59 protein-coding genes and 2 pseudogenes (2 of these 61 only partly in view) are annotated in these 55,897 nt (G+C 52.5%); 32 read left to right on the top strand and 29 right to left on the bottom strand.

The features are described from left to right. Positions 1-1,101 carry the 5' portion of a protein translocase subunit SecD gene (gene secD, locus NB640_RS07065; RefSeq protein ID WP_269308042.1) on the bottom strand. It extends 753 nt beyond the left edge of the window, so the window shows 1,101 of its 1,854 coding nt (coding positions 1-1,101); it begins with the start codon at positions 1,099-1,101; its stop codon lies off the left edge, out of view. Positions 1,102-1,162: 61 nt separating this feature from the next. After that, complete coding sequence (gene yajC / locus NB640_RS07060) at positions 1,163-1,489, bottom strand: preprotein translocase subunit YajC (protein ID WP_269308041.1); 327 nt, start codon at positions 1,487-1,489, stop codon at positions 1,163-1,165. Positions 1,490-1,634: 145 nt separating this feature from the next. On the opposite strand from yajC, the gene NB640_RS07055 reads away from it, so the two are divergent. Then, positions 1,635-2,027, top strand: a complete 393-nt coding sequence (locus NB640_RS07055; protein WP_269308040.1) for a DUF5071 domain-containing protein — start codon at positions 1,635-1,637, stop codon at positions 2,025-2,027. Position 2,028: 1 nt separating this feature from the next. Here NB640_RS07055 and tgt read toward each other — a convergent pair whose 3' ends face one another. Genes tgt through malQ form a run of 3 tightly spaced genes read right to left on the bottom strand, consistent with a single transcriptional unit; the run spans position 2,029 to position 5,811 of the window. Continuing rightward, positions 2,029-3,156, bottom strand: coding sequence for a tRNA guanosine(34) transglycosylase Tgt (gene tgt / locus NB640_RS07050; RefSeq protein WP_269308039.1), 1,128 nt, complete (start codon positions 3,154-3,156; stop codon positions 2,029-2,031). A 54-nt stretch (positions 3,157-3,210) separates the two neighbouring features. Then, the gene (gene queA, locus NB640_RS07045; protein WP_269308038.1) at positions 3,211-4,227 is read right to left on the bottom strand and encodes a tRNA preQ1(34) S-adenosylmethionine ribosyltransferase-isomerase QueA; all 1,017 of its coding nucleotides are present in this window, start codon (positions 4,225-4,227) and stop codon (positions 3,211-3,213) included. An 18-nt stretch (positions 4,228-4,245) separates the two neighbouring features. After that, positions 4,246-5,811 carry a 4-alpha-glucanotransferase gene (malQ, locus tag NB640_RS07040; RefSeq protein ID WP_269308037.1) on the bottom strand — a complete coding sequence of 522 codons (1,566 nt, stop codon included), beginning with the start codon at positions 5,809-5,811 and terminating at the stop codon, positions 4,246-4,248. 177 nt (positions 5,812-5,988) lie between these two features. Here malQ and recG point away from each other — a divergent pair. The 5 genes and pseudogenes from recG (at position 5,989) to NB640_RS07015 (ending at position 10,052) form a co-directional block, all read left to right on the top strand. Then, a pseudogene (recG, locus tag NB640_RS07035) lies at positions 5,989-8,039 on the top strand (ATP-dependent DNA helicase RecG). 8 nt (positions 8,040-8,047) lie between these two features. Next, the gene (gene ubiA, locus NB640_RS07030; RefSeq protein WP_269308036.1) at positions 8,048-8,905 is read left to right on the top strand and encodes a 4-hydroxybenzoate octaprenyltransferase; all 858 of its coding nucleotides are present in this window, start codon (positions 8,048-8,050) and stop codon (positions 8,903-8,905) included. Positions 8,906-9,010: 105 nt separating this feature from the next. Continuing rightward, the gene (locus NB640_RS07025) at positions 9,011-9,319 is read left to right on the top strand and encodes a DUF883 family protein (RefSeq protein WP_269308035.1); all 309 of its coding nucleotides are present in this window, start codon (positions 9,011-9,013) and stop codon (positions 9,317-9,319) included. 17 nt (positions 9,320-9,336) lie between these two features. Then, on the top strand, positions 9,337-9,702 hold the full coding sequence (locus NB640_RS07020) for a phage holin family protein (RefSeq protein ID WP_269308034.1): 366 nt from the start codon (positions 9,337-9,339) through the stop codon (positions 9,700-9,702). 14 nt (positions 9,703-9,716) lie between these two features. Next, on the top strand, positions 9,717-10,052 hold the full coding sequence (locus NB640_RS07015; protein WP_269308033.1) for a hypothetical protein: 336 nt from the start codon (positions 9,717-9,719) through the stop codon (positions 10,050-10,052). 27 nt (positions 10,053-10,079) lie between these two features. Here NB640_RS07015 and proC read toward each other — a convergent pair whose 3' ends face one another. Continuing rightward, complete coding sequence (gene proC, locus NB640_RS07010) at positions 10,080-10,910, bottom strand: pyrroline-5-carboxylate reductase (protein ID WP_269308032.1); 831 nt, start codon at positions 10,908-10,910, stop codon at positions 10,080-10,082. Position 10,911: 1 nt separating this feature from the next. Continuing rightward, on the bottom strand, positions 10,912-11,607 hold the full coding sequence (locus NB640_RS07005; RefSeq protein WP_269308031.1) for a YggS family pyridoxal phosphate-dependent enzyme: 696 nt from the start codon (positions 11,605-11,607) through the stop codon (positions 10,912-10,914). A 333-nt stretch (positions 11,608-11,940) separates the two neighbouring features. On the opposite strand from NB640_RS07005, the gene NB640_RS07000 reads away from it, so the two are divergent. Both NB640_RS07000 and ampD read left to right on the top strand, forming a co-directional pair. Further along, complete coding sequence (locus NB640_RS07000) at positions 11,941-12,228, top strand: PP0621 family protein (protein ID WP_269308030.1); 288 nt, start codon at positions 11,941-11,943, stop codon at positions 12,226-12,228. A 7-nt stretch (positions 12,229-12,235) separates the two neighbouring features. Beyond that, positions 12,236-12,844 carry a 1,6-anhydro-N-acetylmuramyl-L-alanine amidase AmpD gene (ampD, locus tag NB640_RS06995; protein ID WP_269308029.1) on the top strand — a complete coding sequence of 203 codons (609 nt, stop codon included), beginning with the start codon at positions 12,236-12,238 and terminating at the stop codon, positions 12,842-12,844. Here the strand turns inward: ampD and NB640_RS06990 are convergent. From NB640_RS06990 to NB640_RS06980, 3 genes are read right to left on the bottom strand one after another with little or no spacing between them, the layout of a single operon-like run. Then, positions 12,831-13,337: a YfbM family protein gene (locus NB640_RS06990; protein ID WP_269308028.1), complete on the bottom strand. Its 507-nt coding sequence runs from the start codon at positions 13,335-13,337 to the stop codon at positions 12,831-12,833. The two genes, ampD and NB640_RS06990, sit on opposite strands and share 14 nt — an antisense overlap. Positions 13,338-13,350: 13 nt before the next feature. Continuing rightward, positions 13,351-13,653, bottom strand: coding sequence for a DUF167 domain-containing protein (locus NB640_RS06985; protein ID WP_269308027.1), 303 nt, complete (start codon positions 13,651-13,653; stop codon positions 13,351-13,353). Beyond that, positions 13,650-14,198 carry a YggT family protein gene (locus NB640_RS06980; protein WP_269308026.1) on the bottom strand — a complete coding sequence of 183 codons (549 nt, stop codon included), beginning with the start codon at positions 14,196-14,198 and terminating at the stop codon, positions 13,650-13,652. The genes NB640_RS06985 and NB640_RS06980 overlap by 4 nt, the downstream gene beginning before the upstream one ends. Positions 14,199-14,480: 282 nt before the next feature. Here NB640_RS06980 and NB640_RS06975 point away from each other — a divergent pair, with 282 nt between their 5' ends. Further along, on the top strand, positions 14,481-16,301 hold the full coding sequence (locus tag NB640_RS06975; protein ID WP_269308025.1) for an ABCB family ABC transporter ATP-binding protein/permease: 1,821 nt from the start codon (positions 14,481-14,483) through the stop codon (positions 16,299-16,301). 14 nt (positions 16,302-16,315) lie between these two features. Here NB640_RS06975 and NB640_RS06970 read toward each other — a convergent pair whose 3' ends face one another. Next, positions 16,316-17,209 carry a protein kinase domain-containing protein gene (locus tag NB640_RS06970; RefSeq protein ID WP_269308024.1) on the bottom strand — a complete coding sequence of 298 codons (894 nt, stop codon included), beginning with the start codon at positions 17,207-17,209 and terminating at the stop codon, positions 16,316-16,318. A 292-nt stretch (positions 17,210-17,501) separates the two neighbouring features. Between NB640_RS06970 and NB640_RS06965 the strand changes: the two genes are divergently transcribed. After that, positions 17,502-18,068 carry a Dps family protein gene (locus NB640_RS06965; protein WP_269308023.1) on the top strand — a complete coding sequence of 189 codons (567 nt, stop codon included), beginning with the start codon at positions 17,502-17,504 and terminating at the stop codon, positions 18,066-18,068. Positions 18,069-18,123: 55 nt separating this feature from the next. Here NB640_RS06965 and NB640_RS06960 read toward each other — a convergent pair whose 3' ends face one another. Both NB640_RS06960 and NB640_RS06955 read right to left on the bottom strand, forming a co-directional pair. Next, on the bottom strand, positions 18,124-19,569 hold the full coding sequence (locus NB640_RS06960) for a DEAD/DEAH box helicase (RefSeq protein ID WP_269310419.1): 1,446 nt from the start codon (positions 19,567-19,569) through the stop codon (positions 18,124-18,126). A gap of 793 nt (positions 19,570-20,362) precedes the next feature. Then, entirely contained in the window at positions 20,363-21,580 is a 1,218-nt protein-coding gene (locus NB640_RS06955; RefSeq protein ID WP_269308022.1) for an SWIM zinc finger family protein, read from the bottom strand. Positions 21,581-21,793: 213 nt separating this feature from the next. Here NB640_RS06955 and NB640_RS06950 point away from each other — a divergent pair, with 213 nt between their 5' ends. Next, positions 21,794-24,151, top strand: a complete 2,358-nt coding sequence (locus NB640_RS06950) for a Tex family protein (protein ID WP_269308021.1) — start codon at positions 21,794-21,796, stop codon at positions 24,149-24,151. Positions 24,152-24,155: 4 nt separating this feature from the next. Here NB640_RS06950 and NB640_RS06945 read toward each other — a convergent pair whose 3' ends face one another. Further along, positions 24,156-25,256: an AI-2E family transporter gene (locus tag NB640_RS06945; RefSeq protein ID WP_269308020.1), complete on the bottom strand. Its 1,101-nt coding sequence runs from the start codon at positions 25,254-25,256 to the stop codon at positions 24,156-24,158. A 244-nt stretch (positions 25,257-25,500) separates the two neighbouring features. Between NB640_RS06945 and NB640_RS06940 the strand changes: the two genes are divergently transcribed. Beyond that, positions 25,501-25,686, top strand: a complete 186-nt coding sequence (locus NB640_RS06940) for a hypothetical protein (RefSeq protein ID WP_269308019.1) — start codon at positions 25,501-25,503, stop codon at positions 25,684-25,686. 35 nt (positions 25,687-25,721) lie between these two features. On the opposite strand, the gene NB640_RS06935 is transcribed toward NB640_RS06940, so the two are convergent. Next, positions 25,722-26,645 (bottom strand): diaminopimelate dehydrogenase, encoded by a 924-nt coding sequence (locus tag NB640_RS06935; RefSeq protein WP_269308018.1) that lies wholly within the window; start codon positions 26,643-26,645, stop codon positions 25,722-25,724. 185 nt (positions 26,646-26,830) lie between these two features. On the opposite strand from NB640_RS06935, the gene NB640_RS06930 reads away from it, so the two are divergent. Next, positions 26,831-28,153, top strand: a complete 1,323-nt coding sequence (locus NB640_RS06930) for a sodium-dependent transporter (protein ID WP_269308017.1) — start codon at positions 26,831-26,833, stop codon at positions 28,151-28,153. 93 nt (positions 28,154-28,246) lie between these two features. Here the strand turns inward: NB640_RS06930 and NB640_RS06925 are convergent, their stop codons facing one another. Then, positions 28,247-29,164, bottom strand: coding sequence for an FAD:protein FMN transferase (locus NB640_RS06925; protein WP_269308016.1), 918 nt, complete (start codon positions 29,162-29,164; stop codon positions 28,247-28,249). Positions 29,165-29,170: 6 nt separating this feature from the next. Beyond that, complete coding sequence (locus NB640_RS06920) at positions 29,171-29,395, bottom strand: hypothetical protein (protein WP_269308015.1); 225 nt, start codon at positions 29,393-29,395, stop codon at positions 29,171-29,173. Positions 29,396-29,634: 239 nt separating this feature from the next. On the opposite strand from NB640_RS06920, the gene NB640_RS06915 reads away from it, so the two are divergent. From NB640_RS06915 to NB640_RS06850, 14 genes and pseudogenes are all read left to right on the top strand, one after another. Continuing rightward, complete coding sequence (locus tag NB640_RS06915; protein WP_269308014.1) at positions 29,635-30,663, top strand: Fe(3+) ABC transporter substrate-binding protein; 1,029 nt, start codon at positions 29,635-29,637, stop codon at positions 30,661-30,663. Further along, positions 30,626-32,299 carry an ABC transporter permease gene (locus NB640_RS06910; protein WP_269308013.1) on the top strand — a complete coding sequence of 558 codons (1,674 nt, stop codon included), beginning with the start codon at positions 30,626-30,628 and terminating at the stop codon, positions 32,297-32,299. Before NB640_RS06915 ends, NB640_RS06910 begins: the two co-directional genes overlap by 38 nt. A gap of 8 nt (positions 32,300-32,307) precedes the next feature. Further along, complete coding sequence (locus tag NB640_RS06905) at positions 32,308-32,949, top strand: ABC transporter ATP-binding protein (RefSeq protein ID WP_269308012.1); 642 nt, start codon at positions 32,308-32,310, stop codon at positions 32,947-32,949. 170 nt (positions 32,950-33,119) lie between these two features. Further along, the gene (locus NB640_RS06900) at positions 33,120-33,677 is read left to right on the top strand and encodes an iron transporter (protein ID WP_269308011.1); all 558 of its coding nucleotides are present in this window, start codon (positions 33,120-33,122) and stop codon (positions 33,675-33,677) included. A gap of 166 nt (positions 33,678-33,843) precedes the next feature. After that, the gene (locus NB640_RS06895) at positions 33,844-34,620 is read left to right on the top strand and encodes a hypothetical protein (protein ID WP_269308010.1); all 777 of its coding nucleotides are present in this window, start codon (positions 33,844-33,846) and stop codon (positions 34,618-34,620) included. Continuing rightward, the gene (locus tag NB640_RS06890; RefSeq protein ID WP_269310418.1) at positions 34,580-35,092 is read left to right on the top strand and encodes a Fe-S-containing protein; all 513 of its coding nucleotides are present in this window, start codon (positions 34,580-34,582) and stop codon (positions 35,090-35,092) included. The genes NB640_RS06895 and NB640_RS06890 overlap by 41 nt, the downstream gene beginning before the upstream one ends. An 11-nt stretch (positions 35,093-35,103) precedes the next feature. After that, the gene (locus NB640_RS06885; RefSeq protein ID WP_269308009.1) at positions 35,104-36,390 is read left to right on the top strand and encodes an ABC transporter permease; all 1,287 of its coding nucleotides are present in this window, start codon (positions 35,104-35,106) and stop codon (positions 36,388-36,390) included. A 12-nt stretch (positions 36,391-36,402) separates the two neighbouring features. Continuing rightward, the gene (locus tag NB640_RS06880) at positions 36,403-37,542 is read left to right on the top strand and encodes an FtsX-like permease family protein (RefSeq protein WP_269308008.1); all 1,140 of its coding nucleotides are present in this window, start codon (positions 36,403-36,405) and stop codon (positions 37,540-37,542) included. A gap of 9 nt (positions 37,543-37,551) precedes the next feature. Continuing rightward, a complete protein-coding gene (locus NB640_RS06875) occupies positions 37,552-38,223 on the top strand; it encodes an ABC transporter ATP-binding protein (protein ID WP_269308007.1) in 672 nt (223 codons plus the stop codon). Positions 38,224-38,248: 25 nt separating this feature from the next. Further along, complete coding sequence (locus tag NB640_RS06870; protein WP_269308006.1) at positions 38,249-38,680, top strand: DUF4418 family protein; 432 nt, start codon at positions 38,249-38,251, stop codon at positions 38,678-38,680. Then, on the top strand, positions 38,677-39,888 hold the full coding sequence (locus tag NB640_RS06865) for an ABC transporter permease (protein WP_269308005.1): 1,212 nt from the start codon (positions 38,677-38,679) through the stop codon (positions 39,886-39,888). Before NB640_RS06870 ends, NB640_RS06865 begins: the two co-directional genes overlap by 4 nt. Further along, the gene (locus tag NB640_RS06860) at positions 39,888-40,604 is read left to right on the top strand and encodes an ABC transporter ATP-binding protein (protein ID WP_269308004.1); all 717 of its coding nucleotides are present in this window, start codon (positions 39,888-39,890) and stop codon (positions 40,602-40,604) included. Before NB640_RS06865 ends, NB640_RS06860 begins: the two co-directional genes overlap by 1 nt. Before the next feature lie 66 nt (positions 40,605-40,670). After that, complete coding sequence (locus NB640_RS06855) at positions 40,671-40,973, top strand: arsenic metallochaperone ArsD family protein (protein ID WP_269308003.1); 303 nt, start codon at positions 40,671-40,673, stop codon at positions 40,971-40,973. A 202-nt stretch (positions 40,974-41,175) separates the two neighbouring features. After that, positions 41,176-41,917: pseudogene (locus NB640_RS06850) on the top strand (integrase core domain-containing protein). Here the strand turns inward: NB640_RS06850 and NB640_RS06845 are convergent. From NB640_RS06845 to NB640_RS06815, 7 genes are all read right to left on the bottom strand, one after another. Beyond that, positions 41,914-42,204, bottom strand: a complete 291-nt coding sequence (locus NB640_RS06845) for a helix-turn-helix domain-containing protein (protein ID WP_269308002.1) — start codon at positions 42,202-42,204, stop codon at positions 41,914-41,916. The pseudogene NB640_RS06850 and the gene NB640_RS06845 overlap by 4 nt on opposite strands. A 110-nt stretch (positions 42,205-42,314) precedes the next feature. After that, positions 42,315-43,367, bottom strand: coding sequence for a Csu type fimbrial protein (locus NB640_RS06840; protein WP_269308001.1), 1,053 nt, complete (start codon positions 43,365-43,367; stop codon positions 42,315-42,317). A gap of 4 nt (positions 43,368-43,371) precedes the next feature. Continuing rightward, positions 43,372-44,472, bottom strand: coding sequence for a fimbria/pilus outer membrane usher protein (locus NB640_RS06835; RefSeq protein WP_269310417.1), 1,101 nt, complete (start codon positions 44,470-44,472; stop codon positions 43,372-43,374). Beyond that, positions 44,447-45,625 (bottom strand): fimbria/pilus outer membrane usher protein, encoded by a 1,179-nt coding sequence (locus NB640_RS06830; protein ID WP_269308000.1) that lies wholly within the window; start codon positions 45,623-45,625, stop codon positions 44,447-44,449. Before NB640_RS06830 ends, NB640_RS06835 begins: the two co-directional genes overlap by 26 nt. 205 nt (positions 45,626-45,830) lie before the next feature. Continuing rightward, entirely contained in the window at positions 45,831-46,631 is an 801-nt protein-coding gene (locus NB640_RS06825; RefSeq protein WP_269307999.1) for a fimbrial biogenesis chaperone, read from the bottom strand. A 30-nt stretch (positions 46,632-46,661) separates the two neighbouring features. After that, complete coding sequence (locus NB640_RS06820) at positions 46,662-47,117, bottom strand: Csu type fimbrial protein (RefSeq protein WP_269307998.1); 456 nt, start codon at positions 47,115-47,117, stop codon at positions 46,662-46,664. An 86-nt stretch (positions 47,118-47,203) separates the two neighbouring features. Continuing rightward, positions 47,204-47,764, bottom strand: a complete 561-nt coding sequence (locus NB640_RS06815; protein WP_269307997.1) for a Csu type fimbrial protein — start codon at positions 47,762-47,764, stop codon at positions 47,204-47,206. Positions 47,765-48,078: 314 nt separating this feature from the next. Between NB640_RS06815 and NB640_RS06810 the strand changes: the two genes are divergently transcribed. Then, a complete protein-coding gene (locus NB640_RS06810) occupies positions 48,079-48,930 on the top strand; it encodes an MBL fold metallo-hydrolase (RefSeq protein ID WP_269307996.1) in 852 nt (283 codons plus the stop codon). 17 nt (positions 48,931-48,947) lie between these two features. Here NB640_RS06810 and NB640_RS06805 read toward each other — a convergent pair whose 3' ends face one another. Continuing rightward, positions 48,948-49,259, bottom strand: a complete 312-nt coding sequence (locus NB640_RS06805; RefSeq protein WP_269307995.1) for a cupin domain-containing protein — start codon at positions 49,257-49,259, stop codon at positions 48,948-48,950. Between the two features lie 194 nt (positions 49,260-49,453). On the opposite strand from NB640_RS06805, the gene NB640_RS06800 reads away from it, so the two are divergent. After that, complete coding sequence (locus NB640_RS06800; protein WP_269307994.1) at positions 49,454-49,693, top strand: DUF3761 domain-containing protein; 240 nt, start codon at positions 49,454-49,456, stop codon at positions 49,691-49,693. A 21-nt stretch (positions 49,694-49,714) separates the two neighbouring features. Here NB640_RS06800 and NB640_RS06795 read toward each other — a convergent pair whose 3' ends face one another. Beyond that, the gene (locus NB640_RS06795; protein WP_269307993.1) at positions 49,715-50,413 is read right to left on the bottom strand and encodes an NAD-dependent deacylase; all 699 of its coding nucleotides are present in this window, start codon (positions 50,411-50,413) and stop codon (positions 49,715-49,717) included. 200 nt (positions 50,414-50,613) lie between these two features. Between NB640_RS06795 and NB640_RS06790 the strand changes: the two genes are divergently transcribed. Both NB640_RS06790 and NB640_RS06785 read left to right on the top strand, forming a co-directional pair. Continuing rightward, positions 50,614-50,847 carry a hypothetical protein gene (locus tag NB640_RS06790; protein WP_269307992.1) on the top strand — a complete coding sequence of 78 codons (234 nt, stop codon included), beginning with the start codon at positions 50,614-50,616 and terminating at the stop codon, positions 50,845-50,847. Positions 50,848-50,973: 126 nt separating this feature from the next. After that, on the top strand, positions 50,974-51,156 hold the full coding sequence (locus tag NB640_RS06785; protein WP_269307991.1) for a hypothetical protein: 183 nt from the start codon (positions 50,974-50,976) through the stop codon (positions 51,154-51,156). Here the strand turns inward: NB640_RS06785 and NB640_RS06780 are convergent. Together NB640_RS06780 and NB640_RS06775 are read right to left on the bottom strand one after the other, a co-directional pair. Next, positions 51,149-51,406 (bottom strand): hypothetical protein, encoded by a 258-nt coding sequence (locus NB640_RS06780; protein WP_269307990.1) that lies wholly within the window; start codon positions 51,404-51,406, stop codon positions 51,149-51,151. The genes NB640_RS06785 and NB640_RS06780 overlap by 8 nt on opposite strands. 124 nt (positions 51,407-51,530) lie before the next feature. Beyond that, positions 51,531-52,154: a class I SAM-dependent methyltransferase gene (locus tag NB640_RS06775; RefSeq protein WP_269307989.1), complete on the bottom strand. Its 624-nt coding sequence runs from the start codon at positions 52,152-52,154 to the stop codon at positions 51,531-51,533. Between the two features lie 1,122 nt (positions 52,155-53,276). Between NB640_RS06775 and NB640_RS06770 the strand changes: the two genes are divergently transcribed. Continuing rightward, positions 53,277-55,040 (top strand): methyl-accepting chemotaxis protein, encoded by a 1,764-nt coding sequence (locus NB640_RS06770; RefSeq protein ID WP_269307988.1) that lies wholly within the window; start codon positions 53,277-53,279, stop codon positions 55,038-55,040. A 95-nt stretch (positions 55,041-55,135) separates the two neighbouring features. Here the strand turns inward: NB640_RS06770 and NB640_RS06765 are convergent, their stop codons facing one another. Beyond that, positions 55,136-55,897, bottom strand: partial view of an IS481 family transposase gene (locus NB640_RS06765; RefSeq protein ID WP_269307987.1) — the 3' portion only. It continues 201 nt past the right edge of the window; 762 of the gene's 963 nt are visible here — the last part of the coding sequence; its start codon lies off the right edge, out of view; its stop codon occupies positions 55,136-55,138.

Raw genomic sequence — 55,897 nt, 5'->3', positions numbered from 1 at the left:
GCCACGGGTTGCCAGGCGCATCTTGCGTCCGCCGTCGCCATTGAGGTCAATAGCGACAGCAGCATTCTGGTACTGGTCAAAGGTCGGTGCGGCGTTGGCGATGTATTCGCCGGTAATGACAGGGTCCTTGTACAAAATGGTGGGGGTGCCATTGCCCACGGTATAGAGTTCCGAGCCAAAGGGCACGGCAACCGTCATCTCGGTTCCACGAACAACGGACTCATCCACCATGCGCACTTCCAGTGTAGCCGTTCTGCCGATAATATCCTTGGCCCGGGAGACATCCTGTACACCCGGTAGCTGTACCACGATACGGTCGGCACCCTGGCGCTGGATAACCGGTTCATTGACGCCTAACTCGTTGACGCGTTTGGAAAGGGTGGCGATATTCTGCTTGAGGCTGTTTTCCTGCGTTTCTTTCAGCATATCCGGACGCAGGGAGAGCGCCAGGCGGTTATCTGCCAGATCTTCTGACATGACTTCCTGCAGTTGCCTGGAAATCACGTCTTTTGCCCGGTTTCGGCTTTCTGAATCGGCAAACTGCATTTCAACCCGGTTATCTGTCCGTGTCATGTTGGAGTAACGAATGCCTTTTTCCCGCAACTGGGCTCTCAATGCTGACTGGATACCCTGCATGCGGGAATTGATGGCCGCCTTGATGTCCACTTTCATGAGGAAGTGAACACCCCCCCTGAGATCAAGCCCCAGGTACATGGGAAGTGCCTTGATGCTTTGGAGCCATTGCGGTGTATTTGAAATCAGGTTGAAGGCGATACTGAAGGTGGGGTCAGCCGGGTCGGGATTCAGCCGGCGTTCCAGGATTTCCTTGGCCTTGAACTGGGTTTCCGTATCGGTAAAACGCGCCCGGATCGTCTGGTGAACGCCACTGGTTTCATAGTAGATGCCGTCGGTGATGATGTCATCGTTTTTTAAAATACGCTCAACCTGCTGCATGAGGCCGGTGTCAACCTTGATGGTGGATTTGAGGCTGCTGATCTGCACAGCCGGTGATTCACCAAAGAAGTTGGGAATGGTATAGATGGCGCCGAATAATACAGCGACAACAATAATGAGATATTTCCAAAGAGGGTAGCGGTTCATGGTGATTCAGCTTTTATAATCAGGTGCAGGGCTAACACATGTGGCCAGGCGGGGTACTCAGTCAAAGCGCTTCAAGCGTTCCTTTTGGCAACTGGGCTACAACGGCGGTTTTTTGCACATAAACTTCCGCACCGCTTGCCATCTTCATGGCAATATGGTTTTCGGCGACCTGGGATACTGTACCCATCAGTCCGCCGGAGGTCACAATTTCATCGCCCTCAGAGAGGGCCTGCACCATCTCTCGCTGTTCTTTCTGCTTTTTCTGCTGGGGACGGATCATCAGAAAGTACAGCACGACAAACATCAGGACAATCGGCAAAAAGCCGCCAATGTTGTCCATGCTGAATGTGGACGAGGCAGCTTGCGCATAAGCATTGGAAATGAACATCTCAACTCCGGATTATTGTTTGGTAAACATGAAATTCTAGCATTCGTGGACGCGTTTGCATCCATTTTTCCCCTATTTTGATGGCGTTATTGTGTAAAATCAGGTGCCCTGTGGTTAAAACTGGGACACTGGCGGGAAAAAGAAGATGGATATCAACGAACTGGTTCCAAAAAACAAAGGGGATGTCTCTGGTCTTCCCGCGCTCAGTACACTGGAGGTTGAGGCGGCGGCAGGGATTATGGCGGGTCTTCTTGAGTGGCTGATGGATATGAACTGGCCCGTTGCGCGTGCGCTGTTTCCGGTTTTGCCGCGGTTTCACGGGATTCTTGTGCCTTACCTGAGAGTCGCCTTGCTGTCTTGTGACAGTATCTGGAAATATAACCTGCTTTGCCTGATACAAAACTGTCCGCCTGAAACGGCTCAGTGCCTTGAGGATTTGCTTGCCAAAATGGCAGAAATACCGCAGGGGGATGAGCGGGAAGAGGGGGTAACGGAAAAAGCCCGGGAAATACGGCAATGGCTGGCCGGTCAGGCGTAACTCAGATGCCCCGTTCCCGCCCGGACCGGAATTCGCGCATGAAACCGTCAAAGCGGTCATTTTCGATAGCGGTGCGCATATCGTGCATGAGTTCGAGGTAGTAATGCAGGTTGTGAATCGTGGACAGCCGCGCGCCGAGAATTTCGCCTGTCCTGTTCAGATGGTGAATGTAGGCGCGGGAAAAATGCCGGCAGGCATAACACTGGCAGGTCTCATCCAGCGGCTGCCCGTCGTCTTTGTAACGGGCATTTCTGATCTTGATGTCACCAAAACGAGTAAAGAGCCAGCCGTTTCGGGCATTTCGTGTCGGCATGACGCAGTCAAACATATCAATACCATTGGCAACGCCGGCCACCAGGTCTTCCGGTGTGCCAACCCCCATCAGATAATGCGGCTTGTCTTCGGGAAGGCGCGGGCCGATGTGGGAAAGGATCTGAAGCATTTCCTCTTTGGGTTCACCAACAGACAGGCCGCCGATTGCCATACCGTGAAATCCCATGGTATTCAATGCGGCCAGGGATTCCTCACGCAGATCGGTAAACATGCCGCCCTGTACGATGCCAAAAAGGGCATTGGGATTGGCGTGGGCATCAAATTCGGTTTTTGAGCGTTTGCCCCATCTCAGCGACAGCTGCATGGAGGTGGCCGCTTCATCCCGCGTTGCCGGGCGTTCGTTTATCAGGTAAGGCGTACATTCATCAAACTGCATGACAATATCCGCATTTAATGCATGCTGAATCTGCATGGAGATTTCGGGCGACAAAAAAAGCCTGCTGCCATTGACCGGGGAGGCGAAGCGGACACCTTCCTCGCTGATTTTGCGCATGGCGCCGAGTGAAAACACCTGAAAGCCGCCGGAATCTGTCAGAATCGGGCCATCCCAGCCCATGAAGCGGTGCAGTCCGCCGAATTTTTCAATGACTTCGGTGCCGGGACGCAGCCAGAGGTGAAAGGTGTTTCCCAGGATGATCTGTGCCTTGATTTCATGAAGTTCAAGCGGTGACATGGCCTTGACTGAACCATAGGTACCTACCGGCATGAAGATAGGCGTCTCAATCGTGCCGTGATTGACAGTAAGCCGTCCGCGCCGGGCATTGCCGCTGGTTTTCAGTAATTCAAATTCAAGCATGGATCGGTCCGGGTATCGGGAAAACAGTCAAAGGCGGTATTTTGCCAGAAAGCATCACATTGCGCAGTTTAACAGCATGGCATCGCCATAACTGAAGAAGCGGTATTGTTGGGCAATGGCGTGCGCATAGGCTTCACGTATCCTGTCATATCCGGCAAATGCAGAAACCAGCATGAGCAGGGTGGATTTTGGGAGGTGAAAATTCGTGATGAGCCGGTCAACCGTCCTGAAACGGTAGCCCGGAGTAATAAAAAGACGGGTATCGCCATTTCCGGCGGTGAGTTGTCCATTTTGGGACGCGGCTTCCAGCGCCCGCAGGCTGGTTGTGCCAACGGCAATAATGTTGCCGCCTGCTGCACGGGTTTTCTGTACGGATGTTACGGTTTCCTCCGGTATGGTATATCGCTCGGCGTGCATCTGGTGATCCGAAAGGTTTTCTGTGCGTACGGGCTGAAAAGTCCCTGCGCCGACGTGAAGGGTGACGTGAGCGGCTTTCACGCCGTTATCCCGCAGGCGGTCAATCAATGGCTGGTCAAAATGCAGCCCGGCGGTGGGTGCGGCAACGGCGCCGGGTACTTTCGCGTAAACGGTCTGGTAGCGCGTATCGTCAAATTTATCTGCATTACGCGCAATATAGGGTGGCAACGGCATGTGACCGTATTGCTCCAGAAGGCCGATAATGTCATCCGGAAAAGAGAGGGTGAAAAATTCACCCTGCCTTTCCCCCACCAGAACATCAAATGCATCAGCAAGCCGGATGCTGCTGCCGGCTTTGGGCGATTTGGAGGCGCGGATTTTGGCAATGGCATGCTGTCCGTCAACAATCCGTTCGATCAATACCTCGAGTTGCCCGCCGGTTTGTTTTGTGCCGAAAAGGCGCGCCTTTATCACGCGGGTATCGTTAAAAACCAGCAAATCCCCCGGTGAAACCAGGCGGGAAAGATCGGAAAACCGGCGATCGGCCAGGGAGGCGCCAACATCCAGAAGGCGTGATTCGCTTCTTCCGGATAACGGTATCTGGGCAATCAGGTTGGCGGGCAGGTCAAAATCAAAATCAGAAAGCGTATACATTGCGATATTCTGCGGCTTTTAGGATGGCGTCAGCACGGCACCGGTATTTTTTGGCGCGGGCAATTCCAGATCCAACTGGCTTTCTGCATGCGCACGACCATACAGGCGGGTCATTTCAGCCAGGTAGGTGGCATACCAGCTTTCAACCTGGTCCCAGGTAAAGCGCCACTCCCACGAACCGGTCGGCAATCCCGGCTCATTCATGCGGTGCGCAGCGTCCAGCCCGAGTATATCCTGCATGGGGGCAATGGCATAGCGGGCGATGGAAGACAGCGCCGTGCGAATCAGATCCCAGTGAATCCACTCCCCGCTGATGCTGAGGTAACGCCTGGCATAATCCCGCTCATCTTCACAGGCCGCCTGCCACCAGCCGCGCGTGGTGTTGTTGTCGTGGGTGCCGGTATAGATAACCGCGTCCGGCTCGTAATTATGTGGCAGGTACAGGTTGTCCGGGTTATGGTCAAAGGCAAACTGCAGGATACGCATGCCGGGAAGGTCAAATGCCTTGCGCAGGGCAATGACGTCTGAGGTAATAACACCGAGGTCTTCTGCAATGAAATTGAGTGAGCCAAGCGCTTTTTTTATGGCATGGAAAAAGGCTGCGCCGGGCCCTTTTTTCCATTTTCCGGTAACGGCAGTCGGTGCATCGGCAGGGATTTCCCAATAGGCTTCAAACCCGCGGAAATGATCCACCCGAACCAGGTCATACAGCTTCATCGTATGGGCTATGCGGTCAACCCACCAGTGGTAATCATCTGCGGCAAGCGCATCCCAGTTATAGAGCGGGTTGCCCCAGCGCTGCCCGGTACCACTGAATTTGTCAGGCGGAACGCCTGCCACGACGGTCGGACGGCCATGGGTATCCAGCATAAAGAGTCCGGGCCGTGACCAGACATCGGCACTGTTTAAGGAGACGAAGATCGGCACATCGCCAATCACTTCAATGCCGTTTTGGTTGGCATAGACTTTCAGTCGGGTCCATTGTTCATGGAAACACCACTGGCAGAATTTCCAGAAATTGATATCATCCGCATAGGTTTTTTCCGCTTCCTGAAGCGCGCCGGGATCACGCATGGCCAGTTGTTGCGGCCAGTTTTGCCACCCTTCCTGTGTGCCGGTGTATTGGGTATCCAGCGTGCGGAAAAGCGCATAATCATCCAGCCAGCGCGCCTCGCTTTTGCAAAAAGCATCAAAAGCGGCATGGGCAGCCGCTTTCTGTGCGGCGAAAAAGCGGCTTGCGGCAATGCGCAGGCGAGACATGCGAAAACGGGTGACGACCGGATAGTCCACCCGGTGGTCATCAAATGCCGTATCAAACGCCAGCTCGGATTGCGTCAGCCAGCCGGCTTCCATGAGCTGTTCCAGATCAATCAGAAGCACGCTGCCCGCAAAAGCGGAAGGGCTCATGTAGGGCGAATTGCCGACACCGACATCGACAAGCGGCAGCACTTGCCATAATGTCTGTTGTGCGGCTTTCAGCCAGTCAATAAAGTGACAGGCGGATTTTCCCAGGTCGCCGGAGCCGAAAGGCCCGGGCAAAGAGGTCGGGTGAAGCAAAATACCGCTGCGTCTGGTCAGTTTCATGGGGTCTCCGTATGATCCAGGGGGATAGCGTTTTCTTGTGCGAATGCAAAAGAAGCCCGTTCCTGAAATGCCGTATTTTATTAATGTACCTGTATTTGGCTGATAAGGGGATATCCTATCCCTCTTTTGCCGCTCACGTTATCATTTCACTTTGCATTGAATTTATTGAAAGACCGCATGTCATCCAAAAAACCGAATACCAGGACCAGCCGGCTTGAACGCCTGGGATTGCGTTCGGATAGGGATTTTGTGCTGCACCTGCCCATGCGGTATGAGGATGAAACGCGGGTTACGCCGGTTCGCGAGGCGCAACTGATGACGGGCCCGGTTCAGGTTGAGGGGCTTGTTACCCTCTCTGAGGTGCAATACCGTCCCCGCCGGCAGCTCGTCGTTTGCATTGCTGACGAAACAGGCGAGCTTTTTTTGCGGTTTCTCCATTTTTATGCCAGCCAGCTAAAGCAGCTCGCGGTGGGTGTGCGGGTGCGGGCACGGGGGGAGCTGCGCCAGGGTTTTTTCGGTGCAGAAATGGTGCACCCGGTGTATCGGGTCGTGTCTGAAAACACACCGCTTCCTGATGCCTTAACGCCGGTTTACCCCTCAACGGAAGGAATTTCACAGCAGGTACTGCGTAAGGAAATCACCGCTGCGATGGCGCGGGCGGACCGGGCAGACACGCTGCCGCCGGAAATCCTGCAACGCCTGAATTTACCGGCTTTTGGTAATGCCGTTCAACTGCTGCATAATCCGCCACCCGATGTGGATGAAAATGCGCTTTTCGAACGGACACATCCGGCATGGCGCCGTATGAAATTTGATGAACTTCTGGCACAGCAGCTTTCCATGAAGCGGGCGCATACTCGCCGCCGGGAGCAAACGGCGCCGCAGCTTTCCGCTACCGGTGCAACAAGTCGCGCACTCCTTGATGTTTTACCCTTTTCATTGACCGGCGAACAGTATCGGGTACTGGACGAAATCACCGAAAGCATGCAATTGCCTTATCCCATGCAGCGTTTATTGCAGGGCGATGTGGGAAGCGGGAAAACCGTTGTGGCGGCAATGGCGGCAGCGCAGGCGATCGATAGCGGTTATCAGGTTGCCATGATGGCACCAACGGAGATTCTTGCGGAGCAGCATTTTCAGCGGGTGGCCCAGTGGATGACACCGCTGGGGGTGGATGTGGCCTGGCTCACCGGCAGCATGAAAAAAAGGAAAGAGAGGGGGCGGTTTCCCGGATCATGTCCGGCGAGGCGCGCCTGGTTATCGGAACACATGCCCTGATCCAGGAGGATGTGCATTTTGACCGGCTGGGCCTGGCCATCGTGGATGAGCAGCACCGTTTTGGTGTGAGCCAGCGCCTGATGCTGCGCAACAAGGGAAACAAAAAGGCGGGGCTTATGCCGCACCAGTTGATGATGAGTGCCACGCCGATTCCCCGCACGCTTGCCATGACCTATTACGCGGATCTGGATGTCTCCGTGATTAATGAGTTGCCGCCTGGCCGCACATCGGTTGTTACGCGCCTGATTGATCGCTCAAGACGTGATGAGGTGATCGAGCGGATACATGCTGCGGCGCTTTCCGGGCGCCAGGTATACTGGGTCTGCCCTTTGATTGAGGAGTCTGAGGCGCTTCAGCTGCAAACAGCGGTGGAAACCCATACGCTTTTACAGGAAATGCTGCCGGATTTGACGGTCGGTCTGGTACATGGCCGCTTGAAGCAGGGGGAAAAACAGGCGGTCATGGATGCTTTTGTGCGGGGAGAGGTTCATCTGCTGGTTGCCACGACAGTGATTGAGGTCGGGGTGGATGTGCCGAATGCTTCCCTGATGATCATTGAGCATGCCGAGCGTTTTGGCCTGTCACAGCTCCATCAGTTGCGTGGGCGGGTTGGCCGGGGTGATGCGGAAAGTATCTGCCTGTTGCTGTATCAAGCCCCACTGGGTGAAACGGCAAAACAGCGCCTGATGACCATGCGTGAAACAACGGATGGTTTTGTCATTGCCAAACGGGATCTGGATATTCGGGGGCCGGGAGAGTTTCTTGGGGCCCGGCAATCCGGCCTGGCGATGCTGCGCTTTGCCGATCTGCAGACCGATACGGACCTGATTGAGGCATCTCGGGAGATTGCCGAATCGTTACTGGCTGATCCCGGCGAAAAAGCTCAGATGGTGGTTGAATCGCATCTGAAACGCTGGCTTGGCGGTTTTGAGGATTTTCTGAAGGTATAGGAGCGCGAGTGACGTCACGGATCCATCTTTATCTGCGCCTGATTCGCATTGAAAAACCGATTGGCTACATGCTGCTGATGTGGCCGTCGCTGATCGGCTTGTGGATTGCTGCCGGCGGGTGGCCAGGCTGGACACCATTTCTGGTTTTTACCCTTGGTGCCGTATTGATGCACTCTGCCGGGTGCGCGATCAATGATTTTGCCGACCGGGATATTGACCGACATGTCAAACGGACCAGAGACCGGCCGCTCACTGCCGGAAAGATTGCTCCCTGGGAAGCCATTATGGTGGCAATTGTCCTGTCATTTATTTCGTTTCTCATGGTGCTTCAGTTGAATGCCCTGACACGGCAGCTTGCGGTTGTCGGCTTGCTTCTTGCTGCAACCTATCCCTGGTTCAAGCGTTTTTTTGCCATACCACAGGCTTATCTCGGGATCGCTTTCGGATTCGCCTACCCCATGGCGTTTGCTGCCATACAGGGACATGTTCCGGTGATCGCCTGGTGTTTCATGCTGGGCAATGTTTTCTGGACACTGGCGTATGATACGGAGTATGCCATGGTGGACAAGGATGATGACGTGAAAATCGGCATTCGTACATCGGCCATTACGTTTGGTCAATTTGACGTATCGGCTGTCATGGTAAGTTATGCGCTGATGCTGTTTATCTTTTCCCTTTCCGGGCTTCATGCAGGGCTGGGTTACGGCTTTATCACAGGACTTCTGGCGGCAGCCTGTTGTATGGTCTTTCAATACCGGCTGATCAGAACGCGGGACAGGATGAAGTGCCTGCTGGCGTTTCGCTGCAATAACCTGATCGGACTCGCATTATTTGCCGGGATACTGCTGGACTATGCCTTGCATTAAGGTTTATCCTATGAAGTAATGCAGGGGTGACAAAAAACGGTCAAAATGAACTTTGCATGAAAGCGGTTACTCAATAGTTTACAAACATGAAAGGATCATTGAATCATGGATACAACAAATGAAGCAGGCGCCAAACTGATGGGTAATTTGAAATCAATTATCCAGGACGCAGAAAAAATGCTGGAAAACAGCGCACAACAGGGAAGCGAAAGCTTTCAGAAAGCCAAGGAAAAGCTGGAGTCCACGCTTGAGGATGCCAAATTTGCCATGCGCGAGCTGGAAGATATTGTCATCAGCAAGGCGAAAACCGCAGCAGTATGCACCGCCGAGTATGCCAAAGCGCATCCCTGGCAGGCCGCTGGTGTGGTTACCGTTATCGGCATCATGCTTGGCATGCTGATTGCACGCAAATAATCCCGGTGCTTTAGCGAATGGGTATCATCAGAAATGTGACAAGAATGGCGAGCACCCTGCTCGCCATCTTTAACACACGTGTCGAACTTTTTACGGTTGAGTTGCAGGAAGAGGCCCAGCGTCTCTTGTCCTACCTCATCCTTTCACTGGTGGCGCTGTTTTGCGTGATCATGACATTCCTTCTGGGGATATTTCTTGTTATTGTGCTTTTCTGGGAATCCTACCGGATTTTAGCGGTCAGCGGATTAATCGTGTTTTTTGCCGGGGCTGCAGTGCTGATAGCCCTCAGTATCCGCAGCAGCTACCGTAAAAAACCCCGCATGCTGGCGTATACCCGAAGCGAGATTGCCAAGGATATCGAACGGCTTAAATCGGGGCAGTAAAAAATGGACGCAAAATGACGGAAAGACCTAAATCACTGGCTAAGCGGCGAGAGGAACTGGTGACCAAAAGCGCCATTCAGCGTGAGCAGATGGCGGCAATACTGCAGGATACCTGGCAGCCGGGAGCGCTCTCAACCGGCAAAAATATCCTGTCCCAGGCCCGCCAGAAGCCTTTGCTGTCGGGGTTTCTGGCAACGCTGGTATTTCTGTTTTTTCGCAAAAACCGTCTGTTTTCTCTTCTTGCGGCAGGTATTGTGACATTCAAGACCTGGGCACGGTATTCTCCTTTTGTGATGCCCTATCTCAGAAAACTCTGGCAACATTACCAGAAAAGGCGCCTCAGTCAATAGGCTCAGCAATGAGTCCTGCCCCTGGGTTCAGTCGGCATTTTTGCCGAATTCTTCTCCGAGTTCAACGCTGCGTGCCGCGGCTGCCTTTGCTGCCGCGATAATGCGATCTTTCAGACCGCTTTCCGCCATCACCGACAGTGCGGCAAACGTGGTACCCCCGGGCGAGGTGACTTTTTCCCGCAGGACGGATACCGGATCGGTTGATTGAACCGCCAGTTCGCTGGCGCCACGGAAGGTGGCCAGAGCCAGTTGCGCTGCCTGATTTTCACTCAGGCCAAGTGCTTTCCCGGCTTCCTGAAGGGCTTCAATAAAGTAGAAAACATAAGCCGGTCCGCTGCCGGATATCGCAGTGACCGTATCCAGCAGGTTTTCGCTGTCGACCCAAAGTGTCATGCCGACAGCCTGCATGATGGCCTGTGCTGTCTGTTTCTGTTCCGGTGTTACGCCATCCATGGCGAAAAGCCCGGTTACGCCCTGTCCGATGAGTGATGGGGTGTTTGGCATGGTGCGGACAATCCGGCCATATCCCTGCATCCAGCGGGAAAGATCGGTTGTGCGGATACCGGCGGCGACAGACAGGATAAGTTGCTCGCGGATATGGGGAAGAAGGCTGGTGACCACTTCACGTATCTGCTGCGGCTTGACGGCGAGAACCAGCACATCGCATTCTGTCAGACGGGTATCCATAGCAGATGATGTGGTTACCCCAAACCGGCTTGCCAGGCTGGCAAGGGCATCCGGATTCAGGTCAACGACATGGATGTGTGAGTCGGCAGTGACTTTTCCGGCCATGCCGCCAATCAGGGCGGAAGCCATGTTGCCGCCACCAATAAATCCTGCTTTTAAAACGGTTTTCATATCAGTTTCTTGCTCCAAAGATTGCGGTGCCGATACGGACGATCGTTGCACCTTCCGCGATGGCGGCGTCCATATCCGCTGTCATGCCCATGGACAGGGTATCCAGGTCATAGCCCTGCTCTCGCAGTTCGTCGTACAGATTTTTCATCTGGCGAAACGGCTCGTGCTGCTTTTCGGGATTGTCCTCTGGTTCCGGTATTGCCATTAAGCCCCGTAATTTGAGCCCGGGAAGCTGTGAGACGGTCTTTGCCAGTGCAATGATTTCCTGCGCATTGACACCGCTTTTGCTGTTTTCGTGGCTGATGTTGATCTGCAGGCAGACATTGAGCGGTGGCAGGCCTGCCGGCCGCTGCTCGGAGAGGCGCCGGGCGATTCTTTCCCGGTCGACCGAATGAACCCAGTCAAAATGTGCGGCAATCCCCCGGGTCTTGTTACTCTGGATCGGGCCGATGAAGTGCCATTCGAGCGCAAGATCCGGAGCGATTTCCTTTATCTGCTGTATTTTCCGGATGGCTTCCTGTTCGTAGTTTTCGCCAAAGGCATGTTGACCAGCCCTTGCCGCTTCGATAACCGCCTGGGCAGGGCAGGTCTTTGATACGGCGAGCAGGTGGACAGACGCTGGCGGCCGGTCCGCTTTTTGCGCCGCATCAGCAATATGGTTCTGCACAGCTTGCAAGTTGGTGCTTATTGTGGACATAATTAATCTGATCGCATGGGCTGTTTTGTGATGCCATTTCGTTTATATGGCAGAATACCTGTGAATTATATGCAAACCCGCTGTTAAATGCCTCTGTTTCGCAACAAAACAATCAGGCATAATTCCCGGTAGGGTCAGGCCTCATTATGCCTGCTGCAAAGCAGTTGTCTCCCAAATGGCGGTGTTGTATCGAAAAATGGGAACTTGATGGTGGTCTGCTACGCCTGCGTTCCCATTGCCCGTTGCGCCTGGCCCTTTAGCCAAAACGGCTTTTTGCGGGCGGAAAATTAATGAGGCCTGACCCTAAATGAACTTTTGCAGGAGACAGATGATATGACCTGGTTGATGTGGCTGCTGGTTTTTGTGCTGGTGATTGCTGCCATCGTAGCCAAAATAAAACGTTCGGCGCGTATCGTTATTTTCAGAAACGAAGACGGGCGGTTTCGTGCCGATAAATTCGGCAACGATGAGAACGATCAGCGGCAGGTTCATGGTTTACGCAGCTCCAACGTGGAACAGATGCTTGCCTGTGCCAGATGCGGTGTTTATGTGCCCGCATCCGAAGCGGTTTTCCGGACCGGCAAGGTTTACTGCTGTGAAGAGCACAGCGTCCAGCCCTGAGGGGGGCATGCTGACAATTGAAAAAAACGGGTGGTGCAAAGCGGCTGAAAAACTGCCGTCCCCCAATTATGATGTCCGTCAGCCGGATGTGCCTGTTGACCTGATCGTCGTTCACAACATCAGCCTGCCGCCAGATGAGTACGGTGGCCCATATATTGCCGATCTTTTTCTGAACCGGCTGGATTATGATGCCCATCCCTATTTTGACCAGTTACGCTCCCTGCGTGTTTCCGCCCACTTCCTGATTCGCCGGGGGGGAGAACTGGTTCAGTTTGTTTCTGCCAATGACAGGGCCTGGCATGCCGGTGCGTCTGAATTTTGCGGCCGAATGCAGTGCAATGATTTTTCCATCGGTATTGAGTTAGAGGGGAGTGACCATGAACCCTTTACCGATAGTCAGTATGCGGTTCTGACAGAACTGACATCGGCCTTGTGTTTGCGTTACCCGATATCTGCTGTTACCGGACACCAGCAGATTGCCCCTTCCCGGAAAACCGATCCCGGCCCGTATTTTGACTGGAAACGCTATGAAACGGGCGTACAGACAGCATCCGGCCCTTGTCCCGTTTTTTTCGGCGCTGCCCTGAGAAGCAAATCGTCCGCTAGAAAATACTGACCAGAATATTGGCGTTCTGTTTTTCCGCTTTTTCGTAAAAGGCCAGCAGGTTGTTGAATTCCTGTACCAGTTCCTGTCTCAGGGATGCCGCATCTTCGTCATACCAGATGTCCGGATAGATTTCTTTTTCCCGGAATTCACGGAAATTCGCGCTTTGGGCCAGCCTTTCAATATCCACTTCCTTCATGGCCACAATGATGTCTGCCAGTTGTCCGGCTTCGGTTGATGCGACGAAATCCGCTTCTTCATCATCTTCATTAAACATCTCGATGCCCACGATGGCCTCGCTCAGTTCATCTCCCTCAACAGGGGTGGAGGCGGTCGTGCCGGTCAGCAGGAAATGCAGGCCATCCCATAGTTTGTCCATGCAATAAAGTTCAGCTCCCGCTTCTTCCAGTTCGTTGACTTTTTCAAGCAGGTCGTCATTATCCAGTGAAAAAAGACTGTCGAAGGTGTTGTCATCGAGCATCATGTAATTGGCGATAAAACTCATGTTTGGCTCCGTCTTAAGAGATTGAAAAGATTTTTTCCATTTCCGGTAATGTCAGCCCGGATATGCGGATTTCCAGCAGTTTTTTTCGGCTGGTAAAACCATGGGTGATCTGGACGCTGCTTTTGGGTAAATCGCACTTGTCGGCAATGAAACGGATCAGTGCTTCATTGGCTTTGCCGTCTACCGGCGGTGCCTGCAGGCGAATACGCAACGCATCCTCGGTGGCTGAGAGGATTTCCGACTTTTTTCCGTTCGGGCTGATCTGAACCGCAAGCTTGAATCCTGAGCTGGTTTGTGACAGCCAGTTTTTTTTCATCGTCCGAGACTCAGGATCAGTTCCGGGACAAGCCGGCCGGCAATATTCAGCAGGATAAAGAGGATCATCACCGACAGGTCAATCCCGCCAATCGGCGGAATGATTTTTCTTATCGGTGTGAGGTAGGGGCGGTTCAGTGCGGAAACCAGTGGCGCAAGCGGGGCGTTCGGATTGACCCAGCTGAAGATTACCTCCAGGATGAGCAGGCCCATCATGCCATAGACCACCCAGTTGAAAAGGGTCAACAGTGTCAGGATCAGGACGATTTTGAGCATGAAGACCGGGATGATCGCCATGGATTTGGCAATGGCGGCGATGATGGCAATCAGAATCGCACCAACCAGGCTGGCCCAGTCCTGTCCACCCACACCGGGAATAACGCGGCGCAACGGGTTGACCAGCCAGTTTGTCAGGATATAAATGAAGTTTCCGATCTGCATGGGCGGCCTGACGCGCGAAGCGTGTATCCAGAAGCGGAGCAGCATCAGCCCGCCAAAGAGGGCTGCCGCTGTATCAATAATGACCTGCAAAACGCCGTGTACCACAGACTCTCCTTTTTCCTGATTGATGGTTGTGCTGTTGCCAGATGATAACCGGTTATGGTGTGGTTTGAATATTGTACCCCGTCATGGATGCCGTCATTTTACCGCAGGGATGGCGTTGGCTTTTTCCAAAAGAGACAGAATTGCCGGAATTTATCCATTTTTTTACATAAGACAAATGAACGCAGGGCATTGACGCGTATTTTTTCCTGAATGAGAGGCATTGCCGGATAATCCGGTAATGAGGCATCATGATGATTTGCCCAACCTGAACCTGGCCGTTTGATGAATAAATTCCGGACATTCACGCCGACGCCTTCCAGCAAACCGCACAGTGACTGGAAAACGATTGGCATTTTCCTTCCGTATGTCTGGGTGTACAAGTGGCGGGTGAGTTTTGCCCTGCTGTTTCTCATCCTTGCCAAGGTGGCAACCATGGGGGTGCCGGTCATTCTCAAGGAACTGATAGACCATCTCTCCGCTGAACGGTCCCATCCAGAGGTCCTGCTGGTTTTTCCGGTGGGATTATTGCTCGCCTATGGTGCGCTCCGTTTGGCAGGCACACTTTTTACGGAGTTCCGGGAGCTGCTTTTCGTCAGGGTAACGCAGCGGGCCATCCGGACGGCTGCGCTTGAGGTTTTCCGGCATCTGCATGCCCTGTCACTGCGTTTTCACCTGGACCGGCAGACCGGTGGCATCACACAGGATATTGAGCGTGGCACGCGCAGTATTCTTGCCCTGATCACGTTTACGCTGTTCAATATTCTCCCGACCCTCGTCGAAATCGTTCTTGTTTTAGGATATCTTGCCCTGCATTACGATATCTGGTTTACCGTCATTGCTGCGGGTGCTTTGCTTGCCTACGTGGTTTACACCGTGCTGGTGACAAACTGGCGAACCGGTTACCGGCGGCTGATGAATGAACTGAATTCCAGGGCCCATACCCGGGCGGTTGATTCCCTCATCAACTATGAAACGGTGAAATACTTCAGTAATGAAGCGCATGAAGCCGCCAGTTATGATGCAAACCTGCAGCATTACGAAACAGCGGCGATCCGGTCGCAGTATGCCTTGTCGGTGCTGAATGTCGGTCAGGCGATGATTGTCGCAATGGCCGTTACCATGATGCTGTGGCATGCCACAGCAGGCGTGGTGGAAAAAACGATGTCTTTAGGGGATCTGGTTCTTGTGAATGCGTTCATGATCCAGCTGTATATCCCCTTGAATTTTCTGGGTGTGATTTACCGGGAAATCAGGCAAAGCCTGGCAGACATGGAGCGTATGTTCCTGCTCTTGAAGCAGGATCGCGAGGTAACCGACGCGCCGGATGCAACAGAACTGAATGTAAAGGGTGCGGACATCCGTTTTTCCCATGTGGACTTCAGCTATGAGCCTGACAGGCAGATCCTGTTTGATATCAGTTTCACGATTCCTGCCGGTACCGTGACAGCGCTGGTCGGCCACAGTGGTTCGGGCAAGTCGACAATTTCCCGCCTGCTTTACCGGTTTTATGATGTCACCGGGGGTGCAATCAGCATTGACGGGCAGGATCTGCGCCGTGTGACGCAGGCGTCCCTGCGAAAGGAAATCGGGATTGTTCCGCAGGATACCGTGCTGTTTAATGACACCATTGAATACAACATTGCTTATGGGCGGCCTGGTGCCACGAAAGCGGAAGTGGTGGCGGCGGCACAGGCAGCCTATATCCATGATTTTGTTGAAAGCCTTCCCAATGGATATGGCACGATTGTCGGTGAGCGGGGGTTGAAACTGTCCGGAGGGGAAAAGCAGCGGGTGGCCATTGCGCGCATGATTTTGAAAAATCCGGCGATCCTGATTTTTGATGAGGCAACCTCTGCGCTGGATACACGCGCCGAACAGGTCATCCAGGCACAACTGAAAGAAATCGCCGTCAACCGGACAACGCTGATGATTGCACACCGGCTTTCAACGATTGCGGATGCAGACCAGATCCTGGTGCTGGACAAGGGGCGGATTATCGAGTCAGGAACACACCAGAAACTCTTTGATGCGGGCGGTGCCTATTACCGCATGTGGATGCAGCAACTGATCCGGCAGGATAAACCGGAAAACGCGGCGGAATAGAAATGGCCTGTTACTTAAAACTGAGGCGTTTTATTCAGCTGGCGTACCTTGTTTCGCCAGGCGCGTACCGGCAGGATAACGGCCAGTAAATTGATCAGTTTGCGTTTGACGAGAAGGCGTCTTCGGCCGGGAAAACGGATGCGTCGCAGCCCTTCGTGTGAGCGGAAAAAATGGTCTGCCTTTTCATAGGCGGCGGCATATTGTGGCGAACTGCCAATAAGTTTGAGTATTCGCCTGAAGATAACCATGTCGTCCCACTGGTAGCGGCCGATGCCAAGATCCATGCCGCATTCCATGTCCGTTCCGATATTGGAAACCAGATGCGGAACCCGCCGGATTTCCTCTCGCTCCCGGTATCCCTGGGCGTCCGTGGCAAATTCAAAGTCAAAAAGCCGGATACTTCCATCGGGGAGGATCATGATATTGCTTGGCTTGATATCACGATGAACACAGTTAGCGTCAATTAATGCCTGGGCAACAAGCGGCAGTTTTATGACAAGTGACGCTCTTTCCTGCATGGTAAGCGAGCCACCCAGAATGGCGTCTTCGAGTGTCCGTCCCTCAACGTATTCCAGTGCCATACAGTTGATGCCGTTTTCACTGACGCAAAAAGACGGGCGTAAGAAAAAATCCGGACAGGTATCATAAAGCCGGCTGGTATAGGTATAGTCGTTTATGCTGCTGCCGCTTTTTCCTCCCCACTTGATAAACAGCTTGTCTGTTCCGCGGTACCCCTGAAAGAAGGAGAAGTTGGAGGTTTTTTCCTTCCAGCTCATGCAGGATACCCTGTGCAGATGGAACGTCGATTCCAGATACTGAATGGCGTCATCCGGCGAATCCGGTCTTTTCACAGGAAAGCACAGTTGGTCTGACATGTTACTGCCGACATGTGTCTGGATTACGCTCATGACAAATCTGCATTGCTCTCGTTACGGTACGTGACAAAATGTTACCGTATTTATTGCAAAATGGAAAAGGAAAAAAGAGGGGAAGAGGAAAGGTTCAGGGGAAGCGGCAGCGTTCGTTTCTTTGAAGAAGCATTTTTCAAATCAGAGTACAATAGAAAAGTATCGGCACGATACTGCCGTTGATGGTTTGAATCGCCGTGCAGCCGGAATGGATTTTTCAGACACAAAATGCAGTTGCCCGTAACCGCTCCGGCTGTTTGAAAATAATAATTTAATCAGGAGGAATGGCATTATGACAGCTCCAGCAATCAATATCGGAATGAATGTGAAAGACCGCGAAAACATCAGCAAAGGGCTTTCGCGCATACTGGCAGAGAGTTTCCTGCTGTACATGAAAACACACAACTATCACTGGAATGTAAAGGGACCGATGTTCCAGACACTGCATGTCATGTTTGAGGAACAGTACACCGAGCTATGGAATGCGCTGGATGAAATCGCAGAGCGTATCCGTTCTCTCGGCTTTGCTGCGCCAGGGACGCTCAAGGAATACCTGAAGCTGGCATCCATCAAGGAGATTGACGGTGTTCCCGGTGCGGAAGACATGATCCGTGATGTCCTGGCCGGCTCCGAAGCAGTAAGCCGTTTGAGCCGTGATGTGCTGGAACTTGCTGACAAGGCAGGTGATGATCCGACGGTGGATCTGTTGACCGAGCGGATGCAGGTGCATGAGAAAAATGCCTGGATGCTGAGAAGCCTGATTGATACCGGAGCCGGCACGGCAGCCGTGCCGGCGAGAGTCGCTTCCCGTTCAGCCAAGCCAGTCGCGAAATCTGCCGCCAAAGGCAAGAAAAAATAAACGCAACAGGCCTGCAAAACCGCTTTCTGTTTCCCGTCAGGGCAGAAAGCGGTTTTTATTTTCGGGTTTTTCTGGTGGTGGTTTTTGCGGGGGGTATTATTTCTGGCTCGCTGAGATACACATCCTCGTCACCCATACTTTCAAGTGGTTCGAAAATTGCCTGCAGATCGTCCGGCGTAATCTGTACCCCCTGCGTTTCTCCTGTTGAAAGAATGGCGTCTGCCAGATCGGCTTTTTTCTGTTGCAGTTCCTGGATTTTTTCTTCCAGCGTCCCTCGGGCGATCAGCTTGTAGACGAAGACCGGTTTGTCCTGCCCGATACGCCAGGCACGGTCGGTTGCCTGATTTTCCACTGCCGGGTTCCACCAGGGGTCATAGTGAATGACCGTATCTGCTGCCGTGAGATTCAAACCGACACCGCCGGCTTTCAGACTGATCAGAAAGAGGGGAATCTGCCCTTCCTGGAAAGCGCGAATGGCGCCGGCACGATCAACCGTATCACCGGTCAGCACCGTATAGGGGATATTCCTCACTTTCAGTTCGGCTTCAATCAGGGCCAGCATACTGGTGAACTGGGAAAAGACAAGGATACGGCGGTCTTCGAGCATCAATTCTTCCACCATTTCCATCAGTGCGGCCAGCTTGGCTGATGTTGCTGCCTTGCGGTTGGCTCCGCCCCGTAAAAGGCGTGGATCACAGCAGACCTGCCGGAGTTTCAGCAACGCATCCAGAATGACGATCTGGCTTCTGGCGACGCCTTTTTTGGCAATTTCATCACGTATTTTCTTGTCCATGGCCAGCCGAACCGTTTCATAGATATCCCGTTGCGTGGACGTCAGTTCCACATTACGGACCATTTCGGTCTTCGGCGGCAACTCGTCGGCTACCTTGTCTTTGGTTCGGCGCAAAAGAAATGGCCGGATACGACGGGTTAAGAGTGACTTGCGGTTGTCATCTGCCAGTTTCTCGATAGGGTGACGGAATTCGCTGTTAAAGGTTTTTTCGTTACCAAGCAGGCCTGGCAACAGAAAGTGGAATTGTGACCAGAGTTCTCCCAGATGATTTTCAAGTGGCGTACCGGTCAGGCACAGACGGTGACGGGCCCGCAGTGTGGTGGCAATCTGCGCGGCTTTGGAGCGGATATTCTTGATGTACTGCGATTCGTCCAGAATCAGCAGGTGATATTCATGCTCCTGCAATTCTTTTTCATCCCTGGGCAGCAGGGCATAGGTTGTCAGAACCAGATCATACTGGTCAATCCGTTCAAAGCGTTTCAGACGATCCTTGCCTTGCAGAACCAGCACCCGCAGTTCCGGGGCGAAGCGATTCGCCTCGTCTTCCCAGTTGCTCATCAGGCTGGTCGGGGCAACAACCAGCGCCGGCCTGGTCAGGCGTCCGGCTTCTTTTTCCAGCAGGATATGGGACAGGGTCTGGAGGGTTTTGCCCAGTCCCATGTCATCAGCTAAAATGCCGGCGAGTTCGTATTCGCGCAAAAACTGCATCCAGGAAAGCCCTTCCTGCTGGTAGTCGCGCAGGGTGGCCTGCAGTGTTTTTGGCGGCTGGACTTTCTGTACGCCATCAAATTCAGCGAGGCGGGTTCCCATCTCAAGCAGACGCTCACCATTGAGCCAGTGCAGGGGGAGTTCCCTGGTGAGCTCTGCCAGGCGCGGTGAATCCAGCGCATGCAGGCGGATTGCCAGATCATCGGTTCTGTCGGCGAAATACAATTCACCCAGCGTTCGCAGAATCGGCTTGATTCTTCCCCAGGGTAATGCAACCCGCACACCGTCCGGCAGGGTTGTCAGCAGCGCCTCATTGTCCGGCTTTTTGTTAAGCTTTTTGGGGTCGAACTCTTCCGGTGCGGTTCTGATGAGCGCTACGAGAAGCGGAAGCAATGAAATCCGCTGTTTATTGACGACAATGCCGAGCTCCAGGCTGAACCAGTCCTTGCCGGTATTTTTTGCCTCATCAGCAATACGTGCATACCAGTCTTCGATTTCAACGACATCGTACCGATAATCCTGTGTTTTCTCGATTTGCCATCCGGATTTTTCGAGCCGTGGCATGACATGGCTGGTAAAGTCCATCCAGTCTGCCTGCGAGGGCAGGTCCAAAAGCCCTGGCAGGGTGGCATGTGGAGCGGCCAGATTGTCCTGCCGGGTAAATCCGGCGTTGTGCAGGTCGTCGTAGAAACCGGCTTCCATCTTTTCATCACGCTGGATACGCTCGATAGCACTGCCCAATGCCCGCATAACCGGGACATGGCTGCCATAAAAAACGGGTTGTCCATCATAGTCAAAAAGCAATTGCGCGTAGTCGTACCAGGATGGCAGTTCGGCATGGCCTGAGCCGGCAGCCCCCTTGTTCAGGATGCTGCCCAGGCGCAGGATCGGGCTCGGTTTGATATCCGTGCGAACGGATTCTTTCACCGGTTCCGGCGGAGGGATGAGATCGGCCAGGCCCTGCGTGATCAGCATGCGGGAAACGGCGGTTTTGTCCTTGATAGGAACGGGCGGCGCCTGGGAAACCAGTTCCTGCAGGTCTTTTACCGAAATGCCGGTATCGTTCGTTGGCAGGAGGAGTTCGCCGCAGGTCAGATTGTCCATGTACCAGGGCGGTTCGGTCGGCAGGATATAGTCGATCCGCTGTTTTCTGACGGTGCGTTTTTTTTTCCTCGTTTTCCGGCAGGGGGGCAAACTCCCAGGAGAGTCTGAGTGTTGATTCGGTCTCCAGCCAGATCAGGCGGGCTTCACGTGGTGGCGCGGCGCGAAGCGGGAAAAGCAACCCTTTCCCGATGTCGCTCCACGAGTTCGTCCACAGCAGCTGCTGCCGGTCAATCAGTATGCGCAAAAGCTGGGCACCAAGCGGCCCGCGGGGTTCAACCAGGTTTTGGCCCTGTGGGCTCGAGCCGCCGCGCATGGCAATGAAAAGGCGGATGGTGCCATCGTCTTCGGGGAGGATAAAATCCGGTTTTTCTGTCAAAAGTGCCTGCGGGTCACTGATCGGTGACGCCGAGGAAATTTCACCGTTGGGGCGGAAGCGTACCTTGCACATGCCCAAAAAGGTGCGCCGGTCAGACTGGTCCGGAGACAGGATATACAACAGGCGCTGGGCCGGGGTGTCCGGTATTTCATTTTCCGAGGCTGCCGACGGATCGCTTGCGCCGAATGTGGCGCTTCTCAGGCGTTGCAGCCAGGAGGCAACCGGTGCAGAAACAGACTGGGCGCTCGCCGACTTTTTCTTCCGAAGCACGGTTAACAGGACAGAGACGACATGTTTGCAGTTGGTATGGTCAGGGCAGGTGCAGGTTCCCTGAAAACGCAATCCCTTGACAGTGGATTTGAGAAAAATATTCTGCTGATAAATCTGGTTGCCCGGTCCCTTGACCTGCGAACGGATCAGGTTGGCCGCGAGCTGGATCTGCTTGACATTGTCATGTTTGCTGTATTCAAGGCCAGCCTTGTATGTGGCCTCAGCAAAGTGCTTGTGAATGTCTTCCTGTGTGAAGTTCATATATCCATGATATCGCTTTTAAGCGACATTTTTCTGGGCGAAAGGGACATTATCAGCGATAAACGCCAAAAAGGGGAGGCTTTCCTTTTTTTTAATGGGTTTTTTGAGACAAAAAATTATAAATGCTGGCTGGGAAATAATGCCTCAAGGGCTGGCATATTCCGTCAGATTCCGTATCATTTCGTCTTTCCCTTTTTTTGATTCCCGATTGTCATGTTGTCATCGATAGAACAACGTATTGCCGAGATACTGGCTGTTCCTGCAAGGCAGGTTGAGGCCGCTGTCACCCTGCTGGATGAAGGGGCGACAGTCCCTTTTATTGCCCGCTACCGCAAGGAAGTGACCGGCGGGTTGGATGATGCCCAGCTTCGCACGCTTGAAGAGCGGCTTTACTACCTGCGCGAACTCGAAGACCGTCGTGAAACGGTGTTGAGAAGTATTGATGAGCAGGGAAAGATGACGCCCGAGCTGAAAGCGTCGATCCTTGCCGCAGCGGATAAAACCACACTGGAAGACCTGTACCTGCCCTACCGCCCCAGGCGCCGCACGAAAGCGCAGATTGCAGGGGAAGCCGGTCTTTTGCCCCTGGCGGATGCGCTGCTGTCAAACCCGATGCTGGATCCCGAAACGGAAGCGGCAAAATACCTGTTGCCGTCATTTACGGCAGAAAGCGGTGAAAATCCGGGAATACCGGATGTGGCGGCGGCACTGGAAGGCGCTCGCCAGATTCTGATGGAGCGCTTTGCTGAAGATGTCGGATTACTGCAGACGTTGCGTGCATACCTGCATGAGCATGGTGTTGTCGAGTCCCGTGTCGTTGAGGGCAAGGAACAGGATGGCATCCGTTTTTCCGACTATTTCGATTATACGGAGCCGCTGGCGGTGATTCCTTCCCATCGGGCACTGGCGCTTTTCAGGGGACGGCGGGAGGAATTCCTGAGCATTCGCCTGCGGCTGGATTCGGAAACCGAACGACCGCGGTGGGATGCGCCGCATAATCCCTGTGAAAGCCGGATTGCGGTTCATTTTGGCATTGCCGACAAGGGACGTCCGGCGGACCGCTGGCTCATGGATACCATGCGCTGGGCCTGGCGGGTACGGATTTTCACGCACCTGGAAAGCGGCCTGATGAATGCCCTGCGTGAACAATCGGAAATTGAGGCGATTGAGATTTTTGCCCGGAATCTGAAAGCGCTGCTTTTAGCGGCGCCTGCCGGTCCCCGTGTCACCATGGGGCTGGACCCGGGATTGCGCACAGGGGTGAAGGTTGCCATTGTGGATGAGACCGGAAAAGTGCTGGATACGGAAACCGTTTATCCGCACCAGCCGAAAAATGACTGGTCGGGCACACTGGGAGCGCTTTCTTCACTGGTTGAGAAACACGGCGTCAGCCTGATCGCGATTGGCAATGGTACGGCGTCGCGGGAAACCGACCGGCTGGCCCAGGAGCTGCTAAAACAGCTGTCCGGGCAGCGGCTTGCCAAAGTGATGGTATCCGAAGCGGGTGCGTCGGTTTATTCGGCTTCCGAGTATGCCTCGCAGGAATTGCCGGAGCTGGATGTCTCACTTCGCGGCGCGGTTTCCATTGCGCGCCGCTTGCAGGATCCGCTGGCGGAACTGGTCAAGATTGATCCCAAATCGATTGGCGTCGGGCAGTATCAGCACGATGTTTCCCAGCATGGCCTTGCCCGGTCGCTGGATGCTGTCGTTGAAGATTGTGTGAATGCCATCGGGGTGGATGTGAATACGGCGTCAGCCCCGCTTTTGGCGCGTGTGTCCGGTATCGGGGAAACTCTGGCCAGAAATATTGTGGCCTACCGGGATCAGCATGGCCGGTTTGCCTCGCGGGCTGATCTGAAATCCGTTCCGCGTCTGGGAGAAAAAACCTTTGAGCTCTCGGCGGGATTTCTGCGTATCCCGGATGGCGAAAATCCGCTGGATGCTTCTGCGGTTCATCCGGAATCGTACCCGGTTGTAGAAAAAATCCTGGCGGATATCAAAAAGGACATCAAGACTGTTATCGGTGACAAGGCATTGCTCGAATCGCTTATGCCGCAGCGATATGCCGATGAACGGTTTGGTCTTCCAACCGTGACAGATATCCTGTCCGAACTGGAAAAACCCGGTCGCGACCCGAGACCTGCCTTTGTGAATGCAGCGTTTAAGGAGGGAGTCGAGGAAATGTCTGATCTTGAGTCGGACATGATTTTAGAAGGAGTGGTGACAAATGTGACGGCTTTTGGCGCCTTTGTCGATATCGGCGTTCACCAGGATGGTCTTGTCCATATCTCGGCGCTGTCCGACAAGTTTGTCAAAGACCCGCATCAGGTTGTCCGCACCGGCCAGATAGTGAAAGTCAAGGTGATGGAGGTTGATCTGAAACGCCGCCGGATTGCCCTTTCCATGCGTCTGACGGACAGCAGTGCTTCAGCGCCAGAGAAAATCGTTGCCGATGCGAAAAAGGCCGGAAAAGGGAAAAAGCCTGACAGGCAGGAAGCCGGAAAACCCGCGGCCTCCGGATCGGCGATGGCAGATGCATTTTCCCGGTTAAAGCAAAAGCCCGGCAAGTAAGGTATTAGGTGTCGCCGGAGTTTTCCTCTTCCGGGATATCGCTGGCGGCCTCAGGTGGGCGACCTGATTTTTCGTCCGAAAACATTTTCCAGGAGGTCATGAACAGCGCGGCAATAACCGGGCCGATGACAAAGCCGTTCAGCCCGAAAAGGCTTAAGCCCGAGAGTGTTGATATCAGGACGATATAGTCCGGCATCTGGGTGTCTTTCCCCACGAGGATCGGCCTTAACAGGTTGTCAGACAGCCCGATGACAACAGCGCAAAAAGTGATCATGATGACACCTTTGAGAATGGCGCCGGTACTCAGCAGGTAAATGGCAACAGGAACCCAGATCACCCCGGCACCGGCCGGAAAGAGGGACAGAAATGCCATGATCGCGCCCCACAATACCGGGGCCTGAATGCCCAGTGCCCAGAAAATAAGCCCGCCCAGACCACCCTGCACAATAGCAACGATCAGGTTGCCTTTGACCGTGGCCCGGATAACGCCGGTGAACCGGTTCAGTAATTCGTGCTTTTGGGACTCACCCAGAGGAATTGCCCGGCGTATCGCCAGGGAAAGTGATTCACCCTCTCGTAAAAAAAAGAAAAGCAGGTAAAGCATGATGATGGCGCCGACACCAAAGCCAAAGACATTCTGACCAAAAACAAGTGCTTTGCCGGCCAGAAAGCGGCTTGCCTGCATCAGGCCGGAGGTGATTTTGCTCTGAAGGTCCGTGATGTCGCCGATACCGAAGCTGTTCATGATGTGGATGAACCACTTCGGCAGGTGATCGTAGATTTCCATAAATGTCCGGTTGACATCAATTTCGCCGGTAAGCATTTTCCGGTACAGCATTTCTCCTTCCTGCAGCAGGGAAAAAATAATGATGCTCAAGGGGAGAATGGCGATCAGCAGGCAGAGGAACAGGGTCAGGACGGCAGCGCAATTTTTTTTGCCGGGGATTTTCTTCTGGATGCGCTCAAAGAGGGGCATGAAGAGAACCGCAAAAACAAACGCCCAGAAAATAGCGCCGGAAAACGGCAGCAGCAGCCAGGCAAAGGCCAGTGTGATGCAGGCCAGCAGCGCAAGAAAAATTTTTTCGTGAAGCAGGGGACGGTTCATTTGCAGTGCAGTCTGGTCGTCAAATCCGTGTGTGATGCGCTATTGTTGCGAAGAAAGCCGATATCAGGAATGTGATAACGCAAGGTTTCTGCATCACATGATAGCTTGAGTTGGCTCAATTGTCTGTCTGCATTCGCCCCCCTCTCTTAATAACGCAATATTTGACGCCTCTCAAACAGGACTTTCGAAATCGCATCAACATAGCGAAAAAACCGCATTGTTTTACTGCATAAGGAAGATGTCCATGAAGACAGACAAAAAACGTCCGAAACCCAGAAAAATTCGTGAGCAGGAGTTTGTTGACAGTTTTGATGAAGACATGATGGAAGCGTTTGACGATGTCTTCGAAGCGGATGATACGTCGTTTTACAACATGTATCAGCAGATGGAGCGGGATCGCTCACTGGGACGTGACGAGCTCTTTGACTGAGCTGGTCACGTCCTTCGGACTGGAAGTGTCCGGCGTTATACCAGACGGGCAATATGTCCCATGCGATCGCCCGGCAGGAGCATAACCGGCGGAATATCAATGATGGTATGACAGCCGGGACCCATACGCGTGACGGCGCGTGCGCAGGAAACCAGTACCTGTGATGTCAGTGCCGGGTTGTCAATACGCATGTCAAACGCGAGGCGCTGATTGGAGGTGGTGCCGGATGCGCCGATTCGCTCTATCAGCACCCCGTGTGAATTATCCGCTACCGCTGCCATTTCCTCGGGGGAGCTCACCTGGCGCACATCAAGCGGGTCATTGCTGAAATACGGGTCTGAGGCCAGAAGGGTTTTGATCTGGTCAAAAGAGGCGCCCGGCTTTGGCAGCACATACACCAGCCGTGAATGACGTCCGCCGCCAAGCGGAATGGTAATCGAGGTGGCATCTGCCACGCCTTCAATGGATCGTGCGGCAACGGAGTGACCCATTGAACGGCCACGGCCAAAGTTGGTGAAGGTAATGCCTGTCGGTACCATGGCTTCAAAAAGAGCGCGAAGCAGGGAGTCGGTACCCGGATCCCAGCCCGCCGCAGTGACTGCCGCGCTGCCGTTTTTCTGGGCGATTTCGTCAAGTGAACGTACCAGGGAAGGAATTTCCTCATGAATATCAAAGCTATCTACCGTGCAGATGCCTTTGGCCAGGTACTGGCGGACATCTTCCGGTACAGAGCGGGAGGGGCCGCAGAGAATAACGACGTCCGGTTTGCCACGGCTTAAAATCAGTTCATCAATGGATGCAAAGTCGGGCAGGTTTTGACGCTCAAGCGCCTGGGTACCCAATGATTCCACCCGGCGAACAACACCAAGGCATTCAAAGTCGGGTGCGCTGATCAGGCAGTCGATAACGTGCCTGCCGATATTGCCCAGTGAGTGGACGGCAGCTTTAATGGTTTTCATGAAAAAACTTCCTTTCTGTATTGGCGGTGCAGTTGCACCGGAAAAACGGGTGTTTGATGAGTATAGACACAGACTTTATATGAGATCAAGCCTGTTTTTCCGGTAAGGGGGCGTGATGGGTTGTTGCATTTTCCTTTATCATGTCCAGTCTTGTTATGTCAGCGAAGGGGTATTCGGGAAATTTTATGACAAGGGCAGCATGGGGTTCACGTCTGGGATTTATTCTGGCGGCGGCCGGTTCGGCAATCGGCCTTGGCGCTATCTGGAAATTCCCCTATGTCACCGCGCAAAATGGCGGAGGCGCTTTCCTGCTCATCTTTCTGGTGATGGTGTTTACGCTCGGTATTTCCATCATGATCGCGGAGATGGCTGTCGGCCAGATTTCACAGCAAAGCCCGGTTGGCGCTTACCGCTACTTCGGCGGACGCCCCTGGTCGATCGTCGGTTATATCGGGGTTTTTTGCGGTTTTCTTATTCTTTCGTTTTACAGTGTGGTGGGCGGCTGGACCGTTTTTTACATCGTCAGGTCGCTGGATACCGCTTTCCTGACGGCGGATGCGGTTGTGCTGAAACAGATTTTTGATACTTTTATTGCGGACCCCACGGAACCGCTCTGGTATCACGCCGGGTTTATGGCGATGACGGCAGGCGTGGTGCTTGCCGGGGTGCAGAAAGGGATCGAGCGCGTCAGCAAATCTCTGATGACGATGCTGTTTCTGCTGATTCTCGTCCTGATTGCGCGCAGTCTGACTCTGCCTGGTGCATCCGAGGGGGTGATGTACTTCCTGACGCCGGATTTTGCGAAGGTCGATGCAAGGATGGTACTGGAGGCGATGGGCCTGGCTTTCTTTTCTCTTTCCCTGGGCATGGGTTGCATGATGACGTATGGCTCTTATGTCTCCGGTGAAACAAATCTTGCCCGATCAGCGGCCAGCGTGATCGGACTGACGACAGGGATCTGTATCCTCGTGGGGCTGATGATTCTGCCGGCGGTCTTCGCTTTCGGGCTGGATCCGGCCGAGGGGGCCGGGCTGACCTTTATTATCATGCCGATGGTCTTTTCCCACCTGGGTGGCGGGCAGTTTTTCGCACTCCTGTTTTTCTTCCTGTTGTTTGTTGCCGCCCTGACATCGTCCGTTTCCCTGATGGAGGTGGTAACCAGCTTCTTCATCGATGAGTTTTCCCTGCCGCGCATTCCTGTGGCGATTGTCATGGCTGTACTGATGTTTATTCTTGGTATCGCCGCATCACTGTCATTCGGCCCGTGGAAGGGGTATACCCTGTTTGGCATGACGATCTTCAAGTTGCTCGATTATGTGACATCGCATCTCATGATGCCTTTTGGTGGCATCATGGTGACCCTCCTGGTTGGCTGGAAGGCCTGCCAGCAGGTTGCCCGGCGTCTTTCTGTCGATGGCAGGCCCCCCCGGTGGTGGCCGCTCATGAAACCCTTCTGCCGCTATGTTGCGCCATTACTCATTTTGCTGGTGCTTTTCCAGAACCTCTGATTTTCACGCCGTGCAGGTGGCAACATTTGTGCTGCATGAAATGACGGTATAAGTGGCTGTCTAAAAGAAGAAAAGCAGGCGCGGCGGTTTGGCTTATTCCTGCAGACCGCTGAAATTTGGCGTTGCGGTAATGATGCCATCCTGATCCAGGACAAATCCGGCCAGGGGGTAATGCAGTGACAGCTGTGCCGTTTTTTCCAGAAAAGTCTCCGATGTTTCATTGAAAAGACCGGTTGAAATAATATCGCCGATCATGGCACTTTCTGTCGCAATACCCAACAGGCGGTTTGTGGCAGGGTGGCCTGTTGCGGGATTCAGGATATGTCCGTACCGCTTGCCGTCAATATCTACAAATGCCGTGCTCTGGGATGAGGTTGAGTAGCTGAAGTTATCAAGGTTGAGCGTAAAAAGGGATTCTTCGCTTTCGGGATGGGTGACATTCACCTGCCAGGGGGCATCTGATGAGGTATTGATTGCCCGGATGGTGCTTCCGCCGGCATTGATGATGGCATTGTCGATACCCCTTTCCTGCAGGGCGGCAGCGAGCCGGTCTGTCGCATAAGCCTTGATGAAAGAGCCGGTGATGATTTCCTGTCCTTTGCCGATGCGCACACGATTGCCGCTGATCTCAATGTTTCTGTAATTGATCAGGTGGCGGATGGCATTGATTTCATCGGGCGCCGGTACCCGCCGGATATCGTCCCTGTAGAACCCCCACAGACGAATGAGCGGCATGATCGTGATGTCATAGGCGCCATCAAAAAAAACGGAAAGGTCAATCACCTGCTCAAGCATGCGGATGGTTTCATCATCCACATTAACGAAGCTGCCGGCATGCCGGTTGATTTGATCGATATAAGAACCCGGCTGGTAGGCGTTGTATTTCCGGTCAACGTTTTCCAGCACGGCATACAATTCGCCAAAGAGGGTATCAGGGCAGGCGGCCGGGATTTTGATCCGGATGTGGGCGTGAAAGAGAAAACGGGTCTGTGCCTTGTAAAGCAGGTCCATGAAGGATTATTCCGACCCGGATGAATTTTCAGGCCATTTTTTTTCCAGTGTGGTTTTCTTCTGGTCTTTTTTGCCGGCTTTTTTTGCGTCTTTCTTTTTCTCTGTATCGGCCGTTTTTTTATCCTTGCTTTTGGCTCCCTTGTCTTTGACTGTCTGGGCGTCAGCGTGCCAGCCGACAGCGATCAGCAGTCCGCCAATCATGAATACGGCCGCTTTTTTCAGTAATTGCATCAGATGATTCATGGGTGTACTAAAGTCCTTCGTGCATGAGGGTTAAGCGTCATCATCAATTTTACAGGATGTGACAGAAATGATCCGGTTTTTCCTCATCCGCCATCCATAAACCTCAGCGCATTAATGATAACAATTCTCGTTTTCGTTGACGGCTTTCTGATGTCCCATTATCATCCTTCACATCCGTGTTGAAACCAGATGTTGCTTAAGTATTGTCAGCGAGAGAAGGATCAGAAATGAAACAGAAAATATGGCTGGGGTGCCTTGCCTTTGCCGCAGGCCTTTTGGGTGTCGTGCCGGCAATGGCCGGTGATAATGTCGTCAACCTGTACAGTGCCCGCCACTATGAGTCAGACAAGGCGCTGTATGAGGCATTTACGAAAAAAACCGGTATCAGGGTGAATGTGGTCAGCGGCAAGGCGCCGGAACTGATCGAGCGCATCAAGCGGGAAGGGCAGAATACCCAGGCTGATGTGTTTATCACCGTGGATGGCGGTGTACTCAATACAGCGAAAAAGGCCGGCATTCTCCAGGCCATGCCTGCCGGTGCTTTTTCCAAAGAGGTACCCGGCAACCTGCGGGACAGGGAGGATTACTGGGTCGGGCTGACAACCCGCGCCAGGGTGATTGTCTATTCAAAGGAGCGGGTAAAGCCGGAAGAACTGTCCACCTATGAAGATCTGGCTGGCGCAAAGTGGAAAGGCCGCGTGCTGGTCCGTTCATCCGCCGATCTGTATGATCAGTCCCTTCTGGCGTCATTGATTGCCATTGATGGCTATGAAGAGGCAGAAAAATGGGCCGCAGGCATTGTCGCCAACATGGCGCGGCAGCCAAGGGGCAATGACCGCGCCCAGGCAAAGGCGATAGCTGCCGGTGAGGGAGATGTCGCCATCATGAACACCTACTATATCGGCCAGATGCTGCATTCCAAAGATCTGGAAGAGGTACGCGTGGCAAAAAATACCGGTGTCTTTTTCCCGAACCAGAAAACCACGGGAACGCATATCAACATCAGTGGCGCCGGCCTGACAAAATACGGAAAAAATCGCGAAAACGCGATGAAGCTGATTGGCTATCTGCTCAGTGTGCCGGCGCAGGAAGCGCTATCAAACGGCAATTATGAGTATCCGGTCAACCCGAAGGCCCAAAAGCACAAGCTGCTTGATGCGTGGGGTTCTTTCAGAACCCAGCAGATCGATTTCTCACTTCTGGGAGAAAACAACCCCAATGCCATACGCATCTTCAACAAGGTGGGCTGGAAGTAATCCTGCCGGCTCGCGACTCCGGATTAACGGCTGGGTAGCGCTGCATCGCATTTCGCTTTTCTGCATTGCGCTGCCCTTCGTTTTTCTGCTGGTCAGCGTTTTTTCGCCGGCCGGGGCATACTGGGAGCAGGTCAGGGATTACCTGCTGAAAACCTACCTCACCGATACCCTGCTCCTGCTTTTTTTCAGCGGTATCACCTCGGTGGTGCTGGGCGTTTCCCTGGCATGGTGCACCAGTGTGTATGACTTTCGCGGAAAGCGGTTAATCGACATCCTGCTCTTTCTTCCGCTGGCGGTTCCCCCCTATATTGCGGCTTATACTTTTGATGGGATGCTAAGCTATACCGGTGTGGTCCAGACGTTTTTACGTAATGTTGCGGGGCTGTCCGGTGCGTCGGCAAGCTTTTCCGTGCCGGCCATGCCCTTTGCGGTTTTTATTTTTACGATTACGCTGTTTCCGTATGTCCTGCTTTTTGTGAAAACTTTCCTGCATAACCAGAGCGGTTCGCTGCTGGAAAATGCGGTACTGCTGGGGGGAAGCCGGAAAAGGGCCTTCATCCGGATCATTCTGCCGCTTTTGATTCCTTCGATGCTGGCCGGCGGTACTCTGGTTTGCCTGGAAGTGTTAAACGATTATGGTGTAACCAGTTATCTGGGGCTCAACACCTTTACGACGGCTATTTTTGCCGCCTGGTTCGGGATGGGGGATGTGGATACGGCCATCAAGCTGGCAGCCGTTTTACTGGCCATTGTCATCGTTTTTCTTATCATTGCCAGGGGCATGCAGCACCGCAAAAAATATCGCATTGTTTCCAGCAAGGAGCGAAAGCTGACACCAAGGCACGTTAAGGGTTGGCAGGGCGCGGCAGTGATTTCCTATTGTGTTTTTGTGGTGTTTGTTGCGTTTGTCATACCGGTTGCCCAGATGATGGTGTGGGCGATAAAAAGCTGGGACACAGAAAGCTTTATGCAGATTCTCGGCACGATTGGCAATACCCTGTACGTAGGCGGGATTGCGACACTGCTGATCCTGTTTTTTGCTGTTGGCGCGGCCAATGCCAATCGCCTGTTTGCCGGAAAATACACGGCGTTTTCTGCGCAGGCCGCTACCGTGGGGTATGCGATACCTTCTGCCGTCCTGTCGATGGGGGTTGTGACGGCATTTGCTTTTCTTGATGGCGGTGTCCGCCGGCTTTTTCCTGCGCTGGCTGGATTACCGCTCAGCATGACGGTATGTATGCTGGTTTATGCGTACAGTGTCCGTTTTTATTCAATCGGTTATCAGGCGATTGACACCGGTTTTTCCAAAATCGGGCCAATCTATACCGAAGCATCCCGTACATTGGGACTCGGTGTGACAAGGACGTTTTTCAGGGTGGACATTCATATGATCCGTCAGGCGATTATCTCCGGTGCCGGACTGGTTTTTGTCGATATCATCAAGGAGTTGCCATTGACATTGACGTTGCGCCCTTTCAATTTTGATACGCTGGGCACGAAAGTGTACGAATACGCCAACAATGAGGCGATTCACGAAACAGCGTTTCCCTCACTGTGCATTATTGCGGTGAGCGCTGCTGTCATCATCCTGATGCAGCGGTGGGCAAAAAGCGGCAGTACCGCATTTTCAGGATGAGTAGTTTCATGTTTTTATGTATCAGAAATCTGCGTTTTCGCTATCAGTCACCCGGACCCATGGTGCTGGATGGTTTTTCCCTGGACGTCGATGAAGGCGAGATTGTTGGGGTGGCGGGAGAAAGCGGGAGTGGGAAAAGCACGCTGTTAAGGCTGATTGCCGGTCTTGAGAAGCCATTGTCCGGCGAGATAGTCATGGATGGGCAACTACTCGCCGGTGATACCGTTTTTGTTGAACCTGAACATCGGCAGGTGGGGCTTTTCTTTCAGGATTATGGATTGTTTCCGCACCTGACGGTCCGGAAAAATATCGAGTTTGGCCTGCATCGTCTGGATAAGGCGGCACGCCGTGTGCAGACGGAAAAGATGCTGGCGTTAATCAAGATGCCGGAACTTGCCGGCCGCTATCCGTATGAATTGAGCGGTGGCCAGCAGCAGCGCGTGGCGCTGGCGCGGGCACTGGCTCCCCGCCCCAAGGTATTGCTTCTGGATGAGCCATTCAGCAATCTGGATGCCGAACTGAAGGAAACCATCCGGCAGGAGGTCAGGGCGATTCTGGAATCAACGCAGACAACCTGCCTTCTTGTTTCGCATGACCGATCGGATCTGGAAGCGGTTTGCGGACGGATTATTGAGTCTCCCGCACCCTGACGGCCATTTTTTTTTGTTTAATTCCTCCTTTTTGATGAAATTAAATGCCCAGATGATTGACGGCAAAATCTAAATGATATAGATTCTCATTTAGATTTGGCTCTGCAAAGAGTTGAAGATAATGTGTTTGAAAATCCGTAATAAAAAACAATTGAAAATGGAGACTGATAATGAAAGGCAGTAAAAAACTGGGCAGGCTGATTGCAGCTTCTGCCGTGGCAGTTTCAGCCCTTGCGCTGAGCAGTTCTGCTTTTGCGGCAGATTTTGAAGAATTCCCGCTGGGTGATGCCAAAGTCGTTGGACCGCTGAAGGTTGCTGGCGTTTACTTCCAGCCGGTTGACATGGAGCCCGCTGGCCAGGCCGGTCTGCCTGCATCCAAATCCGATATGCACATCGAAGCCGATATCTCTGCAGCAAAAGACAATAATCTGGGTTTCGAGGAAGGTGATTTTGTTCCCTACCTGACCGTGAAATACCGCATCCAGAAGCAGGGCGGCAAGCTGATTGAGGGATCTTTTATGCCGATGAGCGCGAGCGATGGCCCGCACTACGGCAACAATGTCAAGCTTGATGGTCCGGGCAAATACAAAGTGACGTTCATTATTGATAATCCGGAAAAGCAGGGATATCTGCTGCACGTGGACAAGGCAACCGGGGTAACCGGCCGCTTCTGGAAAAAACCCATCGAAGTCAGCTGGGATTTCAACTACATTCCACGCGTCTGGTAATCGCGAAAGCACTTCATTTCCGGAAAATCCCCGGTAGTTTTAGTCCTGCACGTTGAAGTGATAGCAGCACCTCAGGAAAGCTGATGGCGGCAATCATCAGTTTTCCTGTTTTTGTTTCATGAAATCAGGACGCAGGGGAATTTTCGGGAAAAGAGGATGAACGAATATGTTGCAGTACCTGATTAACGTCACGTCTACCATTCTGCCGGCGTTGCTGCTGGCGGGGTTGTTGTCAGGTCTGATCAAAAAACAGAATGCCTGGCCGCTCAGGAGATACCTGGCTGGCGGTATTCTCTTCGGCAGTATCATCGCAATGATACTCGCTGTCCTGCGGCTGTCGACCGGTTTTGTTATCCGGGAGCTTTATAATGCGCCGCTTTTGTTGCTGATGATTGTGGCAGAGGCCGTGCTGCTGTTATGGCTGTTCGCCCTCAGGAAAAACATGGATTTCTATACGGGAAGGCGTGCCGCCATTCTCGTTTTTGTGCTGGGATTTGTCTGGTCTGCCTTTGCCTTGCCGGATATGGTGCTGTACCCGTTCGAGTTTGATGTGGGGATGGACTCCATTTACAACCAGGCGTTTTTGAACAAGGTTGCCGGTTACCTTATTGCACTCGTTGTGGCCTCTCTGGCCGCCTTGTCGCTTTTCCGCCTGAGTGTGCGATATGGTAAAAAACTGTTTGCGCGAATCTTTTTTCTTGCCACCGCCATTTCCGCACTGTGGCATACGCTGCTTTTCTTGCAGATCGCGGTGTTGCGGCGGTGGGTGCCCGATTTTTCCTGGCTTGTCGAGCTGGTCATGTACTCGCTTGCGTATCAGAATGCCTTCCTGTTTGCCCTGCTGGGGCTGGCTGTTTATGCCGCTGCCAGCAGTATACGAACGAGCAGAAGGTCTGTGATTGATGGTCCGAACCCCGCGCTTCAGCGCAAACAAAAAAATTGATGTCAAAAGACAGGTCCGCTGGGCGGTACTGCTGTTGTTGACGGTGCTTGCGGTATTTCTGATCCGGACCGTGGGTGTTGAACTCAACAATCAGGTTGTCGAATTGGCACCCCCTGTTGAGTTGGCGCCGGAAGCGGGAAAAATCGCCATCCCGGTTGAAACTGTCAATGACGGGCATTTGCACCGCTTTGGCTATACCGCCGAGGATGGCACGCAGATGCGTTATATCGTCATCAGGAAGGGGGAAGGATCATTTGGCGTCGGGCTGGACGCCTGCGATGTCTGCGGTCCGAGCGGGTACTACGAAAGGGATGGACAGATTGTCTGCATCCTGTGTGATGTTGTCATGAATATTTCCACGATTGGGTTTAAGGGCGGGTGCAATCCGGTGCCACTGGAATATGTCCTGGAAGACGGCAGGCTCGTCATCAAAACTGCTGATCTGGAAGCAGAAGCGCATCGTTTCAGGTAGGAGGGATAGCCATGTTTTTACGAATGCTCCGATGTGCATTGCTCAGACAGAAAAGAAAGCTTGTCATGATTGCCGTGACGATGGCGCTGGGCGTTTCGCTCTCAACAGCCATGCTCAATGTGATGATGGATGTCGAGGAAAAGGTGAATCAGGAGTTGAAGGTCTACGGCGCCAACCTGAATGTGGTGCCCCGGGGCGCATCGCTTCTTGGTGATCTTTACGGGATTGAGGATGGCGCCGGGATTGCGGACAAATATATTCTCGAAGAAGAACTGCCGAAGATGAAAACCGTCTTCTGGGCGTACAACATCGTGGACTTTGCGCCATATCTGGAAATGCCGGTTTCTATTGATGGAACCGATGCAAAAATCAGCCTGGTCGGGACCTGGTTTGACAAACATCTGGACCTGCCGACGGGATATGCCATCAATACCGGTATCAGCAAGCTGAAAAGCTGGTGGGAGGTATCAGGAAGCTGGGTCAGGGATTCTGATAAATCGGGCGCCATGGTCGGCAGCCTGCTGGCGGCAAAATTCAGGCTCAGCCAGGGAGACCGCCTCACGCTCAGGACGCCCGATGGAAAAACGGCAGAGCTGGTTATTCGTGCAACCCTTCACAGCGGTGGCCCGGAAGATGAGCAGATATTTGTGCCGCTCCAGATGGTTCAGGCCTTATCCAATCGGGAGGGGCTGGTTCAGCGAGTGGATGTGAGTGCACTCACAACACCGGAAAATGAACTGGCACGGCGCGCAGCAACCGATCCGGCCAGTCTGACACGCAAGGAATGGGATGCATGGTACTGCACCGCTTATATCAGTTCAATTGCCTACCAGATTGAAGAAGTCCTGACCAATGTGCGGGCCAAGCCGGTACTGCAGGTGTCCGAATCCGAGGGCGGCATCCTGAACAAGATCAAGCTGCTGATGCTGCTTCTGACAGGGATGAGCATGCTGTGCGCTGCCCTGGGGATTTCCAATCTGGTTACCATGAATGTGATGGAGCGCAACAAGGAAATCGGCATGATGAAAGCCGTTGGCGCGACGGATATGGACGTCATCCTGCTGATTATGGGTGAAATCCTTCTTACGGCCATTATCGGTGGATGCGCAGGATATTTTGCCGGTCTGGGGTTTGCGCAGATGGTCGGTTATACGGTGTTCGGCGCCAGCGTGGATGTGCAGCCGATCGTTATCCCTATTGTCGCCATGCTTTCTGTTCTCGTCACCATCCTTGGCAGCCTGCCTGCTCTGCGGATGCTGTTGTCCCTGCAGCCAGCAGAAGTGCTTTATGACCGGTAGGGAGAAGGCATCATGAATAGAAAATCAGCACTGTATTTCCGGATGCTTTTTCGTGCGCTTTCACGACGTCTTTCCCGGATGTTTATTGCCGTACTGGCTATTGCCATCGGGGCAACGGTGCTTTTTGGCATGCTGACCATCTACTATGATATTCCCCGGCAACTGGGGCGTGAGATGCGCTCTTATGGCGCTAACATGATTCTGGTGCCGTCTGCTCAAACCGGCAATATGGATCTGGAGGATGTAAAAAATGCGGTAGCGGTACTGCCGGAAAGCAAGGTAATCGGCGCTACGCCCTACCGCTACGAAGCCATGCGCATCAATCGTCAGCCCATTACTGCTGTGGGAACCGATTTTGCCCAGGCACAGAAGACCCGCCCCTACTGGCAGATAGAGGGGGAGTGGCCAAAAGCCGAAGATGAGATCCTGATCGGCACGGATATTGCCCAGTATACGCAACTGCGTCCCGGTGCCGAAGTGAGGATGAGCGGGCAGACAAAAGAACACAAGCGTTTCGGGGCGAAGATGAAGATTGCCGGTATCGTCAGGACCGGCGGTCCGGAAGACGGCTATGTCTTTATGGATCTGGCGGTACTGGAAATGCTCATGGAGACGCCTGATGAGGTGGAGGTCTTTGAGTTGAGTATTGCGGCACCGGCAGAAGAACTGTTCTCCTTTGAAGAGCAGATCCGGCAGGCGGTGCCGGAAGTCACGCCTCGCCTGGTCAAGCGGATTACCCAGTCCGAGACGATTGTCCTTTCAAAGCTGCAGACGCTGGTTTATCTCGTGACCATCGTCATGCTTTTTCTGACACTGATCTGCGTGGCGACCACCATGATGTCGATGGTAATGGAGCGGCGCAAGGAAATCGGCCTGAAAAAAGCCATCGGCGCGGAAAACCGCAGCATCGTGATTGAATTTCTGGGAGAAGGGGTTGTGCTCGGGCTGGCTGGCGGCATCATCGGGTCAACGTTCGGCTGGTTTTTTGCCCAGCAGGTCAGCATGAGCGTTTTCGGGCGCAGCATTTCCTTTGATCCGCTTCTGGTACTGGTAACCATCGTGATATCACTTGTTGTGACAATCGTTGCCTGTATCCTGCCCATCAGAAGGGCTATCAGCATTGAACCCGCCATTGTGCTGCGGGGGGAATAAGAGGGTGTAATGAATATACTGGAACTCGACGACGTATCAATGATTTATGGCAGCGTGAAAGCGTTGCAGGACGTCAGCCTGCATGTGGCGCCCGGCGAATGGATTGCCATCATGGGACCTTCCGGCTCCGGCAAGACGACCATGATGAATCTCATCGGTTGCATGAACAAGCCATCCAATGGTTCTGTGATCCTGGACGGAGAGGATCTTTCCCGTATCAGTGCACGGGAGCTGACCGCCATCCGGCGAGACAAGATCGGCCTTATTTTCCAGCAGTTTCACCTCGTTTCCTACCTGACGGCACTTGAAAACGTGATGATGGCCCAGTATTACCACAGCATGGTGGATGAGGCGGAAGCCATGGAAGCGCTTTCCCGTGTCGGATTGGGTGAAAGGGCGCGGCACCTGCCCAGCCAGCTTTCCGGCGGTGAGCAGCAGCGTGTCTGTATTGCCCGGGCGCTGATCAACCATCCCAGGTTGATTTTAGCGGATGAGCCTACCGGCAATCTTGATGGAGACAATGAAAACATCGTGCTGGAGATTTTCCGGCAGCTTCACAAAGACGGCAGCACCATCATCATGGTGACCCATTCACCGGAAGTGGCGGCACATGCCCAGCGGACGATCGTGCTGGAACACGGCCGGGTGGTAAACATGACAGAAAACCAGGCCGTTTTGTAACGTTATCGCAAGGAGAAAGCTCATCATGACAAACCGCGTTATCACGAGCCTGGCTTTTATTGCGCTGGGCCTTTTGACTGCCATCCTGCCCCATACACTTTTTCATGTCTGCACAGGAACCATTGAAACCGTATCGGGTATGCAAATCCCGATGAAATGTTTCTGGACTGCACGGGTGGCAACAGGGCTGGGCGTGCTTTTCTGCCTGTCCGGCATACTGCTTTATTTCAGCAAAACGGTCCTGGTCAGGCTGGGCATCAGCCTGATGATTTTCATGAACGGCATCCTGCTGGCAGCGGTTCCCACTATTCTGATTGGCGTATGCCATGCAGAAACCATGCCATGCCGCATGGGAACATTGCCCGGCCTGCTGGTACTGGCTGTGCTGATCATCATTTTCAGCCTGGCCAATCTGCTTTATCTGTTCAGGCAATCGAAAAATGGTATCCAGCCATGAACTCACGCCCGCTGACCACCTTGCGCATTTCCTGGGAAAACCTGGCGCAGCGCCCTTTTCGTACCGCCGGGCTGATATTGATTGTGCTGGTTTTTTCCTTTCTTCTTTTTGGCGGTTCCATCCTGATTGAAAGTATTCGCACAGGTATTAATAGCATGTCCCAGCGGCTGGGAGCCGATTTGATGGTGGTGCCGCATGGCTACGAAAAGCAGTTGCAAAGTGCGCTGTTACGGGGTGAGCCGAGTTCTTTTTATCTGGAACAGTCACTGGAGCAGAAGATCAAAGCCATGGATGGGGTCGACAAGGTGTCTTCCCAGATTTTTATTGCGTCGCTTCAGGCCGCATGCTGCACATTGCCCGTTCAGTTGATTGGCTTCGATCCCGAAACAGATTTTATTGTTACCCCCTGGATAAAAAACAGCCTGTCCCGTGAGCTCACCGATGATGAAATCATCGTCGGCAGCAAGATAGAAGGCGAGCCGGGCGGTCATATCACCTTTTTTGGCAAACGCTATCGTATAGCGGCGCGGCTTGACCGTACCGGCATGGGATTTGACACTTCGGTTTTCCTGAAACTCGATACCGCCAGAAACATGATCAGAAAACTCGAGATTGCCCCGCTTTTTGATGTGAAGGATCTGGACCAGGTTGTCTCATCTGTCATGGTTAAGGCGAAAGCCGGCCAGGATACCCGTGCACTTGCCAACACCATCCTGCAGCGCCATGCCATGGCGTTCAATCTTGATATGGTGATGTCCCGGACCATGATGAGCGACATTGCCTCACGCCTGCAGTCTTTTTCCCTGGTCATGTATGCGCTGGGCGGGTTGCTCTGGCTGTTGGCAACCGGTGTTCTCATGCTGGTTTTTTCCATTGTCGTAAACGAACGAAGGCGCGAATTCAGCCTGCTGCGTGTGCTGGGCGCCAGCAGGAAAAAACTTTCCGGTATTCTCATGACAGAAGCATTCCTGATCAGCCTGGCAGGATCAATCGGCGGCCTTTTTTTATCGGCACTCATTGTTTTTTCCTTCCGCACACTGATCAGTAATATGATCGGCCTGCCTTTTCTTTTGCCGGCGTTCCCGAAAATCGGGCTGGTTTTTCTGCTGAGCCTGCTGGTGTCTGCTGGTATCGGGCCGCTGGCCTGCCTTTATTCAGCCTGGCGTCTGGGAAAAGGTGATATCTATACTGCATTGCGGGGAGAGTAATGATGCTGGAACTGATGGGTGTCGGGAAAAACTATCTGCGTGGCGGTGTTCCCTTTGCTGCGGTGGACGATGTCAGCCTGAAGATGGAAAAAGGAGATTTTCTCAGTGTTGTGGGCCGTTCCGGCAGCGGGAAGAGCACCCTGTTGAACATGATTGCCGGTCTCTTAAAGCCGGAGCGGGGAGAAATCCGTTTTGCGGAGCAGGACATTGCCCAACTGGATGACCGGGCCATGTCTGCGCTTCGCAATGCGCGCATTGGCTACATCCCGCAGGGGGCCAGCCTGCTGCCTAATTTCACCGTGACAGACAATATCCGCCTGCCCTGGTATCTTTCCGGCAAGCGCGAAACGGATGCAAGTGGCCGGGCGCAGTATCTGCTGGGTGAGGTGGGCCTTTCCCATCTGGCCGATGCCTATCCGGCCCAGCTTTCCGGTGGTGAGATGCGCCGTGTGGCCATTGCACGGGCGCTGATCAATACGCCCGATCTGCTTGTCGCTGATGAGCCAACCAGTGACCTTGATGCCGTTTCCATACAGGATGTCATGGATCTGCTGGCCAGGATTCATCAGCGGGGAACGGCCCTCCTTCTGGTTACCCACGAACTCGATACCGTTGCTTACAGTGAGCGGGTGGCGCTGATGCGGTCTGGTCGCGTGCTTGAGCTGGAAAAAAGCGAAGCGACAAAAACATCACTGATCACCCGGCTGGCAGAATAAGGCGGCAGACAATGTGATAGCATATTTCAGCATGCAGTTCCTTGCTGCTTTTTTTCTCATGCTGATATGCCCAGGATAAGCCGTCTCCAGATTATTGAGTCGCCCGCCGCGCTGGCTGACCGGCCTGCTGCGCTTGATGCCGATCTTGAATGGGTAAAAAAACGCGGCGTTGATGTTGAGCGATTGCCTCAGGATGCCTCGTCACCCGCGCCCATTTCCCTTTCCGGCCCACTGCCACTGGTTTTTGTTGATGGCAATATGGCCCTGTCCGGCCGTTATCCCACCCGAGAGGAGATGGGGATATGGATGATGTTCGGCTTTGTCTCCCCGAATGACAGTAATGGCGGGCCGCGTCTCTGCACGCTTTAACGGTTTCAATCCTGTGGCTTTTTGACGGAGGCCTGGCAACCTGTTTTTTTGGGAAAAGATGATAGCCGGGGCCGCTGAATGCAATAATGATAAATGTCGAACCCAAGAGAATGAGCAGACGGTTCTTGTAAACGACCTGGCTTAGCTGTTTAGTCCCGGCCTTTGATGGCACAATCATGTCATCTGAATGGAAGGAAATATTCTGGGACAGATTTTACACAGCAGCGCCACAACAACAGAGGCAGTGCGTCGAGCAATACAAAATAGTCAAGAGAGCGTGAGGGCGTTAGCAAAGCGCTATGGCATCAACCCCAAGACAGTGGCGAAATGGCACAGGCGGGAAACCGTCAAGGATTTGCCCACTGGCCCGAAAAATCCTTCTTCAACTGTATTGTCCGTAGAAGAGGAAGCCATTATTGTGGCTTTCCGGCGGCATACCCTATCTGTTTGTGGCAATAGACCGAACCAGCAAGTTTGCCTATGTGGAATTGCACCAGCGAGCAGGAAAAATGCAGGCGGCACAGTTTTTACGCAACCTGCAGGAGGCTTTGCCTTATGCCATTCATACTGTCCTGACGGATAACGGGATTCAATTCACCAACAGAGAAAAGGATCGGTTTGCCTTTGAGCATATTTTTGAGCGTGTTTGCAGGGAAAACGGCATTGAGCACCGACTGACCAAGGTAAAGCATCCATGGACCAACGGCCAGGTTGAACGAATGAACCGCACGATCAGGGAAGCGACTGTCAATCGATATCATTATGACGATCACAAGCAGTTTGAAAACTATCTCCAGAATTTCATGAATGCCTATAATTTCGCCCGCCGATTGAAGTCTTTAAAAGGGCTTACGCCTTATGAATTTATTTGCAAAATCTGGACAACTCAGCCACATCGTTTTACTCTAAACCCTATCCATCAAATGCCGGGACTAAACAGCTAGTTGAGCTTCGATTGCCTGAAGGGGAAATACTTGTTTTTGGTGTCCCCCATCAGATTCCGCAGTTCCCGTATGCTGATATCCGTCTCTTCATGGATTTTCAGCAGCAAAGAGGCACTGATTCGTGCCTTGGCATTCCTGATCTTGCTGATCACGCTGGGGTTGATCTCCAGGATACGGGCAAGTTCCGCATCGGTTTTCAGGTTCTGGCGCAAAAGCAGTGTATCCAGAAGACGATTGGGGTCATATCCTTTCCTGGGCGCGCCAAGCCTGGTGTTCTCCCGCTTCATAATATTTCCTCCGAGCAATATTTTCACTCACAGTATACACAAAAATATTTCCTAGTGGAAATATTTTTTGTTGTCGATACATGCAGTATACCCGGCGTCTGTCGTGGTTTTCAAAAACCCATATTGATAATGATGGTATCGGTGTAGGTGCCGGCAGGGGGTGTCGTCCCGGGCAGGATTTTTGCAGTGTAGACAAATCCCTGGCTGGTGGTGCCTGTTCCGCTTCCCGGATTGACATCGGCTGCTGCGGATGAACGGGTTTGTCCGCTTCCTGATCCCCATCGGGTGTTGCCCGATGAGCCCTGATAGATTTCGTAACTCAGGTATTGGGAACCATTCGCTAGCCGCCGCTGGCCGCTTAGGGCATTGTTGCCGTCGCTCAGCCCAATGGTATAAACCGTTCCTTTTGTGCATTGGGCATTAATTGTCTGCGTGACGGACGAAAATGCATTTACCAGAGGTGCCGAGCCAAAATTGATATCCGGCGCTGAAATCACACAGTCGTTAGTGACGTCAAGAGAAAGGTTGATTGTGGCGGTTGTTGTACCCTGGCTGTAACCGCCAATACAGAGATTCAAAAGGTTGATCGACTGACAGACAGACCAGTTCCATTGTATGGTGATGGTGCCTGTATAGGTTCCTTTGCTCAGATTGAGTGTGCCTGTGGTGGTTCTGAAATACATTGGCAGTGGCGCATTATTGCTGCCAATCAGTCCAAGCAGGTTAAGCAGGGATGAATTGAAATAATTAATGGATGTGCCGGGGGTGATCTGGAAGGTATAGCCTGAGTCGACAAAAATCTGGTAAGGAATGGCATCGCCATTGGCATTAACCAGGGTGGAATTGTTTGTTGTTGAGATAAGCGCTCTGATATATCCATCCGTTCCCAAAGCGGTAAGAAGCGATCCCCCGCATATAAGCCCGGCATTTGTGACAGATGTTTTTTGCTGGCTGTTGCTAATGGTAATGGATGTAACCTGGCCATAGAAAGCGGACGAACTGGCGGTAGACGCCTGACAGGCGGCGGCGTGGAGGGCGCCGGGAAGAAAAAGAAACACGATAACCAGAATCCATCGGCCAAAAATCGTATGCAAAAGGGAAAACCTGGCAAGCGGCGCCTGGCTGTTAATCGAAACGCGAAGGGAATGCTTGGGTCGGTTCATGTCATTATTCGGGAAAACAGGTTAATGGTCCGATCAGATGAGCCTGCCTGTTTTGCGCTTGATCAGAAAAAAACACTTCTGTCTGGCAGGACTTTCCATTGGGAAGGCGGATATTCAGTCGGCTGTCTTTTGGGATATCCTCAAAATAGGCCAGCCCATCCATGCCGACATACGACATTTCACCCGATAATAGGAACGCCTGGGAACCCACGGGCAGGTGCTGTCCAAAAGGGTCCACCAGCCGTATCATGGCCGGGGTCGTCTGTCGCATGGGAAATCGCAGGACATGACCGCCTCCGGATCTGACCGCTATCCGCTGTTCAATTTCATCCACTTTCATGTTGAGCGGCAGGTCAAGCGGGTCAATCTGGTATTTTGCGTTGTAATAAGCCGGAACAGTAGGAATCATCAGGTGCCCGTCTGTGTCAGTTTTTCCCACCAGGCTGTTTTCAAAAAGAACTGGCACATCAGCGACACCATCAGTGGAAACAAGGACAAAGGCATCGTAAATCTGGTTGCTGGGGAAAAAATTACCATTCATGAATACCAGTGAGCCACTTGCATTTGCCCAGTAGTTTTCAGCGTTTTTGGGACCGTAAATACCGCCGCTTAACTGGATGACATCCGTGCGCCAGGTCAGGTCGGCCTGGACGATCCGGTTATCTTCCTGTGAGTTGATATGCCGGTAACCCAGATTCCACCCAAAACCGCCATTACTCGGAACGGTACGGGTGTAATCAATGCGCTGGGAATACGTCTTGCTTTCATCGCGCTCAAGCGACATGGAAAGGTTTTCCCTGCCGGTTTTGCCGAGCGGGATGATCCACTGGATAAAACCCGCCCAGTCATTGCTCTGGTTGGATTTGCTGGCAGACAGATAAAAAATGCCAAGATTGCGGGGAGAATAACTCCATGTCACATTGCAGGTTCTGAACGTGTCTCCATCGTGGTTTTTGAATGCAAAATGCCCCATGCTCAGATTGCCGAATTTCCCCAGGGAGATGCCTGCTGTCAGTTGAAATGTTTCACGTTGTGATGGCTCATACAGGTCAAGATTTGCCAGATCTCGGTAACCCCGGTCATATCTGGCATACTGTGCCGCCAGATTGAAGTGCCTGGAATTGTATTGATAGCCAAGGGTTGACTGCCCTCCCCTTTTTTTTTTCCATGCTGCTGCGGCTGTAGGAAAGGCTGGTGACTCCAAAAGTGCCCATGCGGAAAGTGGTACCCACTCCGCCCATCTTCAGTTCACGCGTCCCTTCAGCATGAGATTCGAGCGTGATGCTGTCTGTAAGGCCGTACCGAAAACTGCCGCTTGCGGCAAAATCAGCATAGCTGAAGCTTTCTATGCCATATTGTCTTCGAAGGGCGCCGGCATTGACGGCATAATCTGTCAGTCCCTTTCTTAAAAGCTCATTGGTGACATAAAAAGGAACCGTTGTGGAAACCTGTCTTCCCAGCGCATCTGTGGTGACGACAACGGCTTCTCCTGCGCCATTGATAAAAGGTGTATTGATGATAGTAAAAGGCCCGGGATCGATGTGCTCGCTCTGGACGCGGCTTCCCTGGATATACAGGTCGATTGCAGTCGGCACGGATGTACTGCCCGAAAACTGTGGCAACGGATAGGTAATCACGTCAGGGCGCACGCTGAAATTGCGGGATATCTGGAAACCGCCAATGCGGACCGGACTGTTCCAGGAAAGGGTGCGCGTCACCACGTCACCTGCCTCAAAGGTCAGTATCCTGTCTTCATTTGAGTTTTGCCATCGTGTGTCGTAGCGGATATAACCCTCTTGGTCATGGTTTCTTCCCCTGAATGCGCGCCGATAAATGCCCGAGTGGCTTAGTGTGCCCATGCGGCCAAACAGGCGCCCCTCTGTCCAGAGATTGGAATAACTATCTGCATGGCGGGTCTTGTTGGCATAAAAATCATAATTCAGCATCAGTCCAGTGCTGATTTTTGCCGGATGCCGTTGCGATTCGTATGGATTGTTGATCAACTGCGCTGAAAAATGATCAGGCGGGATTGTGATCAATAGTTGCTGCTGGTGGCTTTCATATTCAACGGTGACATTTTTGGGGATATTGATGGCTATGGCTGCCTGGGCATGTGGATCAGCGCCCCAGGGAGACAGGGGGATACCCGCAGCTTTCAGATCCTGTATCGGAACAATGAAATTACCGTTTTTTAGTGTTATGGGGGCAAGGTGGCCCGTTCTTTTCCCATTGATCACCAGCTCCAGATAGAGCTGCATGTCCGAAAGCGCTCGTTTTGTTTCCGTATGCTTTCCTGTTTCAGTGGCAACAGCCTTTTCTGTGAAAGTAAAAAAACACAGGCAAACCAGGAGAAAAAAAACCTGGATTTTTTTTGGATTTGTCGGGTTGATATGCCAGGCATGGATCATCATCAGAACAAGTGAGTGGTGTATCGGTATTCACCAAATTCCTGATGAAAAAAGGCTATTCCGCATGGTGAATGACAATAAGCTGCTGGTTATTCAAAATGGCAGTCAATTGCCTGTTTCGCGAGGTTGGGGTAGCGCTTGTTATCGGCCATTGCATATAGCAGCCAGGAAGCACATAACCTGTAAATGCGTGTTCGTTTTTCGGGGGTGAGGCAGCAGAGGTAAAGCCGATGTTACGCAGATGAACGTGTGTTTTACCGGTATTGCGAACTTCCAGAAAAGTGCTTTGCCCGTTTTTGACGATTCGCCAGCCAAGGCTGGAAAAGGAGATAGCCTCTGTCAGAGAAGGGGTTTCATCCACTTTCTGGCGGGGATAAGACAACCCCTGGCCGTAAACAAAAATCGGAATGGAATACCGCATCCGGAACTGGACACCGCTGGATGTGTTTTCCGGGGTTGCACCTGTTTTTATCGGAAGTTCATCAACAATGACACGATAGTTTTTTTCTGTGCCTGGCTCTGCCGGAGTCAGGCTGATGAGGCGTATCAGCTGGCGTTTTCCCGGCTCTACCTGCATAAGCGGAGGGCTGGCAATGAGGGCTTCCTGTTCTGCAAGCACATCCTTGCCGTCTGTTTGTGACCATGAAAAGATGCGTGCCTGATATACCTGGGGGATGGTTCCCCGGTTTTCCAGCCAGAGTGCGGCAGCCTTTTCACCAGCAGGGATCGGCAGCGACGTCGGCCATATCAGCAAAGCGGCCTGTGCGCTCAGATGGTCGAATAAAAAAAAAGCAGCCAGAACCAGAAAAAACCATTGTCTTGCCGGTTTTTTCAACCGTTTTTTAAAACAGCCCATTCGAATATGCCCCCTCGTTTTCAGAAAAAGTCACCATGTCAGGGTGACGGCTACCATATCGGTATACGTTCCTGCTGGTGCATTCCCCGGCAGGACGATCCGTCCATAAACCGGCAGGGTAATATTGTTTCCAGTACCCGTTATCGTAAAATTCATGCCCTGATTGACAAGAATGGGGTTCTGGAAGGCGGCATCTGAATAGAGAGAGTAAGGCAGAGTTACCCCGCTGCTTAACTGTACGCGGCGGCCACTGCCGTAGTGTTGTCCTCCATCAAGACTCATGCTGATTGTCATATTGGGGGTGCAGTTCAAGGTGTAGGAGGTATTGGAAACAAGGGATGTCGTATAGGTTGCACTGGACAGGGACGGATGGGATCCAAAATCGATTTGCCCAAACGGGACCGTACCCCCTGACGGCGAAACAAGGCAGCCATTTTGTATCGTGGCCTGAACACCAAATGGGCAGCCGGATGGGGATGAACTCAAGGTGCAGTTTCCCGCTGCCCAGTGGATAGCAGGCAGCAGGAGGAGAAAAGTACAGGAAAGTGCCCTGAAAAAACGCATTTTCAGGGCTAGTAAGTCAGCTGGACGGTCAATTCATCAGTGTATGTACCCGAGGGAGGAATGGGTGAATTACCATATGCCCGGCCGTATATATTGATGTTTTCAACCGTTCCATTGTTTGCACTGGTAAAAAAAGTGGTGTTATTGACAACGCTGATTGAACGGGCGGTATCGGAATAAATATCATACGGCACATAGTTGGAGCCATTAGCCATCGCGTGCGCGTGAGACCCGCCCTGGGTGTCGTTTATGCCACTGATGATGCTTACCGTCGGTGCTGTTGCGGAACGGCATTGAACAGTAATCGGAGAGGACGCCTGGCCTTCTACCTGGGCATCAGCCTGGGTAAATCCTGTCGGGTGCGAGCCGAAGTCAAGTGTTCCCCATGTGCCCCCAGCGGTAGGTGTTGCGCCATTAACCAGGCAGGAGTCCGTTAGCGTGATGGTCACACTGATGATTCCATTTACGGTCGCAGCATGTGCCAGCGTAAAAGCAGACAGGCCAAACAGAATCAGGAAAATATTTTTGCAATGCCTGCAAAAACGAACGTGAAAAGATGCGTTTCTCATGGTGTTCTCCTTGCTAGGATTTATCCTCATTACAGCACTGGCAATCCGTACCGCTTTTAATCCATGACAAAGCCCCATGGCCTAAATACTTGATGTATCTGCAAAGCTGATGAGATAGCAATGTGCGAGCCCGTGTTACTGAAAATTCGCAGGGAAAAGGGTATACAGTTTGCGGCGCAGGATGACATCGCGCAGGCATTTTGGGTATCCGGTTACATTCGACGGTATAATCATCCGATGGCTTGCGGTAAAGCAGAGCCATTCCCACCCCTAGCCATATGGCGGCAGGCAGTAATCAGTCAGGAGGAAATGCCATGTCAGAAAATACGCTTAAAATCACGATACTGGTCGATAACGAAGCACAGGAAGGGCTGGCTAAAGAACATGGCTTTGCCGCCTGGATTGAGGCAGGAGACAGGCGCATTCTTTTTGATACCGGCCATGAAGGTGCCTTGCAGAAAAATGTGGCCACACTCGGCATTGACTTGAGCAAGGCGGATACCCTTGTCATCAGCCATGGACACAAAGACCATACCGGTACGCTTGACCGCTTTCTGGCGATCAATGACCGTGCCGTGCTGTACTTTGCCAATGCCATTGATGCAAAACGCTTTTGGTATACCCCTGATCCGAATGAATACGGCATGCCTGAAGCATGCAAAAAAGCCTTTGATGCATTGCCGGCAAGCCGTGTCCACTCACTGACAACACCTCACTACCTTGCCCCTGGCATTGGCATTACAGGCCCGGTAGTGAGACTGGCATCCTTTGAAAATACAGGGGGCACTTTTTATTTTGACCCGGATCGGGGGGATGTTGACGCGATTGATGACGACCAGTCCATGTGGTTTGAAACTGATGAGGGTCTGGTTGTCCTGGTTGGATGCTGCCATTCCGGGCTGTCCAACACGATAGATTACATCCGCAAGGTTTCCGGTATCGAGAAGGTATGTGGTGTCCTGGGTGGCATGCACTTGCTGCAGGCCAATGAAGAGCGTCTGGAAAAAACCTTCAATGTCATGCGGGACTGGAATGCCAGATTCCTCATCCCCTGCCACTGTACCGGCATGGAATCTGCAAAAAAAATGGAAAAAGCCATCGGCAGCGATGTGGTCAGCCACGGTCACGCAGGCTATGTCCTTGAAGCCGGGAGGCTTGCCCGATAAAATGCCGCGCAGCAATTTCACGAGCGAATCATGGTCAGCATCATCTTGAATTTCCGGATCGCTTTCAGCGCATGCGGCTCATTGGCAGGCATGATGATGAAATCTCCTTGTTTGAGCTGATAAGGGGTGCCTGAAATCGTGATTTCCACTTCACCATCCAGTACCTGGACCATGGCGTCAAATGGCGCGGTGTGTTCCGAAAGCCCTTGCCCTTCATCAAAGGCAAAAAGCGTCACGGTGCCGGTATTCTTTTTCAGGATGGTCTTGCTGACGACAGCGCCATCCTGGTATTCAAGCATGGTGTTCAGAGAATGGGTTTCTGCACGCATTTTTCCTCCGGTAAGATCAATTTGCCAGTTAATATCATAAGATGTTTTATGATTGCTGAATTGCTTTTAATCGCAGATTGGATATCACTGTCAGACGATTGGTTCAATCATGAAGCCTCATCTGCCATGGCATGAGGGCAGACGTTCTATAATATAACCTGAAAACCGGTTTGATACGAATGGAGGCCTGAGAAATGAAAAAAATGCTTTCCCTTATCGTCGTAGCGGTATTGACGGCCGCCCCATGCCTTGCACAGGCACAGTCGAAAACAGGAAAAACGACAAAAAAGCCATTGACGGCAGAAGAGAGAAAGGTGAGGGCAAACGCACCTGAGGGCGCAACAGCCTATTGTGGCGATCGCTCATACAGCTTCAGTCAATCCAAAAAACCCTGTGAAGGGCACGAGGGAGTGGTTTACTGGTTGACGGACTGACATCTCTTGCATCCATTGACGCTATTGGCCTGCCAGAAATTCGTCAACCCAGGCAGGCACTACCGTACCGGCTCTTCCGTAGCGCCCGCCATGAAAAAGCCAGGCGCCAAGAGAGCGCTCCAGATTCAGTTCCAGGGTTTTGGCCCCGGCCTGCCGGGCCATGTTTACAAATCCGGCAGCCGGGTAAACATGGCCGGATGTGCCAACGGAAACAAAGAGGCGGCATGCCGAAAAAGCCCGGCTGATTTCATCCATGTGAAGCGGTGTCTCCTCAAACCATACGATATGCGGGCGTAATCGGCCCGTTGTGCCACAGGCCGGACAGGCGTCCTGCCTGCTCATATCGTTTTCCCATTGCATGACCATATTGCAGGTATTGCAGTGCGCTTTGCACAGCTCACCGTGCATATGCAGCAGGTTTTTTGTGCCGACACGCTCGTGGAGGTTGTCAATATTCTGTGTGATAACCAGTACCGGCTCGCGGCTTTCTTCTTCCAGCCTGGCCAGCGCCTCGTGTGCCGGGTTGGGGGCGATTTCCGGGCTTAACAGTTTTTTGCGAAGCCGGTTGTAAAAGTCCAGCACCTTATCAGGATCTCTGGCAAATCCCCCCGGGGTACCCACATCCTCGATCCGCTCGTTTTCCCATAGCCCCCCGGCATCACGGAAGGTGGAAATGCCGCTTTCCTGGCTGATGCCCGCACCGGTAAGTATGATGATCATAAGGCCGCTCCTGGTGCAATCAAACTGAGTGCCGGATCAGGCGGCGCCTGGTTTCCGGCACGGTTCGTTCCGGATTGCCGCCCGGGTAGATGTTTGAAATTAGCATTCTTGAATACCGGATGTCAAACGGGATAACCCCGTCAGGCAGAATTTTTAAAGAGGCGTATAATTTCCTCATTATTGAGCTTTACCCATGAAACATGAACAGCATTAAAGTCCTGTTTTCGACATTATCGATCGCGGCACTCATTCCTGTAATGGAAGAGTCCGCGCAGCCTCAAAGCCTTGCCTTGCAGGAGTACTTTGAGGCATACACTCATCCCGCGTATCCGCCGGTGATGCCCTTTCAGCACGGCTATGGCCGGCGTATTGAAGTGCTCGCTTCCAGAAGAAAAGGCCGCAGTGAAATGTCGGCCCCATTTCCTGCGAGATAGCTTTTCTCTTACCTGGGAAATCAGACAGCGGTCAGACAATGTAACGTATCCTGAAGTGCGATGATTCGGGGCGTAAACGATCGCGCGGTCATGCCCTAACTTTTTTCATTATCAGGAAAATGAACCATGAAAAGGTTGCTACTCATTATCAGTGCCGCCATCCTTTTTTCCGGGTGTGAGGCTTTTGTGCATCCTTATGATCAGGACTGGTACGAAAACCCGTGCAAATGGTACGAGGGCAGAGAGTCCGGATGGTACTGCAAAAGGCCTCCGGCAGATACGGACAACAAGCCGGATAAGGTTATTTAACCCTGATTTTTATTCCCAGTTTGTTGAAGAGGTCATGCGAGTTTGTCTTTTCAATAAACTGATCTTTTGACAACCCCGTTTCCAGTGTGAAGTCATCTTCATAAAAACCTGCGTCTCCCCAATCGCCCAGAAATGTCAGAACCGCATCAGAGACACAGGCATAAAGGTTCTGGTCCAGCAATTCCCGCATCTCATTTGACGGTACCGGATTTTCCAGGTCAGATTCGAAATGTATTCTGAGTTTATTCATGGCTTCCTGTCAGGGATGTTGGCTTCATTGCGAGCTTTGTACAGTATATACCGGCAAGGTTCAATCCCAACGTGTGAAAGGCCAGCGTGTACCGGGAAACAGGTGAGTCAGTGCGCATTGGGCTTCACGGTTTTTTTGCGATCATCCCGATTACGGATGAGAGTCCCTGGTGGGCCGGTCCTGCGTTCAGTGTGATGTCAGAGTCGACCAGTTCCAGGATATCAAGCGCAGCAAAAGCATCACGCAGCATCGCTTCGGTATAGAGCTGCTTTGCATCGGACGGGCCGCCGGTACCGTAGAGATGCTGCCTTTCGCTGTAACCCGTCAAAAGCAGTATGCCGCCAGGCTTCAAGGCATTGATGGAGCGCTTAAAAAGGCGGTTTCGCATATCCGGTGGCGCGCAGTTCAAAAAGACAAGGGTAACGGCATCATAAGCAGCCACTTGCCAGTCCCAGGTATCAAAAGAAGCAATGACATAGTTCACCTGTACGCCTTTTTTTTCAGCAAGCCGGTGTGCCTTTTGCACCGCAACGGGCGAAAGGTCGAACGCATCGGGTACAAGGCCTTTTTCGGCGCACCAGACGCTGTTTCTTCCCTCGCCGTCAGCCGGCAGCAGAATACGCATGCCCGGCTTTAGCCACTGTGCCTTTGAGGCGAGCCAGGCGTTGGGGCCGGTGCCAAAGAAATAAACGTCCTCGCCATAATGCGTATCCCATATCTCCTGATCCTGACACTCTGATCCTGTCATGCGTTTTTTATCTCCATTTCACTATGCGGGCAAGAAGAAGCATCCTGAATTGTAGCAGTTTCAAAGAAAACGCCACGATCAGAGGTTCAGGACAATAAGTCGGCGCTTTGTCAGGCAGGACAAAGTTTCCCGCATGTTATTTTAATTTTTACGTATTAATACGTAGCAAAGGGAAGCATGCAATTCGAGAGGGGATACCAGATTCAAATACTGAAAAAACTGGCAGAAACAGCTCCAACCCATGCTGCCGCCATGGACTGGCTTGAGGAAACATACAGAGCCGATTCGGACAAATATCCATGCTTGTCGCCTCAATTATTTCCGCTTGTCTTGGAGCGGCCTTTCTTCCCCAATATTTTCCCTTTGGACGGACATTCGATTACATCCAAATCAGAAAGCGTTTTACCGAATTGGGTCCTGTCACAAAACAAAAAATCCTCAAAGGGCCTGGCGAGGTAAAACAATAATGAAGCCAGTCCAAAAACTCGGTGAGAAATACATCAGCAGAAAGGGGCTATTAGAGCGCGACTGGAGCGTTACCCTCGTTTCGAAATACCTTCTTCGGCCCAATATGCTTGACCGGGATCGTTCAGAGGGAAAAAATCAGCGACCGTCCTGTCTCTATTCGCTCGAGCGTGTAAAACGCATGGAACAGTTGCCGTCTTTTATTGAAAGAAAAGGCGCGACTTGCATCTGAACGTGCAACAGCAGTTGCCATCCAAAAAAGAAATCACCTTTTAAAAATCTACAATCAGCAAAGTTTTTTCTGCTGCCCGTTTCACCAGGTAGACATGACCCGATCATTGCAGAGGTGAAAGGATTACCTGCTGGTCCAAAACTCAGAGAGTGATATCAGCACCCGTATCCTGCATGCCACTTTCCCGCCTGAAGTCCTTGCCTTTGTCCGATCAGAAGTCCACGTCCTGAAATTGTATAACAGGGTCAGGGAGCGCCATCCGGATAAGTGGAAAGAGATGTACCTGGAGGCGGTATTGAATGTGGCGGAGGAAGAGCCTGAAGAATAGCGTTTTGGCACAGTCGTTGCGCCGGCTGCAGCTTCTGGCGTTTCGCAGTATTATTTACTTCTGTTCGGATTTATTCGTACTTTATTGAGGAGTAATCATGTTTAGCAATATTAAAATCAGAACCAGGCTGCTTCTGATTCTGTTCTTGTTGTCTCTTATTCTTGTTGTCATTGGCGGTCTGGGTGTTTATAACATGCATCGTATCAAGCTCAATTTCCGTGCAGTTTATGATGACCGGCTAGTGCCGACCGGACAGTTGGCCAAAATCAATGACCTGATGCAGGAAAATATTCGCCAGCTTCAATTGGCTGGCATGCATGATCCCCGCCTTCCGGAAAGCAAGCTGCATGACCACCCCATCGCTTTGCATACAGACAAAGTTGAACAAAGCATCAAGACGATATCCGGGCTGTGGGAAACATATAAGACAACCACTTTGACTCCAGAAGAGAAGGAACTGGCCGCCCAATACGAGGAAAAGCGTGCCTTTTTCGTAAAAGAAGGATTGCTCGGGGCAAAGGATTTTTTCCAAAATGGTGAATTTGCAACCGGAAACATGCATTTGATCACGGTCACGATTCCTGCGTTTACAGCAGCAAAAGAGACGGCGGAAAAACTCCTCCAATTGCAGCTTGACGTTGCCCAAGCAAGCTATCTTGAATCCGAAAGAGACTATAACTTAAACCTGATTATTTCCGCTTCATCCATCATTGCCGGCCTGCTTCTTTCATGGGTTTTTGGTGTATTTCTGATCCGATCGATCGGCCAGTCCCTTGCGCAGGCAAACCGGATTGCTCACAGCATTGCAGGTGGCGATCTGACAAGCCGGGTTGATATTGTCCGACAAGATGAAATAGGTGATTTGCTAGTCTCTCTGAAACATATGCAAAACAGTCTGATTTCAGTGGTAGGCCAGATCCATCAGAGCGCCGACACCATCGCAACCGCCTCCTCCCAGATCGCGGCCGGCAACCAGGACCTGTCCTCGCGTACAGAAGAACAGGCCAGTGCGCTGGAGGAGACGGCATCAAGCATGGAAGAGCTCACCTCAACCGTTCGCCAGAATGGCGATAATGCCAGGCAGGCCAACCAGTTGGCTACCCAGGCAGCGGACGTTGCGACCAAAGGTGGCGAAGCAGCAGGTCTCGTTGCCAACACCATGAAAGAAATCGAGGACTCCTCCAGGAAAATCGTCGACATCATCAGCGTAATCGATGGTATCGCCTTCCAGACCAACATCCTTGCATTGAATGCGGCGGTAGAGGCAGCGCGTGCGGGTGAGCAGGGTCGGGGGTTTGCCGTGGTTGCGACCGAAGTGCGGAGCCTGGCGCAACGGAGTGCGACGGCAGCGCGCGAGATCAAGAACCTTATTGATGATTCAGTAGACAAAGTCTCCACGGGAACCGAACTCGTCAACAACGCGGTTACCACCATGCTCGAAATCGGTGAGAGCATCCGTCGGGTCAACGACATCATGAACGAAATCACCATGGCCACGCAGGAACAGGTCCAGGGTATTGAGCAGGTCAACCAGGCAGTGACCGAAATGGACACCGTCTCGCAGCAGAATGCAGCACTGGTAGAAGAAGCAGCGGCGGCAGCCGAGAGCCTGCAGGACCAGGCCCGTGCACTGGTTGGCGTGGTGAGTATATTTAATGTCGGGAACGGTGGTGGCGCGTCCCGTGCTGCGCTGCCATCGTCGGGAGCAGCCCGACCAACTGCTAAATCTGCGGCCAAACCGGCAGCCCGACAACTGGAAGCGCTTGCCAAACCGGCAGCCCGGCAACTGGAAGTGCTTGCCAAACCAACGCCTGTGACTACTTTATCAGATGGTGATGGAGGGGATTGGACAGAATTTTAAATAATAACGTGGAATGAGTATCGCATTAAAAGCGCATGGGTAATGCCCATGCGCTTTTCCTGTTTTCGCGAGATTAATTGTGCGATTCACAGACATCATTTCAATTTTCTGCCGGCCAAATCGCGCTGATAACTCTGTTCCTGAATGCGCTCTTTTTCTGGATAAAAGTTTTCCAGTACTTCTTCAGAAAAAGGTGTATCGTCGATCAACTCGTGAAATCGATCCACAGGTGTTTTTCCATTATGGGCACTGTGAGGACGGTCCCAGTTGTAGTAATGCTGCCACTCTGCCAAAAGGGAGTGTAGCTCTGGATCATCCAGTCTGATGGTGGCATAAAATTCAGCTTGGTCTGTTTTCTGCGAACGTTCAACCTTTCCATTCAGATGCGGAGAGCCGGGTTTGTTGGGGCGAAATTTGATGCCGTATTCCCTGAATTTTTCCTGGACCTTGATGGCAAAAAATTCCTGACCTCTGTCAGTCTGAACGCGCTGAACAGGAAAGGGCATTTCATCTACCACATGCTCAATAAAATCAAGAGTATTGGCTGCTGTGCGACGGCTGTATAGCCTCAAGACCCTGTAACGGGTGCAATCATCTATGGCCGTGTATTGAAATAGTCCTGACGCTATTTTGCAGGTGTCCATCTGGACACGATCACCGGGAATCGGGCGCTCATACCGGATAAATCCTGCTTTTTTTCGGATTTTCAGAACAGGTTTTACCTGGTTGCGTATGAGTATTTTGTGGATAGTTGCCAATGACAAAGACAGATCGTGGAGGCGCATTATTTCAGCCTGAATCCTGCGAGCACCAAGATTACGGGAACGCCGTATTTCAAGGATGATTTCTTCTGCCTG

It is taken from the genome of Oxalobacter vibrioformis (genome assembly GCF_027118995.1).
GTDB classification, from domain to species: Bacteria; Pseudomonadota; Gammaproteobacteria; order Burkholderiales; family Burkholderiaceae_D; genus Oxalobacter; species Oxalobacter vibrioformis.
This window is presented reverse-complemented; position numbering and strand designations above follow the sequence as displayed.

Coding starts and splice junctions, on each gene's coding strand:
- NB640_RS06880 (WP_269308008.1), top strand. CDS start 36,403: ATGAATAGAAAATCAGCACTGTATTTCCGGATGCTTTTTCGTGCGCTT.
- NB640_RS07020 (WP_269308034.1), top strand. CDS start 9,337: ATGGGTATCATCAGAAATGTGACAAGAATGGCGAGCACCCTGCTCGCC.
- NB640_RS06810 (WP_269307996.1), top strand. CDS start 48,079: ATGTCAGAAAATACGCTTAAAATCACGATACTGGTCGATAACGAAGCA.
- NB640_RS06875 (WP_269308007.1), top strand. CDS start 37,552: ATGAATATACTGGAACTCGACGACGTATCAATGATTTATGGCAGCGTG.
- NB640_RS06860 (WP_269308004.1), top strand. CDS start 39,888: ATGATGCTGGAACTGATGGGTGTCGGGAAAAACTATCTGCGTGGCGGT.
- NB640_RS06965 (WP_269308023.1), top strand. CDS start 17,502: ATGACAGCTCCAGCAATCAATATCGGAATGAATGTGAAAGACCGCGAA.
- NB640_RS06825 (WP_269307999.1), bottom strand. CDS start 46,631: ATGGGCTGTTTTAAAAAACGGTTGAAAAAACCGGCAAGACAATGGTTT.
- tgt (WP_269308039.1), bottom strand. CDS start 3,156: ATGCTTGAATTTGAATTACTGAAAACCAGCGGCAATGCCCGGCGCGGA.
- NB640_RS06790 (WP_269307992.1), top strand. CDS start 50,614: ATGAACAGCATTAAAGTCCTGTTTTCGACATTATCGATCGCGGCACTC.
- NB640_RS06815 (WP_269307997.1), bottom strand. CDS start 47,764: ATGAGAAACGCATCTTTTCACGTTCGTTTTTGCAGGCATTGCAAAAAT.
- NB640_RS06985 (WP_269308027.1), bottom strand. CDS start 13,653: ATGAAAAAAAACTGGCTGTCACAAACCAGCTCAGGATTCAAGCTTGCG.
- NB640_RS06795 (WP_269307993.1), bottom strand. CDS start 50,413: ATGATCATCATACTTACCGGTGCGGGCATCAGCCAGGAAAGCGGCATT.
- NB640_RS07000 (WP_269308030.1), top strand. CDS start 11,941: ATGACCTGGTTGATGTGGCTGCTGGTTTTTGTGCTGGTGATTGCTGCC.
- proC (WP_269308032.1), bottom strand. CDS start 10,910: ATGAAAACCGTTTTAAAAGCAGGATTTATTGGTGGCGGCAACATGGCT.
- NB640_RS06970 (WP_269308024.1), bottom strand. CDS start 17,209: ATGAGCGTAATCCAGACACATGTCGGCAGTAACATGTCAGACCAACTG.
- yajC (WP_269308041.1), bottom strand. CDS start 1,489: ATGTTCATTTCCAATGCTTATGCGCAAGCTGCCTCGTCCACATTCAGC.
- NB640_RS06955 (WP_269308022.1), bottom strand. CDS start 21,580: ATGAACTTCACACAGGAAGACATTCACAAGCACTTTGCTGAGGCCACA.
- NB640_RS06770 (WP_269307988.1), top strand. CDS start 53,277: ATGTTTAGCAATATTAAAATCAGAACCAGGCTGCTTCTGATTCTGTTC.
- NB640_RS06800 (WP_269307994.1), top strand. CDS start 49,454: ATGAAAAAAATGCTTTCCCTTATCGTCGTAGCGGTATTGACGGCCGCC.
- malQ (WP_269308037.1), bottom strand. CDS start 5,811: ATGAAACTGACCAGACGCAGCGGTATTTTGCTTCACCCGACCTCTTTG.
- NB640_RS07055 (WP_269308040.1), top strand. CDS start 1,635: ATGGATATCAACGAACTGGTTCCAAAAAACAAAGGGGATGTCTCTGGT.
- NB640_RS06805 (WP_269307995.1), bottom strand. CDS start 49,259: ATGCGTGCAGAAACCCATTCTCTGAACACCATGCTTGAATACCAGGAT.
- NB640_RS06990 (WP_269308028.1), bottom strand. CDS start 13,337: ATGAGTTTTATCGCCAATTACATGATGCTCGATGACAACACCTTCGAC.
- NB640_RS06950 (WP_269308021.1), top strand. CDS start 21,794: ATGTTGTCATCGATAGAACAACGTATTGCCGAGATACTGGCTGTTCCT.
- NB640_RS06975 (WP_269308025.1), top strand. CDS start 14,481: ATGAATAAATTCCGGACATTCACGCCGACGCCTTCCAGCAAACCGCAC.
- NB640_RS06945 (WP_269308020.1), bottom strand. CDS start 25,256: ATGAACCGTCCCCTGCTTCACGAAAAAATTTTTCTTGCGCTGCTGGCC.
- NB640_RS06865 (WP_269308005.1), top strand. CDS start 38,677: ATGAACTCACGCCCGCTGACCACCTTGCGCATTTCCTGGGAAAACCTG.
- NB640_RS06845 (WP_269308002.1), bottom strand. CDS start 42,204: ATGAAGCGGGAGAACACCAGGCTTGGCGCGCCCAGGAAAGGATATGAC.
- NB640_RS06780 (WP_269307990.1), bottom strand. CDS start 51,406: ATGAATAAACTCAGAATACATTTCGAATCTGACCTGGAAAATCCGGTA.
- NB640_RS06855 (WP_269308003.1), top strand. CDS start 40,671: ATGCCCAGGATAAGCCGTCTCCAGATTATTGAGTCGCCCGCCGCGCTG.
- NB640_RS06775 (WP_269307989.1), bottom strand. CDS start 52,154: ATGACAGGATCAGAGTGTCAGGATCAGGAGATATGGGATACGCATTAT.
- NB640_RS06890 (WP_269310418.1), top strand. CDS start 34,580: ATGGTCCGAACCCCGCGCTTCAGCGCAAACAAAAAAATTGATGTCAAA.
- queA (WP_269308038.1), bottom strand. CDS start 4,227: ATGTATACGCTTTCTGATTTTGATTTTGACCTGCCCGCCAACCTGATT.
- NB640_RS06840 (WP_269308001.1), bottom strand. CDS start 43,367: ATGAACCGACCCAAGCATTCCCTTCGCGTTTCGATTAACAGCCAGGCG.
- NB640_RS06785 (WP_269307991.1), top strand. CDS start 50,974: ATGAAAAGGTTGCTACTCATTATCAGTGCCGCCATCCTTTTTTCCGGG.
- NB640_RS07015 (WP_269308033.1), top strand. CDS start 9,717: ATGACGGAAAGACCTAAATCACTGGCTAAGCGGCGAGAGGAACTGGTG.
- NB640_RS06920 (WP_269308015.1), bottom strand. CDS start 29,395: ATGCAATTACTGAAAAAAGCGGCCGTATTCATGATTGGCGGACTGCTG.
- NB640_RS06905 (WP_269308012.1), top strand. CDS start 32,308: ATGTTTTTATGTATCAGAAATCTGCGTTTTCGCTATCAGTCACCCGGA.
- ampD (WP_269308029.1), top strand. CDS start 12,236: ATGCTGACAATTGAAAAAAACGGGTGGTGCAAAGCGGCTGAAAAACTG.
- NB640_RS06930 (WP_269308017.1), top strand. CDS start 26,831: ATGACAAGGGCAGCATGGGGTTCACGTCTGGGATTTATTCTGGCGGCG.
- NB640_RS06910 (WP_269308013.1), top strand. CDS start 30,626: ATGCCATACGCATCTTCAACAAGGTGGGCTGGAAGTAATCCTGCCGGC.
- NB640_RS07005 (WP_269308031.1), bottom strand. CDS start 11,607: ATGTCCACAATAAGCACCAACTTGCAAGCTGTGCAGAACCATATTGCT.
- NB640_RS06870 (WP_269308006.1), top strand. CDS start 38,249: ATGACAAACCGCGTTATCACGAGCCTGGCTTTTATTGCGCTGGGCCTT.
- NB640_RS06895 (WP_269308010.1), top strand. CDS start 33,844: ATGTTGCAGTACCTGATTAACGTCACGTCTACCATTCTGCCGGCGTTG.
- NB640_RS06960 (WP_269310419.1), bottom strand. CDS start 19,569: ATGCAGTTTTTGCGCGAATACGAACTCGCCGGCATTTTAGCTGATGAC.
- NB640_RS06830 (WP_269308000.1), bottom strand. CDS start 45,625: ATGCAGCTCTATCTGGAGCTGGTGATCAATGGGAAAAGAACGGGCCAC.
- NB640_RS06900 (WP_269308011.1), top strand. CDS start 33,120: ATGAAAGGCAGTAAAAAACTGGGCAGGCTGATTGCAGCTTCTGCCGTG.
- NB640_RS06935 (WP_269308018.1), bottom strand. CDS start 26,645: ATGAAAACCATTAAAGCTGCCGTCCACTCACTGGGCAATATCGGCAGG.
- NB640_RS06885 (WP_269308009.1), top strand. CDS start 35,104: ATGTTTTTACGAATGCTCCGATGTGCATTGCTCAGACAGAAAAGAAAG.
- NB640_RS07025 (WP_269308035.1), top strand. CDS start 9,011: ATGGATACAACAAATGAAGCAGGCGCCAAACTGATGGGTAATTTGAAA.
- NB640_RS06915 (WP_269308014.1), top strand. CDS start 29,635: ATGAAACAGAAAATATGGCTGGGGTGCCTTGCCTTTGCCGCAGGCCTT.
- NB640_RS06925 (WP_269308016.1), bottom strand. CDS start 29,164: ATGGACCTGCTTTACAAGGCACAGACCCGTTTTCTCTTTCACGCCCAC.
- NB640_RS06940 (WP_269308019.1), top strand. CDS start 25,501: ATGAAGACAGACAAAAAACGTCCGAAACCCAGAAAAATTCGTGAGCAG.